This is a genomic window from Pseudomonas sp. PS01270 (assembly GCF_029959775.1).
Lineage (GTDB): Bacteria > Pseudomonadota > Gammaproteobacteria > Pseudomonadales > Pseudomonadaceae > Aquipseudomonas > Aquipseudomonas atacamensis.
The window spans coordinates 1-42,292 of sequence record NZ_JASCPT010000038.1 but is presented as its reverse complement, the minus strand read 5'-3'; the positions used below and the strand labels follow the sequence as shown (position 1 = coordinate 42,292).

General features: G+C 60.8%; 34 protein-coding genes and 1 pseudogene. 17 read left to right on the top strand and 18 right to left on the bottom strand.

All coding sequences use genetic code 11. The features are described from left to right. Positions 1 to 209 (top strand): annotated as a pseudogene (locus tag QMX86_RS13430) (IS481 family transposase); the annotation flags it as partial. Between the two features lie 211 nt (positions 210 to 420). Here the strand turns inward: QMX86_RS13430 and emhR are convergent. Further along, positions 421 to 1,053, bottom strand: coding sequence for an efflux system transcriptional repressor EmhR (emhR, locus tag QMX86_RS13425; protein WP_024011948.1), 633 nt, complete (start codon positions 1,051 to 1,053; stop codon positions 421 to 423). Positions 1,054 to 1,319: 266 nt separating this feature from the next. Here emhR and emhA point away from each other — a divergent pair, with 266 nt between their 5' ends. From emhA to QMX86_RS13400, 5 genes are all read left to right on the top strand, one after another. Beyond that, entirely contained in the window at positions 1,320 to 2,477 is a 1,158-nt protein-coding gene (gene emhA, locus QMX86_RS13420; protein WP_039762673.1) for an efflux RND transporter periplasmic adaptor subunit EmhA, read from the top strand. A 3-nt stretch (positions 2,478 to 2,480) separates the two neighbouring features. Beyond that, positions 2,481 to 5,645 carry an efflux RND transporter permease subunit EmhB gene (emhB, locus tag QMX86_RS13415; RefSeq protein ID WP_151551974.1) on the top strand — a complete coding sequence of 1,055 codons (3,165 nt, stop codon included), beginning with the start codon at positions 2,481 to 2,483 and terminating at the stop codon, positions 5,643 to 5,645. Beyond that, positions 5,642 to 7,102 carry an efflux RND transporter outer membrane subunit EmhC gene (gene emhC, locus QMX86_RS13410; protein WP_282387072.1) on the top strand — a complete coding sequence of 487 codons (1,461 nt, stop codon included), beginning with the start codon at positions 5,642 to 5,644 and terminating at the stop codon, positions 7,100 to 7,102. Before emhB ends, emhC begins: the two co-directional genes overlap by 4 nt. 378 nt (positions 7,103 to 7,480) lie before the next feature. Then, positions 7,481 to 8,740 (top strand): OprD family porin, encoded by a 1,260-nt coding sequence (locus QMX86_RS13405; protein WP_282387073.1) that lies wholly within the window; start codon positions 7,481 to 7,483, stop codon positions 8,738 to 8,740. Positions 8,741 to 9,032: 292 nt separating this feature from the next. Beyond that, entirely contained in the window at positions 9,033 to 9,839 is an 807-nt protein-coding gene (locus QMX86_RS13400) for a methyltransferase domain-containing protein (RefSeq protein WP_282387974.1), read from the top strand. A gap of 132 nt (positions 9,840 to 9,971) precedes the next feature. Here QMX86_RS13400 and pcaC read toward each other — a convergent pair whose 3' ends face one another. The 11 genes from pcaC to pcaR all read right to left on the bottom strand — a co-directional run bounded on the left by pcaC (position 9,972) and on the right by pcaR (position 21,050). Further along, complete coding sequence (gene pcaC, locus QMX86_RS13395) at positions 9,972 to 10,364, bottom strand: 4-carboxymuconolactone decarboxylase (protein ID WP_024011942.1); 393 nt, start codon at positions 10,362 to 10,364, stop codon at positions 9,972 to 9,974. A gap of 10 nt (positions 10,365 to 10,374) precedes the next feature. Beyond that, positions 10,375 to 11,166, bottom strand: coding sequence for a 3-oxoadipate enol-lactonase (gene pcaD, locus QMX86_RS13390; protein WP_016771335.1), 792 nt, complete (start codon positions 11,164 to 11,166; stop codon positions 10,375 to 10,377). A gap of 11 nt (positions 11,167 to 11,177) precedes the next feature. Beyond that, complete coding sequence (locus QMX86_RS13385) at positions 11,178 to 12,542, bottom strand: 3-carboxy-cis,cis-muconate cycloisomerase (protein ID WP_122706412.1); 1,365 nt, start codon at positions 12,540 to 12,542, stop codon at positions 11,178 to 11,180. Positions 12,543 to 12,587: 45 nt separating this feature from the next. After that, positions 12,588 to 13,883, bottom strand: coding sequence for an MFS family transporter (locus QMX86_RS13380; protein ID WP_041478914.1), 1,296 nt, complete (start codon positions 13,881 to 13,883; stop codon positions 12,588 to 12,590). A 262-nt stretch (positions 13,884 to 14,145) separates the two neighbouring features. Next, positions 14,146 to 14,712 (bottom strand): protocatechuate 3,4-dioxygenase subunit alpha, encoded by a 567-nt coding sequence (gene pcaG, locus QMX86_RS13375; protein WP_071174625.1) that lies wholly within the window; start codon positions 14,710 to 14,712, stop codon positions 14,146 to 14,148. A gap of 1 nt (position 14,713) precedes the next feature. After that, positions 14,714 to 15,418, bottom strand: coding sequence for a protocatechuate 3,4-dioxygenase subunit beta (gene pcaH / locus QMX86_RS13370; RefSeq protein WP_282384802.1), 705 nt, complete (start codon positions 15,416 to 15,418; stop codon positions 14,714 to 14,716). Between the two features lie 36 nt (positions 15,419 to 15,454). After that, a complete protein-coding gene (gene pcaF, locus QMX86_RS13365; RefSeq protein WP_282384800.1) occupies positions 15,455 to 16,660 on the bottom strand; it encodes a 3-oxoadipyl-CoA thiolase in 1,206 nt (401 codons plus the stop codon). Next, on the bottom strand, positions 16,657 to 17,436 hold the full coding sequence (locus tag QMX86_RS13360; protein WP_071174622.1) for a CoA-transferase subunit beta: 780 nt from the start codon (positions 17,434 to 17,436) through the stop codon (positions 16,657 to 16,659). Before QMX86_RS13360 ends, pcaF begins: the two co-directional genes overlap by 4 nt. Beyond that, positions 17,436 to 18,293, bottom strand: a complete 858-nt coding sequence (locus QMX86_RS13355; RefSeq protein WP_282384796.1) for a CoA transferase subunit A — start codon at positions 18,291 to 18,293, stop codon at positions 17,436 to 17,438. The genes QMX86_RS13360 and QMX86_RS13355 overlap by 1 nt, the downstream gene beginning before the upstream one ends. A 274-nt stretch (positions 18,294 to 18,567) precedes the next feature. Further along, entirely contained in the window at positions 18,568 to 19,914 is a 1,347-nt protein-coding gene (locus QMX86_RS13350) for an MFS transporter (RefSeq protein WP_073475852.1), read from the bottom strand. 293 nt (positions 19,915 to 20,207) lie between these two features. Continuing rightward, positions 20,208 to 21,050, bottom strand: a complete 843-nt coding sequence (gene pcaR, locus QMX86_RS13345; RefSeq protein WP_016771343.1) for a pca regulon transcriptional regulator PcaR — start codon at positions 21,048 to 21,050, stop codon at positions 20,208 to 20,210. 631 nt (positions 21,051 to 21,681) lie between these two features. Between pcaR and QMX86_RS13340 the strand changes: the two genes are divergently transcribed. Beyond that, the gene (locus QMX86_RS13340; RefSeq protein ID WP_008080067.1) at positions 21,682 to 21,882 is read left to right on the top strand and encodes a hypothetical protein; all 201 of its coding nucleotides are present in this window, start codon (positions 21,682 to 21,684) and stop codon (positions 21,880 to 21,882) included. Between the two features lie 370 nt (positions 21,883 to 22,252). Next, entirely contained in the window at positions 22,253 to 23,728 is a 1,476-nt protein-coding gene (locus QMX86_RS13335; RefSeq protein WP_016771345.1) for an inorganic phosphate transporter, read from the top strand. A gap of 739 nt (positions 23,729 to 24,467) precedes the next feature. On the opposite strand, the gene ccoM is transcribed toward QMX86_RS13335, so the two are convergent. The 3 genes from ccoM to QMX86_RS13320 all read right to left on the bottom strand — a co-directional run bounded on the left by ccoM (position 24,468) and on the right by QMX86_RS13320 (position 25,333). Continuing rightward, positions 24,468 to 24,581: a cytochrome c oxidase subunit CcoM gene (ccoM, locus tag QMX86_RS13330; RefSeq protein WP_016771346.1), complete on the bottom strand. Its 114-nt coding sequence runs from the start codon at positions 24,579 to 24,581 to the stop codon at positions 24,468 to 24,470. Between the two features lie 154 nt (positions 24,582 to 24,735). Then, complete coding sequence (locus QMX86_RS13325; RefSeq protein ID WP_016771347.1) at positions 24,736 to 24,897, bottom strand: hypothetical protein; 162 nt, start codon at positions 24,895 to 24,897, stop codon at positions 24,736 to 24,738. Positions 24,898 to 24,991: 94 nt separating this feature from the next. Further along, the gene (locus QMX86_RS13320) at positions 24,992 to 25,333 is read right to left on the bottom strand and encodes a hypothetical protein (protein ID WP_024011931.1); all 342 of its coding nucleotides are present in this window, start codon (positions 25,331 to 25,333) and stop codon (positions 24,992 to 24,994) included. Positions 25,334 to 25,585: 252 nt separating this feature from the next. Between QMX86_RS13320 and rapA the strand changes: the two genes are divergently transcribed. Then, entirely contained in the window at positions 25,586 to 28,432 is a 2,847-nt protein-coding gene (rapA, locus tag QMX86_RS13315; protein ID WP_076566298.1) for an RNA polymerase-associated protein RapA, read from the top strand. A 111-nt stretch (positions 28,433 to 28,543) separates the two neighbouring features. Here the strand turns inward: rapA and QMX86_RS13310 are convergent, their stop codons facing one another. Next, positions 28,544 to 29,893 carry an MFS transporter gene (locus QMX86_RS13310; protein WP_122705035.1) on the bottom strand — a complete coding sequence of 450 codons (1,350 nt, stop codon included), beginning with the start codon at positions 29,891 to 29,893 and terminating at the stop codon, positions 28,544 to 28,546. 301 nt (positions 29,894 to 30,194) lie between these two features. On the opposite strand from QMX86_RS13310, the gene QMX86_RS13305 reads away from it, so the two are divergent. After that, entirely contained in the window at positions 30,195 to 30,563 is a 369-nt protein-coding gene (locus QMX86_RS13305; protein ID WP_016771350.1) for a YkgJ family cysteine cluster protein, read from the top strand. A 150-nt stretch (positions 30,564 to 30,713) separates the two neighbouring features. Further along, positions 30,714 to 32,996, top strand: coding sequence for an EAL domain-containing protein (locus QMX86_RS13300; RefSeq protein WP_122705029.1), 2,283 nt, complete (start codon positions 30,714 to 30,716; stop codon positions 32,994 to 32,996). On the opposite strand, the gene QMX86_RS13295 is transcribed toward QMX86_RS13300, so the two are convergent. Next, positions 32,887 to 33,783, bottom strand: a complete 897-nt coding sequence (locus tag QMX86_RS13295) for an NAD(P)-dependent oxidoreductase (RefSeq protein WP_282384787.1) — start codon at positions 33,781 to 33,783, stop codon at positions 32,887 to 32,889. The genes QMX86_RS13300 and QMX86_RS13295 overlap by 110 nt on opposite strands. A 196-nt stretch (positions 33,784 to 33,979) precedes the next feature. On the opposite strand from QMX86_RS13295, the gene QMX86_RS13290 reads away from it, so the two are divergent. Then, complete coding sequence (locus tag QMX86_RS13290; RefSeq protein ID WP_282384785.1) at positions 33,980 to 36,178, top strand: hypothetical protein; 2,199 nt, start codon at positions 33,980 to 33,982, stop codon at positions 36,176 to 36,178. A 283-nt stretch (positions 36,179 to 36,461) separates the two neighbouring features. Here QMX86_RS13290 and QMX86_RS13285 read toward each other — a convergent pair whose 3' ends face one another. Continuing rightward, on the bottom strand, positions 36,462 to 36,767 hold the full coding sequence (locus QMX86_RS13285; protein WP_110645956.1) for a DUF2288 domain-containing protein: 306 nt from the start codon (positions 36,765 to 36,767) through the stop codon (positions 36,462 to 36,464). A 351-nt stretch (positions 36,768 to 37,118) separates the two neighbouring features. Here QMX86_RS13285 and QMX86_RS13280 point away from each other — a divergent pair, with 351 nt between their 5' ends. The 5 genes from QMX86_RS13280 to QMX86_RS13260 all read left to right on the top strand — a co-directional run bounded on the left by QMX86_RS13280 (position 37,119) and on the right by QMX86_RS13260 (position 42,118). Further along, complete coding sequence (locus QMX86_RS13280) at positions 37,119 to 38,246, top strand: branched-chain amino acid ABC transporter substrate-binding protein (protein ID WP_016771354.1); 1,128 nt, start codon at positions 37,119 to 37,121, stop codon at positions 38,244 to 38,246. Positions 38,247 to 38,475: 229 nt separating this feature from the next. Beyond that, positions 38,476 to 39,399 carry a high-affinity branched-chain amino acid ABC transporter permease LivH gene (livH, locus tag QMX86_RS13275; protein WP_016771355.1) on the top strand — a complete coding sequence of 308 codons (924 nt, stop codon included), beginning with the start codon at positions 38,476 to 38,478 and terminating at the stop codon, positions 39,397 to 39,399. Next, positions 39,396 to 40,652 (top strand): high-affinity branched-chain amino acid ABC transporter permease LivM, encoded by a 1,257-nt coding sequence (locus QMX86_RS13270; RefSeq protein ID WP_110645955.1) that lies wholly within the window; start codon positions 39,396 to 39,398, stop codon positions 40,650 to 40,652. Before livH ends, QMX86_RS13270 begins: the two co-directional genes overlap by 4 nt. After that, entirely contained in the window at positions 40,649 to 41,416 is a 768-nt protein-coding gene (livG, locus tag QMX86_RS13265) for a high-affinity branched-chain amino acid ABC transporter ATP-binding protein LivG (RefSeq protein WP_016771357.1), read from the top strand. The genes QMX86_RS13270 and livG overlap by 4 nt, the downstream gene beginning before the upstream one ends. Continuing rightward, the gene (locus QMX86_RS13260; protein WP_003222380.1) at positions 41,417 to 42,118 is read left to right on the top strand and encodes an ABC transporter ATP-binding protein; all 702 of its coding nucleotides are present in this window, start codon (positions 41,417 to 41,419) and stop codon (positions 42,116 to 42,118) included. Positions 42,119 to 42,292: the final 174 nt, after the last annotated feature.

The following is a 42,292-nucleotide window of genomic DNA, read 5'->3' as shown; positions in this document are numbered from 1 at the left end:
ACGACGCAGATGTGGTCAGGAAGGTACAGGTGGGAGGCGAAATCTTCTGGAGGAATCGGGAATACAAGATCGGAAAGGCTTTTTATGGCAGGTGCATAGCGATCAGGGAGACGACGGAGGACGGTATCCACGATGTCTACTGGAGTAGACATCGTGTCGCTCGAATCGACTTGAACTTGCAGATCGTGACGGCAGGTAAGAAGATCTAAAACCGTCCACCATGTCTCCGAAAATGTGTCCACCATGTCCCCGGTACATACAGGGAGAGGGCTAGGGTGAGGGGAAAGCGGCGAAACACGGTTTCACAAGAGCGACACAATTTCCCTACAAAATCCACGACTCGCTACGTTTAAACTCCCCGCCGCGATCATCAGCCATGGCGGCTGATTGACATCCTGCCGGGCAATTGCGCATTTTGTTTCATTTGCGCAGGCTTGGGCTCAGGCGCAGCATGTCCAGCCCGGTGTCGACCCAGCGTTCAGCCTCGGCATGCAGTTCGAAGCTGTCCGGGGCCAGCAGCCAGCCGTACAGCAGGCCGTCGATGTAGGCATGAATGCTGATCGCCGCGCGGGCAGTGTCGAGGTCTTCCGGCAACTGGCCGCGATTCACCGCATTACGCAGGGTCAGGCCGATGCGCACGTTGCAATCGAGACTGGCCGTCCGGCGCTGCTGGCGCAGATCGCACATTTCATCGGTGAATTCGCACTTATGAAACAGAATTTCGTTGATGCGCCGGGTTTTCGGGTCCAGTGCAACTTGATGAAACAAATGAATCAGCAACTGCCGCATGCAGCCCAGCGGGTCCGGTTCGTCCTCGCTTTCGCTGGCCTTGGCCAGTTCATCCAGCGGTTCGTGCAGGCTGTCGAGCATGGCCTGGACCAGATCGGCCTTGTTGCTGAAATGCCAGTAGATGGCGCCACGCGTCACGCCGGCGAGGGTCGCGATGTCCGCCAGGGTGGTGCGGGCAACCCCCCTTTCATAAAAGGCTTTCTCGGCCGCTTCCAGAATCTGGCTGCGGGTTTCCTGAGCTTCCTCTTTGGTACGACGGACCATGGCAGTAAAACCTCAAACAGGATGTTTCAGGGATGGCTGAATATCCGCTGAATAAAGAGGGGGCGATCTCTCGTGAATCGACTCCCCGGCCTACAATTTCAAACCTTGCGACGACTTTTGTATCAGGGTGGGTACGCGGCGCAGGTGTTTACAAACAACCATGAACGTAAGTATATTACTTAGCAAGCTACTTATCCACCCGGTGCCCGATTTTTACTCTTTCACACTTCTTGTGCGCTTCTTGCGCGCCTGACCCGAGGATCTTCATGCAATTCAAGCCAGCTGTTACCGCTCTGGTCACTGCCGTCGCCCTGGCATCGCTGCTCAGCGGATGTAAAAAGGAAGAAGCGGCCCCTGCCGCTCCGCCTCCTCAGGTCGGCGTCGTCACCCTGCAACCACAAGCCTTTACCCTGACCTCGGAACTTCCGGGCCGCACCAGTGCGTTCCGCATCGCTGAAGTTCGCCCGCAGGTCAACGGCATCATTCTCAAGCGTCTGTTCAAGGAAGGCGCCGACGTCAAAGCCGGTCAGCAGCTTTATCAGATCGATCCGTCGGTCTATGAAGCGACGCTGAAAAGTGCCGAAGCCAACCTGCGTTCGACCAAGTCGATCTCCGACCGCTACAAGCAACTGGTCGATGAGCAAGCCGTAAGCCGTCAGGAATACGACACCGCATTGGCCAACCGCCTGCAATCGGAAGCGTCGCTTCAGACTGCGCAGATCAACGTGCGTTACACCAAGGTCTATGCGCCGATCTCCGGCCGTATCGGCCGCTCTTCGGTGACCGAAGGCGCACTGGTAAGCAATGGCCAGGCCGATGCAATGGCAGTGATTCAGCAGCTCGACCCGATCTACGTCGACGTCACCCAGTCGTCGGTGGAACTGCTGGAACTGCGCCGCGAACTGGAAAGTGGGCGTCTGCAGAAGGCTGGCGACAACGCCGCCGCAGTCAAGCTGACCCTGGAAGACGGCAGCCAGTACAAGCTCGACGGCAAGCTGGAATTCTCCGAAGTCTCGGTTGACCAGACCACCGGCTCGGTGACCCTGCGCGCAGTGTTCCCCAACCCGGATCACACCCTGCTGCCAGGCATGTTCGTCCACGCCCAGTTGCAGGCCGGCGTCAACAGCGCAGCGATCCTCGCGCCACAGCAAGGCGTGACCCGCGACCTCAAAGGCACCCCGACCGCACTGGTCGTCGGCGCCGACAACAAGGTCGAACTGCGTCAGCTCAAGGCCAGCCGCACCGTCGGCAGCCAGTGGTTGATCGAAGACGGCCTGAAAGCCGGCGATCGTCTGATCACCGAAGGGCTGCAGTACGTCAAACCGGGCGTCGAGGTCAAAGCGACCGAGGCGACTAACGTCGGCACCAAGAACCCGGCCCCCGCACAGGCAGCTGACAAAGCCGCCGGCGGCAAAGGGGAGTAACCCATGTCAAAATTCTTCATCGACCGTCCGATTTTCGCCTGGGTAATCGCCCTGGTGATCATGCTGGTCGGGGCACTTTCGATCCTGAAATTGCCGATCAACCAATACCCGAGCATTGCGCCACCGGCCATTGCGATCCAGGTGACCTACCCAGGCGCGTCCGCACAAACCGTGCAGGACACCGTGGTACAGGTCATCGAGCAACAGCTCAACGGTATCGACAACCTGCGTTATGTGTCGTCGGAAAGTAACTCCGACGGCAGCATGACCATCACCGCGACCTTCGAGCAAGGCACCAACTCCGACACCGCGCAGGTTCAGGTCCAGAACAAGCTGAACCTGGCCACCCCGCTGCTGCCGCAGGAAGTGCAGCAACAGGGTATCCGCGTGACCAAGGCAGTGAAGAACTTCCTGCTGGTGATCGGCGTGGTGTCGCGTGACGGCAGCATGACCAAGGACGACCTGTCCAACTACATCGTGTCGAACATGCAGGACCCGATCTCGCGGACCGCCGGTGTCGGTGACTTCCAGGTCTTCGGTGCGCAGTACGCGATGCGTATCTGGCTCGACCCGGCCAAGTTGAACAACTTCAACCTGACCCCGGTCGACGTGAAGAATGCGATTGCTGCGCAGAACGTCCAGGTGTCGTCCGGTCAGCTCGGTGGCTTGCCTGCCGTGCAGGGCCAGCAACTGAACGCGACGATCATCGGCAAGACCCGTCTGCAGACCGCCGAGCAGTTCAAGGAAATCCTGCTCAAGGTCAACAAGGACGGCTCGCAGGTTCGCCTCAAAGACGTGGCTGAAGTCGGCCTCGGCGGCGAGAACTACGCGATCAGTGCCCAGTTCAACGGCAGCCCGGCTTCCGGTCTGGCGGTGAAACTGGCCAACGGCGCCAACGCCCTCGATACGGCCAAAGCGCTGCGCAACACCATCGACAGCCTCAAGCCGTTCTTCCCGCAAGGCATGGAAGTGGTGTTCCCGTACGACACCACTCCGGTGGTGACCGAATCGATCAAAGGCGTGGTGCACACGCTGGTCGAAGCGATCGCGCTGGTGTTCCTGGTGATGTTCCTGTTCCTGCAGAACTTCCGCGCCACCGTCATCACCACGATGACCGTGCCGGTGGTACTGCTCGGTACATTCGGCATCCTCGCCGCCGCCGGTTTCAGCATCAACACCCTGACCATGTTCGGCATGGTGCTGGCCATCGGTCTGCTGGTGGACGACGCCATCGTCGTGGTGGAAAACGTCGAGCGGGTGATGAGCGAAGAAGGCTTGTCACCGAAGGAAGCGACAAAGAAATCCATGGGCCAGATCCAGGGTGCACTGGTCGGTATCGCCCTCGTGCTCTCGGCGGTACTGCTGCCGATGGCGTTCTTCAGTGGTTCCACGGGTGTGATCTACAAGCAGTTCTCGATCACCATCGTGTCGGCCATGGCCCTGTCGGTACTGGTTGCCCTGATCTTCACCCCGGCGCTGTGCGCAACCATGCTCAAGCCGATTCCGAAAGGCGAGCACGGTACCCCCAAGAAAGGTTTCTTCGGCTGGTTCAACCGCAATTTCGACCGTGGCGTACGCAGCTACGAGCGCGGCGTCGGCAACATGCTGACCCGCAAGGCGCCGTATCTGCTGGCGTACCTGTTGATCGTGGTGGGCATGATCTGGCTGTTCACCCGCATCCCGACCGCGTTCCTCCCGGAAGAAGACCAGGGCGTTCTGTTCGCTCAGGTGCAGACCCCGGCCGGTTCCAGTGCCCAGCGTACGCAAGTGGTCGTGGACGAAATGCGTGAGTACCTGCTGCGTCCGAACAAGGACGGCGGTGAGGCGGACGCGGTGGCTTCGGTGTTCACCGTGACCGGCTTCAACTTCGCCGGCCGTGGGCAGAGCTCGGGTATGGCGTTCATCATGCTCAAGCCGTGGGGCGAACGTAACGCCGACAACAGCGTGTTCAACCTCGCTGCGCGTGCCCAGCAACACTTCTTCAGCTTCCGCGACGCGATGGTGTTTGCCTTCGCCCCGCCAGCGGTTCTGGAATTGGGTAACGCCACCGGTTTCGACGTGTTCCTGCAAGACCGCGCCGGTATCGGTCACGAAAAACTGATGGAAGCGCGCAACCAGTTCCTCGGCATGGCGGCGCAAAGCAAGGTGCTGACCCAGGTGCGTCCGAACGGCCTGAACGATGAGCCGCAGTTCCAACTGGAAATCGACGACGAGAAGGCCAGTGCCCTCGGCATCACCATCAGCGACATCAACAACACCCTGTCGATCGCGCTGGGCAGTAGCTACGTCAACGACTTCATCGACCGTGGCCGGGTGAAGAAAGTCTACGTGCAGGGCCAACCGGACTCGCGCATGAGCCCCGAAGACCTGAAGAAGTGGTACGTGCGTAACGCCGAAGGCACCATGGTTCCGTTCTCGGCGTTCGCCAAGGGCGAGTGGGTCTACGGTTCGCCGAAGCTGGCGCGCTATAACGGTGTGGAAGCGGTCGAGGTCCTCGGGGCTCCGGCGCCGGGCTACTCCACCGGTGAAGCGATGGCTGAAGTCGAAGCGATTGCCAAGAAGCTGCCGTCCGGTGTCGGTATATCCTGGACCGGTCTGTCCTACGAGGAACGTCTGTCCGGCTCGCAAGCACCAGCGCTGTACGCCCTGTCGCTGCTGATGGTGTTCCTGTGTCTGGCGGCGCTGTATGAAAGCTGGTCGATTCCGATCGCGGTCATGCTCGTGGTACCGCTGGGGATCATCGGTGCGCTGATGGCCACCAGCCTGCGCGGTCTGTCCAACGACGTGTACTTCCAGGTGGGTCTGTTGACGACCATCGGTCTGGCGGCTAAAAACGCCATTCTGATCGTCGAATTCGCCAAGGAACTGCATGAACAGGGACGCAGCCTGCGTGAAGCGGCAATCGAAGCCTGCCGCATGCGTCTGCGCCCGATCATCATGACCTCGCTGGCCTTCGTTCTCGGTGTTGTGCCGCTGGCGATTTCCACCGGCGCCGGTTCAGGCAGTCAGCACGCGATCGGTACCGGCGTGATTGGCGGTATGCTCACGGCCACGATCCTGGCGATCTTCTGGGTCCCACTGTTCTTCGTTACTGTGTCGTCCATCGGTCGGCGCAAAAAGACCGACGCGGATGACACTACTGAAACTCCTAAAGAGGCTGGCCAATGAGCAAGTCGCTACTCTCCATCGCAGTCGCCGCCTTCGTGCTGAGCGGTTGCTCGCTGATACCTGACTATCAGCAGCCTGAGGCTCCGGTCGCAGGCCAGTACCCGCAGGGGCCGGCGTACTCGCCGGCCCAGGCTCCGGCGCAAGCCGCTGCCGAACAGGGCTGGAAGCAGTTTTTCCATGACCCGGCCCTGCAACAGCTGATCCAGGTCGCCCTGGAAAACAACCGCGACCTGCGTGTCGCGGCGCTGAACATCGACGCTTACGCGGCGCAGTACCGCATCCAGCGCGCCGACCTGTTCCCGGCAGTGTCGGCCAATGCCGCCGGCAGCCGCCAGCGTCTGCCGGCCCGTGCCTCGCAGACCGGCGAGTCGATGATCAGCAGTTCGTATTCCGCGACCGTAGGCGTCAGCGCCTACGAACTCGACCTGTTCGGTCGGGTGCGCAGCCTGAGCGAGCAAGCGCTGCAACAGTACTTCGCTACCGAGGAAGCACGCCGCAGTACGCAGATCAGTCTGGTCGCCAACGTCGCCAACGCCTACCTGACCTGGCAGGCGGACAAGGAACTGCTCAAGCTGACGCAGGACACCCTCGGTGCCTTCGAAGAAAGCTACAAGCTGACCAGCCGCAGCAACGAAGTCGGTGTGGCTTCGGCGCTGGATCTGGCGCAGTCGCGCACTTCCGTGGAAAACGCCCGGGCGCAACTGGCGCGTTATACCCGCCAGGTCGCGCAGGACGAAAACAGCCTGACCCTGCTGCTCGGCACCGGTATTCCGGCCAACCTGCAAACGGCCAAACCGCTGTCCGATGATCTGCTCAGCGATGTGCCGGCCGGTCTGCCTTCGGACCTGCTGCAACGTCGTCCGGACATCCTCCAGGCCGAGTACAACCTGAAGGCGGCCAACGCCAACATCGGTGCGGCCCGTGCAGCGTTCTTCCCGAGCATCAGCCTGACCGCCAACGCGGGCAGCCTGAGCCCGGATCTGTCCGGTCTGTTCAAGGGTGGCTCGGGGACGTGGCTGTTCCAGCCGCAGATCAACCTGCCGATCTTCAACGCCGGCAGCCTGCGCGCCAGCCTCGACTACGCCAAGATCCAGAAGGACATTGGCGTGGCGAACTACGAAAAGTCGATTCAAACGGCCTTCCAGGAAGTCGCCGACGGCCTCGCCGCCCGCCAGACCTACACCGAGCAGCTGCAAGCGCAGCGTGACTTCGTTCAGGCCAACCAGGATTACTACCGCCTGGCCGAACGTCGCTACCGCATCGGCGTCGACAGCAACCTGACCTTCCTCGATGCCCAGCGTCAGTTGTTCAGCGCACAACAAGCGCTGATCACCGACCGCCTCGCGCAGCTGACCAGTGCGGTCAACCTGTACAAGGCCCTGGGCGGTGGCTGGAATGCGCAGACCGCGCAGAACGAAGCGCTGAAAAAAGAAGCCCCGAAGATGAAGCTGTTCTGATCATCATCGGCTGAATACAAGGAGCCCACCGATTGGTGGGCTTTTTGTTGCCTGAGAATCAAAAGATCGCAGCCTTCGGCAGCTCCTACATTTGAAATGCGTTGCCCTGTAGGAGCTGCCGAAGGCTGCGATCTTTTGATCTTCAATGCTGTTCGATAATCGCCCAAAACCCGCTTTTCCCAATTGAATCCCAACATCCGCCCCCCGCACCATTCGCTCCACAAAACCAATAACAACAGGTTCGACACCATGCTCCCGCGCCCTGCCCCGTCCGGCTGATTGCCATCGTTTCACCCCTGAATACTTTCCAAGTCTGCACCCCGAAAACCGGCCGCAGCGCACCCGTACGCCCTAAAAAAACAAGAGAGACCCAAGTCCATGACAGTTTTCCCTGTGCCCTACACATTGCCCGCTGTGATCGCCCTGGCCATCGCCGGTCTGGCCCTGCCAGCCAGCGCCGAAGAAGGCGGCTTCGTTGAAGGCGCCAAGGTCAACCTGAACCTGCGCAACTTCTACATCAACCGCAACTTCACCAACCCGACCAAAACCCAGGGCAAGGCTGAAGAGTGGACGCAGAGTTTCATCCTCGACGCCAAATCCGGCTTTACCCAAGGCACGGTCGGTTTCGGCATGGACGTACTCGGGCTGTATTCGATCAAGCTCGATGGCGGTAAAGGCACGGGCGGCACGCAGTTGTTGCCGCTGGACCATGACGGCCGCCCGGCGGACAACTTCGGCCGCACCAACGTCGCTTTCAAAGCCAAACTGTCCCAGACCGAGGTGAAGGTCGGCGAGTGGATGCCGGTATTGCCGATTCTGCGTTCGGACGACGGTCGCTCGCTGCCGCAAACCTTCCGTGGCGGCCAGATCACCTCCAAGGAAATCGCCGGCCTGACCCTCTATGGCGGCCAGTTCCGCGCCAACAGCCCGCGCGACGACAGCAGCATGAGCGACATGTCGATGACCGGCAAAGCCGCGTTCACCTCTGATCGTTTCAACTTCCAGGGCGGCGAATACCTGTTCAACGACAAGCGCACACAGATCGGCCTGTGGAACGCGCAACTCAAGGACATCTACAGCCAGCAGTACCTCAATGTGCTGCACAGTCAGCCGCTCGGCGACTGGACGCTGGGCGCCAACCTCGGCTTTTTCTACGGTAAGGAAGATGGCAGCGCGCGTGCCGGCGATCTGGACAACAAGACCTGGTACGGCATGTTTTCGGCCAAGTACGGCGGCAACACGTTCTACCTCGGCCTGCAGAAACTGACCGGCGACAGCGCCTGGATGCGCGTCAACGGCACCAGCGGCGGCACCTTGGCCAACGACAGCTACAACGCCAGTTATGACAACGCTCAGGAACGCTCCTGGCAGTTGCGCCACGACTACAACTTCGCCGCCATGGGCATCCCTGGCCTGACCCTGATGAACCGCTACATCAGCGGCGACAACGTGCACACCGGGACGATCACCGACGGCAAGGAATGGGGTCGCGAATCGGAACTCGGTTACACGGTGCAGAGCGGCACGTTGAAGGATTTGAACGTCAGATGGCGCAACTCGACCATGCGTCGCGACTTCAGCAACAACGAGTTCGATGAAAATCGCCTGATCGTCAGCTACCCGATCAGCCTTCTCTAACCACACATGCCCCACTGTGGGAGCGAGCCTGCTCGCGAAAGCGCAGCTTCAGTCGACATTTCTGTCGAATATGAAATGGCCTTCGCGAGCAGGCTCGCTCCCACATTTGATTCCCATCACAGATGCATGCCATTGGTCAGGCCATGTAGCGCTTTTGCGGGCGACAGTTACAGTGAGCAAACCTGAAGGACTCAGGTGCTCCAACCCTTCACGCTTCCGTTTCGTAGTCGGTCTCCAGCTGTGCACCAGGTTGTCATCGGAAGACACCATCTGATCACCGGAGGATCACCTCATGATCACGCGCCGCACCACTGCATCCGATTGGGACGCCAAGGCGTACCAACAGTTTTCCCGTCTCAGACAACGTCCGGTCAACGAATTGCTCGACCGTATCGACCTGCAAAACCCCCAACGCATTTACGATCTGGGCTGCGGCACCGGCATCGCTACGCAGTTGCTGGCCAAGCGTTGGCCGCGTGCGCATTTGCAGGGCATCGACAGCTCGGCGCAGATGCTCAACGAGGCCCGAAGCCTGCCGATCAAGGCCTTGTGGAAACAATCTGATCTGCTGGACTGGCAGCCTGAGCAACCGGCGGATCTGTTGTTCGCCGCCGCTGTGCTGCATTTTCTCGATGACCACGAAACCTTGCTGCCGCGCCTGCTCGGCTATTTGAATCCTGGCGGCTGCCTCGCAGCGCACATGCCGGATTGGCGCGATGCGTTGTGGTATCGGTTGATGCTGCAAACGTTGGAGGACGCCGGCCCCGGGGGCGCACCATTGGGCACACCGGAACTGCGCCGGCGCATGGCCGCGCGGCCGCTACTGACGCTGGAGGACTACTACCGTCTGCTCGCGCCAATGACCGCATCGCTGGACATTTGGGAGACCGAACAACTGCAAGTGGTCGACTCCAAATCGCCGGTGTATGACTGGATCAAGGTCTCGGCGTTAAGACCAGTCATGCAGGCGCTGGATTCAGCGCAGCAGGCGCGATTCATCTATCACTACCTGATGCGGGTGCATGAGCATTATCCGCAAGAGGAGGATGGGCATACGTTGTTTGCGTTCAAGCGGATATTCATTGTCGCCCGGGTTTGAGTGCATGTGCTGATTAACACATCACGGCGTCTGCCGCTTTCGCGAGCAAGCTCGCTCCCACATTTGTTTTGTGATCGACACAACTCCAATGTGGGAGCGAGCTTGCTCGCGAAGGCGTAATTTCGGGCGCCATCAATCCCGGGATTCGACTCCTAGCTCATCCCACACCGACTCCGCCAGATGAAACGTCGCATTCGCCGCCGGGATGCCGCAGTAGATCGCGCTCTGCATGATCACTTCCTTGATCTCGCCACGGCTCACGCCGTTGTTGGCCGCCGCGCGCAGGTGCAGTTTCAGTTCGCCCTCGCGGTTCATGCCGATCAGCATGGCGATGGTGATCAGGCTGCGGGTATGACGGGGCAGGCCCGGGCGGGTCCAGATGTCGCCCCAGGCGTGGCGGGTGATCATCTCCTGGAATTCGGAGTTGAACTCGGTCAGCGTGGTCAGGCTGCGATCGACGTGGGCATCGCCCAGCACCGCGCGGCGTACTTGCATGCCTTCGTCGTAACGTTGTTTCTCGTCCACAAATTCTTCCTCACTGAGCCTGCAAAAACGCCAGCACACGGTCGCTGAAAGCGGCGCCGGCCTGCACGTTGGACAAATGCGCCGCATGGAACTCGGCGTACTCGGCACCGCGCACGTGGTCGCGGATGAAGTGCCCGCCGGACGGCGGCGTCACCGCATCTTCGCTGCCGGCAATCACCAGCAACGGCACGTTGATCGAAGCCAGTTGTTCACGGAAATCGGCATCGCGCACGGCCGCGCAGTTGGCCGCATAGCCTTGTGGATTGGTTGCGGCAAGCATGTCGGTAATCTTCTTCGCCGCCTCGGGATGGGCTGCGGAAAAGTCCGGGGTGAACCAGCGCGCAATCGAGGCATCACGCAGTGCGACCATCGCCGCCGGGCCGTCGCGCAATACGGTTTCGATGCGTGGATTCCATACCGACGGATCGCCGATTTTCGCCGCCGTGTTGCACACGATCAGTTTGTGCAGACGATGCCCGGCGTTGATCCCCAGCCACTGACCGATCAGCCCGCCCATCGACAGTCCGCAGAAATGCGCGCGCTCGATATGCAGCGCATCGAGCAGACCGAGCACGTCGCGACCGAGTTGTTCGATGCTGTACGGCCCCTCGGTGACCAGCGATTGCCCATGGCCGCGCGTGTCGAAACGCAGCACGCGGAAATGCTCGGTGAACGCCGGCATCTGCGCGTCCCACATGTGCAGGTCGGTGCCCAGCGAGTTGGACAGCACCAGCACCGGCGCCTCCGCCGGGCCCTCAATTTCATAGTGCAGTTCGCCATCGGCGAGTTGAACGAAAGCCACAGCCCTCTCCTTCAGACAGTCAAAGCGTTGTGTTCAGCCACCGCGCGCTCGACCCAGACTTGCGCCTGGCCGAGGTAATGCGCGGGGTTGAGAAGATCATCGAGTTCAGCGCCACTGAGTTCGGCGGTGACTTGCGGCTCGTCAGCGAGGACCGCACGCAGATGGCGCTGCTCGGCCACTGCGCGTTTGCAGCATTGCTCGAGCAGATGATGCGCGGTGTCGCGGCCGACGCGTTGGGCGAGGACGATGCTCACCGCTTCGGCCAGCACCAGGCCTTGGGTCAGTTCGAGGTTGCGGGCCATGCGCGCCGCGTCGACTTCCAGACCGTCGGCCAGCAAGCGCGCCTGTTGCAGCGAACCGGACACCAGGCAGCAGATCTCCGGCAGGGTTTCCCATTCGGCGTGCCACAAACCGAGACTGCGTTCGTGTTCCTGCGGCATCGCGCTGAACAGCGTCGACACCAGCCCCGGCACCCGCGTGGCCGCGCCGATCAGCACCGCCGCGCCGACCGGGTTACGTTTGTGCGGCATAGTCGAAGAACCGCCCTTGCCCGGTGCCGCAGGCTCGAACACTTCCGCCGCTTCGGTCTGCATCAACAGGCTGATGTCGCGGCCGAATTTGCCGAGGCTGCCGGCGATGAGGCCAAGCACCGCGCCGAATTCGACGATGCGATCACGCTGGGTGTGCCACGGTTGCTCGGGCAGGGTCAGTTGCAGCTCTTCGGCCAAGGCCTCAGCGATCGGCAACGCCTGTGCCCCCAGCGCCGCGAGGGTGCCGGAGGCGCCACCAAATTGCAGCACCAGCAGACGCGGTTTCAGCTCCTGTAGACGCTGACGGCTGCGCGTGACGGCGCCCAGCCATCCAGCGATTTTCATCCCGAGAGTCACCGGCGTGGCATGTTGCAGCCAGGTGCGCCCGGCCAGTGGCGTGGTAGCGAAACGTTGTGCCTGAGCTGCGAGCGAGTCGGCCAGTTGCGCCAGTTGGTCTTCAATCAGCGCCAGCGCCTGGCGCAATTGCAGGACCAGCCCGGAATCCATCACGTCCTGACTGGTCGCGCCCAGATGCACATAGCGCTCGGCTTCGGCATCGCTCGAAGCGATCTGCTTGCCCAAGGCCTTGACCAGTGGAATCGCCGAATTGCCGGCCGTGGCAATCGCCTCGCCCAGCGCTGCGAAGTCATACAGACCGGCGTCGCACGCTGCGGCAATCGGTGCCACGGCCGATGAAGGAATCAGCCCGACCCGCGCCTCGGCCCGGGCCAGCGCCGCTTCGAAATCGAGCATCGCCTGCACCCGGCCCTGATCGCAGAACACTTCGCGCATATCGTGGGCGGTGAAGTAGGCATCGAACAATTGATTGCCCGGTCGCTGAGTCATAAACAGTCCTTGCCGGCGCGGGCCTCGCAGCCCGCGCACATGGGTTTACAGATCGTGGTGCAGATACTTCGCCTGCTTGGGCAAACGCAGGCTGAACAGGAAAGCCACCGCCATCATCGCCGTGACGTACCAGTAGAAGGCGTTTTCCATGCCGCCGGCCTTGAGGCTCAGGGCCACAAACTCTGCCGAGCCGCCGAAGATTGCATTGGCCACCGCGTAAGCCAGGCCGACACCGAGGGCGCGCACTTCCGGCGGGAACATCTCGGCTTTTACCAGACCGCTGATCGAGGTGTAGAAGCTGACAATCGCCAGCGCCAGGGTGATCAGCACGAAGGCGAGGAACGGGCTGCTGATGCTTTTCAGGCTGAGCAGAATCGGCACGGTGAACAGCGTGCCGAGGGCGCCGAACCAGAGCATCGAGTTACGTCGGCCGATCTTGTCGGCGAGCATGCCGAACAACGGCTGCATGCACATATACAGGAACAGCGCGCCGGTCATGATGTAGCTGGCGGTCTTGGCGTGCATGCCGGCGGTGTTCACCAGGTATTTCTGCATGTAGGTGGTGAAGGTGTAGAAAATCAGCGAGCCGCCGGCGGTGTAACCGAGGACGGTGATGAACGCCGCTTTGTGATCGCGAAACAGTGCAGTGATGCTGCCGGCGTCTTTGTGCGCACGGGTTTCCTTATTGGTGGTTTCCTTCAGCGAACGACGCAGGAACAGCGAAATCAGCGCCGCCACCGCACCGACCACGAATGGAATCCGCCAGCCGTAGGCACGCAGATCCTCTTCAGTGAGGAACTGTTGCAGCACCACCACCAGCGACACCGCCAGCAATTGCCCGCCAATCAGCGTCACGTACTGGAACGAGGCGAAGAATCCGCGCTGGCCCTTGAGCGCGACTTCGCTCATGTAAGTCGCGGTGGTGCCGTACTCGCCGCCCACCGACAGACCTTGCAGCAAACGCGCGAACAGCAACAGCACTGGCGCCCAGACGCCGATGTCCTTGTAGGTCGGCAGGCAGGCAATCAGCAGCGAGCCGAAGCACATCATCAGAATGGAGATGAGCATCGAGTTTTTGCGCCCGTGCTTGTCAGCGACCCGGCCGAAAATCCAGCCACCAATCGGACGCATCAGGAACCCGGCAGCGAACACGCCAGCGGTGTTGACCAGTTGCACGGTGGGGTTATCGGAGGGGAAAAACGCCGGGGCAAAATAGATCGCGCAGAAGGCGTAGACGTAGAAGTCGAACCATTCGACTAGATTGCCGGAGGAAGCGCCGACAATGGCGAAGATGCGCTTGCTGCGCTCTTCGCCGGTGTAGTGGGAGGTGGTGGTTGTCATTGTTTTTTCACTCGATAGGGACAGTCACAGTCTAGACATACTTTGCAACAGTCCCGTTCCACATCGGATCATCACTCAAGTCTGGATCAGCCTTTGTGGCGAGGGGATTTATCCCCGCTCGAGTGCGAAGCACTCGCAAATCAGATACACGCGGTTCATCTGAATACCGCGCCGACTGGTTTTTGGGGCTGCTTCGCAGCCCAGCGGGGATAAATCCCCTCACCACAGGGACTCTGTCCTGCAGGGGATTTGGGGTGTTCTCTCAATAATCGAAGAACACCGTCTCGGCATCGGTGCCCTGCAGAACCACATTCCACTGGTACACACCCGACGCATCCGCCTTGGCCAGCAACGTCTGGCGACGCTCCGCCGGCACGCACTCGAGCAACGGATCAGCAACGTTTGCCGGTTCGCCCTCGAAATAAATCCGCGTCAGCAAGTGCTTGACCAGACCGCGAGCAAACACCAGCACCACCAGATGCGGCGCCTGGGTCGAGCCTTTCAACCCCGGCACGGTGCCCGGTTTGATCGTGGTGAAACGGAAGCGCCCTTCGGCATCCACCGGCACCCGGCCGAAGCCTTCGAAATTCGGGTCGAGCGGTTTGTCCTGGTGATCTTCCGGGTGGTCGTACTTGCCGGCGGCGTTGGCCTGCCAGACTTCGAGCATGGCGTCGTTGACGACATCGCCATTGCCGTCCACCACTTGGCCGGTGATTGCCACGCGCTCGCCGAGGGTCAGCTCGTTGGCCAGGGTTTCGCGGTTCAGCCAGGTCAGGCCGATGTGGTAATACGGCCCGACGGTGTGGGACGTGGTCGCATAGAGCGTCATCTTATTTCTCCATCGGCGTGGCTTCACGGCCGCGCAGCACGATGTCCCAGCGGTAACCGAGGGCGTAGGACGGAATGGTTTTTTCCAGATCGAAACTGGCGATCAGGCGTTCCTTGGCCGAAGTGTCCGGCACGCAGTTGTAGATCGGGTCATACGCCAGCAACGGGTCGCCGGGGAAATACATTTGCGTGACCAGTCGGGTGAGGATGCTCGGCCCGAACAGGGAAAAGTGGATGTGCGCCGGGCGCCAGGCGTTGTGGTGGTTGCCCCACGGATAGGCGCCGGGCTTGATGGTCTGGAACTGGTACCAGCCATCGGCATCGGTGACGGTGCGGCCGGTGCCGGTGAAGTTCGGGTCCAGCGGCGCGTCGTGCAGGTCGCGGGCATGGTTGTAGCGGCCGGCGGCATTGGCCTGCCAGATCTCCACCAGAATCCCCGGCACCGGCAGGCCGTCTTCGTCGAGCACGCGGCCGTGAATGATGATGCGCTCGCCCAACGGCTCGCCGTCGTGCTGTGCGGTCAGGTCATTGTCCTTCTCGACAACGTGTTCGGCACCGATGGTCGGCCCGGTGATTTCCGACAGCGAGTGCGGCAGGTGCACCAACGGCTTGGACGGCGAGCGCAGGTTGGTGGATTGATACGTCGGGTGCAGGTAGTCAGGCTGAGTGCCTGCCTGTGGGCGACGGTAACCAGGCTTGTCAGTCATTTCGCTTTCCTCAGTTCTTGTAAGTGCCGCAGTGCGTCAGACACGTTCGATGGCCAGGGCCAGACCCTGGCCAACACCGACGCACATGGTCGCCAGACCTTTCTTGCCGCCAGTCTTTTCCAGATGATGCAGGGCGGTCAGCACCAGCCGCGCACCGCTCATGCCCAACGGGTGACCGAGGGCAATCGCGCCGCCATTCGGGTTGACCTGCGGCGCGTCATCCGCCAGCCCCAGTTCACGCAGTACCGCCAGACCTTGGCTGGCAAACGCTTCGTTGAGCTCGATCACGTCGAAATCGCTGACCGCGACGCCAAGGCGCTCGTTCAGTTTGCGCACCGCCGGCACCGGGCCGATGCCCATCACCCGTGGTGCGACGCCGGCGCTGGCCATGCCGAGCACTTTTGCGCGGGCGGTCAGGCCGTGTTTTTTCACCGCTTCGGCCGAAGCCAGAATCAGCGCAGCAGCACCATCGTTGACCCCGGAGGCATTGCCGGCGGTGACGGTTTTGTCCGCGCCATTGACTGGCTTCAGTTTGGCCAGCGCTTCAATCGTAGTGTCGGCGCGCGGATGTTCGTCCTCGCTGACCACGGTTTCGCCCTTTTTGTGGGCGATGCGCACTTCGACGATTTCTTCAGCGAAGTAACCGGCAGCCTGCGCGGCGGCGGTACGTTGCTGACTGCGCAGAGCAAAGGCGTCCTGATCTTCGCGCGAAACCTTGTAGTCGTCGGCAACGTTGTCAGCGGTCTGCGGCATGGCATCGACGCCGTACTGCGCCTTCATCAGCGGGTTGATGAAACGCCAGCCGATGGTGGTGTCTTCCAGTTTCATGTTGCGCGAGAACGCCGCGTCGGCCTTGCCCATCACGAATGGCGCGCGGGACATCGATTCGACGCCGCCGGCAATCGCCAGCTCCATCTCGCCACTGGCGATGGCGCGGAATGCCGTACCGATCGCGTCCATGCCCGAAGCGCAGAGGCGATTGAGCGTAACGCCCGGCACGCTGTCCGGCAGACCGGCGAGCAGCAATGCCATGCGCGCAACGTTGCGGTTGTCTTCGCCGGCCTGGTTGGCGCAGCCGAGAAACACCTCATCGACGGCATTCCAGTCCACCGATGGATTGCGCTCCATCAGGGCCTTGATCGGCACGGCGGCGAGGTCATCGGCGCGCACGGCGGACAGTGCGCCGCCGAAACGGCCGATAGGGGTGCGAATCGCGTCGCAGATATACACGTCACGCATCATGCTTCTCCCGGCGCCTGACCGTGGGCGGCAGCGGTGCGCGCCTCAAGATCACGCAGTGCGGTCAACTCGACTTCGGTCGGCTCAGCGGTGGTTTCAACGGAGTCGGCAAAACGAATCGCCCAACCGGTGGCGGCGACCACTTGCTCGCGGCTCACGCCCGGATGCAGCGCGGTGACCACGAATTCATGGGTGCCCTCCTCCGGTTCCATGATGCACAGGTCGGTGATGATGCCCACCGGCCCGGCGCCCGGCAGGCCGAGACGTTTACGCGAATCGCCACCTTCGCCGTGACCGACCGAGGTGATGAAGTCGAGCTTGTCGACAAACGACCGCGCCGACTGTTTAAGGATGATCAGCACGCTTTTCGCCGAACCGGCAATCTCCGGCGCGCCACCGGCACCCGGCAGGCGCACTTTCGGCGCGTGGTAGTCGCCGACCACGGTGGTGTTGATGTTGCCGAAACGGTCGACCTGCGCGGCGCCGAGGAAACCGACGTCGATGCGCCCGCCCTGCAGCCAGTAGCGAAAAATCTCACCGGTCGGCACCACGGTGTCGGCGGTCTCGGCCAACTCGCCGTCACCGATCGACAGAGGCAGTACGCTCGGCTTGGCGCCAATCGGGCCGGATTCGTAAATCAGCACCACGTCCGGCGATGAAGTCAGGCGCGCGAGGTTGGCGGCTTTCGATGGCAGGCCGATGCCGACGAAACATACCGAGCCGTTCTTCAGGCGCCGGGCCGCCGCGACGGTCATCATTTCATTGGTGGTGTAAGTCATTACTTGGCCTCCGAAGCAGCGGCCAATTTGGCCTGGAATTCGCTGAAGTCAGCGCAGCCATGGATGTATTGGTTGATCCACGCGGTAAACGTCTCACGGTCGCGAGCGATCGGGTCCCACGCCTGATAGAAACGATTGTCACGCTCGGTGTAACCGTGGGCGTAGGACGGATGCGCGCCACCCGGCACATGGCAGACCGCACTCAAGGCCCAGGTCGGCAGTACGCAAGCGTTCATCGGTGCGTTGAGGTCGTCGACGATTTCTTCCACGGTGACGATGCAACGTTTGGCGGCCAGCGCGGCTTCTTTCTGCACACCGAGAATGCCCCAGAGCAACACGTTGCCTTTGCGGTCGGCCTTTTGCGCGTGAATCACGGTAACGTCCGGGCGCACCGATGGCACTGCCGCCAGCACTTCGCCGGTGAACGGGCAGGTCACGGTTTTGATCAGCGGATTGACCTTCGGCAGGTCGGAGCCGGCGTAGGCACGCAGCACTGCGAACGGCAGGCCGGACGCGCCGGCGACGTAGGCGTTGGCGAGGTCGGCGTGGCTGTGTTCTTCGATTTCCAGCGGATGCGGCCATTGTTTTTCGACCGCGTCACGCAGGCGGTGCAGCGAGCCCACGCCCGGGTTGCCGCCCCAGGAGAAAATCAGTTTGCGCGCGCAACCGGCGCCGATCAGTTGGTCGTAGATCAGGTCAGGCGTCATCCGCACCAGCGTCAGATCTTTCTTGCCTTGACGAATGATTTCATGACCCGCTGCCGTAGGGATCAGGTGAGTGAAGCCTTCGAGGGCGACGGTATCGCCGTCGTTGACGAATTGCTTCACCGCGTCGTGCAGCGAAAGGATCTCAGCCATGGAGCGGGCTCCTGTTCTTGTAAGGAATCGCCAGTGATAAAAAGGCGCGAGGTTCAGCGCCGGAGTCACTGAAGATTAAGCTCGGGAAATTCGCCAAACAATCCGATAATCGACTGAGTGTTCGTTTATCGAACGGATTGTTGCTTGCCTAAAGATCGTTCCCACGCCCCGCGTCGGAATGCAGCCCGGGACGCTCCGCGTCCCTGTACAGCCGAACGCAGAGCGTCCATAGAGGCATTCCCACGCGGAGCGTGGGAATGATCGTGGGTCTGCGTCAGGTCGCATCCGCATGACTGACCATGCCTTTGATCAGCACCGCCGCCGTCGCCAAACCGGCCGGGATCACCAGTGCGGTCAGCACTTGCTCGAAATTCCAGCCCAGGCCGAGCAAGGTTGCGCCCATCCACGCGCCGAGGATCGCGCCGAAGCGGCCGATGCCGAGCATCCACGACACACCGGTCGCGCGGCCTTGAGTCGGGTAGAAGCGCGCGGCCAATGACGGCATCGCCGATTGCGCGCCGTTGACGCACATGCCCGCCACCAATACCAGCGTCGCCAGCAAGGTGATGTTGCCCAGGCTCTGCCCCACGGCGTAGGCAAACACCCCGGCCAGCAGGTAGAAAATGCCGATGACCTTGTGCGGATTGAAGCGATCCATCGCCCAGCCCACCCCGACCGCGCTCAACACGCCGCCAAACTGGAACAACGCACCGATGAACGCGGCCTGTTCCATGCTCGCGCCGCTGTCGCGCATCAGCGTCGGCAGCCAACTGGTCAGCAGGTACACAATCACCAGGCCCATGAAATAGGTCAGCCACAACAGCAGCGTGCCGGTGCTGTAAGTGCCGGAGAAGATCACCGCAAAGACATTGCGCGCCTTCACGGTCTTCTGTTCCGGCACGCTGAAGCTCGCAGCCTGGGCAACGGTAACCGGGTCGATCGGCGCGAGGGTCTTGCGTACTTTGTCGGTGCCACGGTTGCGCACCACCAGGTAGCGCGCCGATTCCGGCAGCCAGAACACCAATACCACGGCGAGGATCAGCGGCAGGATCCCGCCGATCATCAGCAGAGCATGCCAGCCGAACGCCGGGATCAGCTTCGCGGAGATGAAACCGCCGCCGGCCATGCCGAGGTTGAAGCCGCAGAACATGCTGGTCACCAGCAGCGACTTCTTGCGCTCGGGTGTGTATTCCGAAAGCAGGGTCGTGGCGTTGGGCATGCCCGCGCCGAGACCGAGGCCGGTGAGGAAGCGCAACACCAGCAGTTGTTCGACGTTGGTGCTGTAGGCCGAGGCCAGGCTGAAGCCGCCGAACAGAATCACCGCACCGACGAGGACGACTTTGCGCCCGAAGCGGTCAGCCAAAGGGCCGGAGCCGAGCGCGCCGAAGACCATGCCGATCAGCGCAGCACTCATCACCGGGCCTAGGCTGGCGCGATCAATGCCCCAGTCTTGCGACAGCGCCGGGGCGATGAAGCCCATGGCGGCGGTGTCTAGGCCGTCGAGAAATACGATCAGGAAACACAGGATCACCACCCGCCACTGATAGCGCGAGATCGGTTGGGCGTTGATGAAGGTCTGCACATCGAGGCAGTTACCCACAGCGGACTGAGGCTGGTTCATTATTTTTATTCCACGCAAAAAACGCAGTCGAACGGCGGCCGGCCAAAGTAAGGCACGGTCACAAGAATAGAAGGTTGTAATCAGGCGTTGCGGTGAACCCGGCAACAACGGGTGGGATACAGACAGTCGGGGAGCGAGCGCATGGTGAGTTGCCTCTTGTCATTATTATGGGGTCGACAGTCCGGCGAGCTCATTCACATCAACGCCGGATGACGCTGCCGCGACATTAATGATCCGAGGGTTTTAGCGTCAATTCGATAAACGCAACACTGTGCGTTTATCGAACAGCTTCCTCAGGCGAACAGCTGCGCACTGAGGTCGCGACTGGCGCTGAGCAGGCCGGGCAAGAAGCGCTGCTCCAGCTCGGCGCGACTGACCCGCCCGGCATGGGTGCTGACATTTAGCGCGGCGACCACTTGCCCGGAGGCGTCGTACACCGGCACAGCGATCGAGCGCAGCCCCTGTTCCAGTTCCTGATCGACAATGCACCAGCCCTGCTGCCGCACCTGCTGCAAACATTCGAGCAACGCGTCCGGGGTATGAATGGTGCGGCTGGTCTTGGCCACCAGTTCGGCGTGGTCGAGGTATTCGCCCAAGGAGGTGTCGTCCAGCGCGGCCAACAGAATGCGCCCCATCGACGTGCAATACGCCGGCAACCGCCCTCCGACGGAAAGGTCGACCGAGATCAATCGCTGAGTGGTCGCCGAACGCGCGATATAGAGAATGTCATCGCCCTCCAGCGTCGCCATGTTGCAGGCTTCGTGCAACTGCTCGCTCATACGGTCCAGATACGGCTGGGCCGAGACCGCCAGCGGCGTCGAGGACAGATAGGCATGGCCGAGGGTCAGCACTTTCGGCAGCAGCGAATAGGTGCGCCCGTCGGTGGTGGCGTAGCCGAGCTTGATCAGCGTGTGCAGGCAACGGCGCACGGCGGCGCGGGGGATTTCCGTGCGATGACTTATCTGCGCGATGGTCAGGTGGCGTTTGCGTTCCTGAAACGCCTGCACCACGGCCAGACCACGGGCCAGGGACGTCATGAAATCCGGATCACCGGTCAGCGCCTGAATGCGCTTGGCCGGCGAGGCGACGATGGGCGGCGCCACCGAGGTGAAGGAGTTGCGCATTTGATCGTTCATTTCTTGTCCTTGTCCGGCACGCATCGATGCCTAGTCAAACGGCTCGCCGCGCGATGCACAAGCACCGGGGCGCCAACATTGGGCGATTATCGAACCGCCGACCGATAATCGCAATCCAGTGCCCCGCCCTCCTCTTCATGCTAGAGGCAGCTTTAGCGATTCTGCTCGCAACTTAGTTGTTCCAGTTAATGGCGCCAAAAACAGAACGCCTGTTCTATAACGCGGTCTTTACACTTAACTAGCGGTAAAAGTTGCCGGTAACAAAACCCTCACACATTCAGAACCGTTTTTAACTTGGCAAAGATAGTCATTCCCGAATCGGCCGCTATAATGCACCCTAGTCGCGGCGCTTTAATCAAAAGCCCGCGACTTGCTGAAACGAGGTCCTTCGTCTCAGCTCCGGCCAGCGCCCGGCGCCCATCACACATGCAACGCCAGCGCTCGCTGAAACAGGAAACTGATGCTGCGTCAGTTTTTATCTGGTGCCGTAGCCGCCTGTAACACGGAAGTCTTGATCGCCTCTGCAATGTCTCCGCGCCCGATCGGGCTGTGGATGACTGGCGGGGGCGCGCAATTGACTCGTTGCAGTGTGTTTCACCGGATATTCAATTCAACTCATACAGGTAGCACCGTGACAAAAGACGAACTGCGCGCGGAACTAGAGCGCCAGGAACAACGTTACAAGGAAGTTTACGGCGGGGAAGTCACCACCTACGCCGCTCAGCCGGAACCGGAACGCAAGGCATGGCGCAAGCGCCCTACTGTTCAGGATCAGGTGTTCAAGCAGGAAATCGAAAAGATCGAAAAGGAACTCAAAGCCGAAGAGCCATGAGCCACGGCGGTTGAGCATTCGAAAGTCGGCGTCCGCCTGAGCCACAGCGCGGTGGAAGACGACACCTCGCGCGCCCGTTAACCGCGGGCAGCGGCTGCATCGCTGTTCTGCGTCTTATGAACGAGCGTCCCACAGGTTTCAGAGATATTTCAGACAAGCGTTTGAGCCTTTGCGATGTCTGAAAAAACGCCTCGAAAATATAGTTTATCCAATAAAATCAAGTAGTTGAAAAACCCTGCGTGCTGCTTGGTTTTCACGCCCTGCAACAAATTAAATCGAAGAAGGGTGTGACCAGTGAGCAGACGGGGCATCGATTTCCTGTCTTTTCTGGCATAATCGCGCCCCCTTACGACCGGGTCAGAAAACCTTCATGATCGATTTATTCAGCGGACTGGATGCTTGGGTGCTTGTGAGCCTCTTGCTCGCCCTGACGTTTGTCCTCGCCTTCGAGTTCATCAATGGATTTCATGACACCGCTAACGCGGTAGCCACTGTTATCTACACCAAAGCCATGCCGCCACACCTGGCGGTGTTCTTTTCCGGTGTGTTCAATTTCCTCGGCGTGCTGCTGGGCGGCGTGGGTGTGGCGTATGCCATCGTCCACTTGCTGCCGGTTGAGCTGCTGATCAATGTGAACACCGGCCATGGCCTGGCGATGGTGTTCTCGTTGCTCGCCGCGGCAATCGCCTGGAACCTGGGCACCTGGTACTTCGGTATCCCGGCTTCCAGCTCGCACACCCTGATCGGCTCGATCCTCGGTGTCGGCCTGGCCAACGCGCTGATCAACGACATTCCGTTGAGAGATGGCGTGAACTGGCAGAAAGCGATCGACATCGGCGCCTCGCTGGTGTTCTCGCCAATGGCCGGCTTCCTCATCGCCGCGCTGGTGCTGATCGGCCTGAAATGGTGGCGCCCGCTGTCGAAGATGCACAAGACACCGGAACAGCGTCGCAAGATCGACGACAAAAAGCACCCACCGTTCTGGAACCGTCTGGTCCTGGTGATCTCGGCCATGGCCGTGAGCTTCGTGCACGGTTCCAACGACGGCCAGAAAGGCATCGGCCTGATCATGCTGGTGCTGATCGGTATCGTCCCGGCGCAGTTCGTACTCGACCTGAACAGCACCACCTACCAGATCGAACGCACCCGCGACGCGACCCTGCACCTGAGCCAGTTCTACCAGCGCAACGCCGATTCGCTGGGTGAGTTCCTGGCCCTGGGCAAGAGCGTGGAAGGCGACCTGCCGGAGAAATTCCGCTGCAACCCGCAGCAGACCGAACCGACCATCACCGCCCTGCTGCACACCCTCAAAGGTGTAGCGGACTACCATTCGCTGTCGTCGGACAGCCGCATCGAAGTGCGTCGCTACCTGCTCTGCCTGGACGACACGGCGAAGAAAGTCGGCAAATTGCCTGGCCTGGAAGCCCGTGAAAAAGCTGACCTCGACAAGCTGCGCAAAGACCTGACCACCACCACTGAATACGCCCCGTTCTGGGTGATTCTGGCGGTCGCCCTGGCACTGGGCCTGGGCACCATGGTCGGCTGGAAGCGTGTGGTGCTGACCATTGGCGAGAAGATCGGCAAGCAGGGCATGACCTATTCCCAGGGCATGTCGGCGCAGATCACCACCGCCAGTTTGATCGGCATGGCCAACATTTTCAGCCTGCCGGTGTCGACCACTCACGTGTTGTCTTCGGGTGTGGCCGGAACCATGGTTGCCAACAAAAGCGGCCTGCAGGGTGGCACGGTGAAGACTATTTTGCTGGCCTGGGTACTGACCTTGCCAGCGACCGTGGCGCTGTCGGCCGGGTTGTTCTGGTTGGCTTCGAAGGCTTTGGGTAGTTGATCGTTAGCTGTTGATTGGAAAAGGCGTGATTCGTGAGGATCACGCCTTTTTTGTTATTGGGGGTAAGAAGTCTGCCGAAGGGGCAAAAGATCAAAAGCCAAAGCAAAAGCCAGATCAAGAGCCCCTCACCCTAGCCCTCTCCCGGAGGGAGAGGGAACTGACCGAGGTGTTTAATCGAAGTACGCCGACCTGAGATACCGAGTCGATGCAGGTTTTGAACACCACACAAATCGGCCCCCTCTCCCTCGGGAGAGGGCTGGGGTGAGGGGCAGCAACAATGCAAATCAAAAGCCGAACACCCACGCTTTTCACCACTCAATAGGCCGAGTGTCAGCTCGCCTGCTCTTGATCTTGATCCACCGGCGACGTCGGAAGGCTGAGTGGAGGGATTGATCCGGGCGTGGGAGCGCAGCGACCGTCTGGCGCAGCCAGACACAGCGCAAGGAGGTGCAGCGAAGCAAACCGGAGCCGCTGCGCCCGGATCAGTCCCGGAGCGAAGGGACCCGAGCCTGCGAGGGCCGAACGCAGGAGCTAGCGTTTTGGTTACTTTTTGGCGTCTGAAAAAGTGACTCGCCGTAAGGGCGAAACCGCCAGCCGCCACACCCGAAGCAACGGATATTCACCCAAAACCCCAACAGCCTGGTCGGCCCAAAGGCCGCCAAGGCCGCCAAGGCACAAAAAAAAGGGGCAACCGAAGTCGCCCCAAAATGCCTTGCGTGCCCATCAAATCCAGAAGAACTCACTTGCGCCGCTTATGCGCATCCTTCCAGATAAAAAATCCAAACCCTGCAAAAAACAGCACCATGAGCCCCACCGTGAGAACCCCGGCAAACACCACGTTATCGAAAAACATGACTGACCTCCCGGCCCTGCTTTGCTTTGCTTTGCTGCGATGGATTCAAATTAACAAACACACAGGCGCACATATTGACCAGGATCAATATCCGCAACGTTGGGAAATAAAGGAGGGGAAATAACTGATCTGCATCAACCAATGCAGCGGGAGATCAACGCTTTTTCGGCTTGTTCTTCGACTTTTTCTTGGCTTTTCCCAACGGCATCGCCTGCTCGAAAGCCTGGCGCACTTCGTTCAGGCGCTTCTCGTTGAGGTCATGCACACGCTTGGCGCGTTCAGTGCTGAGGTCGATCAGTTTGTCGTCTTGGCTCATGGCGTCCGGCACATCGCAGAAGAGATCACAGCTGCCGTCACCGGCAGGATTGCGCCAATCATGCAGCTTGGCGCAGGCGCTGACCAGTCACTGCTCAAATCTCGATATCGACCCACAAGCCCTGACGCGGCTGATCGTCTATCAACGGCACCACCGGCACGGTGTTGTCGGCGTTCAACTCGGTACCCGGCACGGCCAGATGCTCTTCAGGATCTTCATCCGCCTCGCGGCGTCGGCGGTCACGTTCCTGTTGACGACGCTGTTCTTCGCGCGCCAGCAGACGATCCTCTTCCGGATCACGCTTCTGCAGATCGATCGTGCTTTCGTTGGAGCTTTCCTGCACCGGCACCACCGGCGGGATGTCCGGCCGCTGGCGGATCGGATCCTGCTGGGAAGTGATCGGCACGGCGCTCAAGGGGAGCATCGGTGGCAACATATAAAGGTCTCCTGTCTGCAGGCTATCGGCTGGGGTGCAGGCGCCTTGAGCCGCCTGTCGCAAACTTGTGATGCGCTTGGCACCTGTTGGAGCTGCCGAAGGCTGCGATCTCTTATGGGACAACGCAAAACCGAAGTGTTCCCACAGATCAAAAGATCGCAGCCTGCGGCAGCTCCTACCCCAGTATTTCTTTGGCCTGAAGCCTGCATTCCGTTAAGATAGCCCGCTTTTTCAAGGTGGGAGTCAGGCAGCATGGCGCAGCAGTATCAACCGGGGCAACGCTGGATCAGTGACAGCGAAGCAGAGCTTGGTTTAGGCACCGTTCTGGCACAGGACGGCCGCTTGCTGACCGTGCTTTACCCGGCCACTGGCGAAACCCGCCAGTACGCGCTACGGAATGCGCCCCTGACCCGCGTGCGGTTCTCGCCGGGCGACTCCATCACCCATTTCGAAGGCTGGAAGATGACCGTGCAGCAGGTCGACGACGTCGACGGGCTGATGGTCTATCACGGCCTCAACGGGCAGAACGAGGTCGTCACGCTGCCGGAAACCCAGCTGTCGAACTTCATTCAGTTCCGCCTCGCCAGCGACCGCCTGTTCGCCGGGCAGATCGACCCGCTGTCGTGGTTCTCCCTGCGATACAACACTCTTGAACACACCAGCCGCCAGTTGCAGTCCTCGCTGTGGGGTCTGGGTGGCGTGCGTGCGCAACCGATCGCGCACCAGTTGCACATCGCCCGCGAAGTCGCCGACCGCATCGCCCCGCGCGTACTGCTGGCGGACGAAGTAGGTCTGGGTAAAACCATCGAAGCCGGTCTGGTCATCCATCGCCAACTGCTTTCGGGCCGCGCCAACCGCGTGCTGATCCTGGTCCCGGAAAACCTCCAGCATCAGTGGCTGGTGGAGATGCGCCGCCGCTTCAATCTGCAGGTCGCGCTGTTCGACGAAGAACGCTTTATCGAAAGCGATGCCACCAACCCGTTCGAAGACACGCAACTGGCGCTGGTCGCGCTGGAGTGGCTGGTCGACGACGAGAAGGCACAGGACGCCTTGTTCGCTGCCGGTTGGGACCTGATGGTGGTCGACGAAGCGCACCACCTGGTCTGGCATGAAGACAAGGCCAGCGCGGAGTATTCGCTGGTCGAGCAACTGGCCGAAGTCATCCCCGGCGTGCTGCTGCTCACCGCCACCCCGGAACAACTCGGTCAGGACAGCCACTTCGCCCGTCTGCGCCTGCTCGACCCGAACCGTTTCCACGACCTGGCCGCGTTCCGCGCCGAGAGCGACAACTATCGCCCGGTCGCCGAAGCGGTGCAGGAACTGCTCGACAAGGGCCGTCTCTCCGCCGAAGCGCACAAGACCATTCACGGTTTCCTCGGCAACGAAGGCGAAGCCCTGCTCACCGCCGTCAACGATGGCGATACTGAAGCCAGCGCCCGCCTCGTGCGTGAACTGCTCGATCGCCACGGCACCGGCCGCGTGCTGTTCCGCAACACCCGCGCCGCCGTGCAGGGTTTCCCGGAGCGCAAACTGCATCCGTATCCACTGCCGTGCCCCGACGAATACCTCGAACTGCCGCTGGGCGAACACGCCGAGCTGTACCCGGAAGTCAGCTTCCAGGCGCAGCCGGAAGCCAGTGAAGAAGAGCGCTGGTGGAAATTCGATCCGCGCGTCGAGTGGCTGATCGATCAGCTGAAAATGCTCAAGCGCACCAAAGTGCTGGTGATCTGCGCCCACGCCGAAACCGCGATGGACCTGGAAGACGCGTTGCGCGTGCGTTCCGGCATCCCGGCCACGGTGTTCCACGAAGGCATGAACATCCTTGAGCGTGACCGCGCCGCCGCCTACTTCGCTGATGAAGAGTTCGGCGCGCAAGTGCTGATCTGCTCGGAAATCGGCAGTGAGGGTCGCAACTTCCAGTTCGCTCACCACCTGGTGCTGTTCGATCTGCCGTCGCACCCGGACCTGCTCGAGCAGCGCATCGGCCGTCTCGACCGGATCGGCCAGAAGCACATCATCGAACTGCACGTGCCGTACCTGGAAACCAGCCCGCAAGAGCGCCTGTTCCAGTGGTACCACGAGGCGCTCAACGCCTTCCTCAACACCTGCCCGACCGGCAACGCCTTGCAGCATCAGTTCGGCCCACGCCTGCTGCCGCTGCTCGAAGAAGCCGATGACGGCGAGTGGCAAGCGCTGATCGACGAAGCACGCGCCGAGCGTGAACGTCTCGAAGCCGAGCTGCACACTGGCCGCGACCGTCTGCTGGAGCTGAACTCCGGCGGTGCCGGCGAAGGTGAAGCGCTGGTAGAAGCGATCCTCGAGCAGGACGACCAGTTCGCCCTGCCGATCTACATGGAAACCCTGTTCGACGCCTTCGGCATCGACAGCGAAGACCACTCGGAAAACGCCCTGATCCTCAAGCCGAGCGAGAAGATGCTCGACGCCAGCTTCCCGTTGGGCGACGACGAAGGCGTGACCATCACCTACGACCGCAACCAGGCGCTGTCGCGCGAAGACATGCAGTTCATCACCTGGGAACACCCGATGGTGCAAGGCGGCATGGATCTGGTGCTGTCCGGTTCGATGGGCAACACCGCCGTCGCGCTGATCAAGAACAAGGCGCTGAAGCCGGGCACCGTGTTGCTCGAATTGCTGTACGTCAGCGAAGTGGTCGCACCGCGCTCGCTGCAACTGGGTCGCTACCTGCCACCGGCGGCGCTGCGTTGCCTGCTCGATGCCAATGGTAATGACCTGTCGCCACGGGTGTCGTTCGAAACCCTCAACGATCAGCTGGAAAGCGTGCCACGGGCCAGCGCCAACAAGTTCATCCAGGCCCAGCGCGATCAACTGACGCCTCGGATCAATGCCGGCGAAGAAAAGATCGCCCCGCGTCACGCCGAGCGTGTGGCCGAAGCGCGCCGCCGCCTGGCCGCCGATACCGACGAAGAACTGGCGCGCCTGACCGCGTTGCAAGCGGTCAACCCGACCGTGCGCGACAGCGAACTGGAGGCGTTGCGCACTCAGCGTGAGCAGGGTCTGGCGATGCTCGACAAAGCGGCGCTGCGCCTGGAAGCGATTCGGGTGCTGGTGGCGGGTTAAACCGCCCTGCTCCACCGCTGAAAACCAAGAGGCCCGCAGTAATGCGGGCCGATCGTTCCCACGCTCTGCGTGGGAACGATCATGTGGGAGCGAGCCTGCTCGCGAAAACGCTCAGGCAGTCGCCGCAGAAATTTCTGGCTCAACCACCGCCACCAATCCCTCCTTCATCCGCTGCGCATCCCGCACAAAACACCGCGATGCCAGAAACAGAAAGACCATGGTCAAAAACAGCGCCACCGGGATCAGGTACATCGCGTCATGCAGGCCGACGGCCTTGAACGCTTCGGTCATCTGTTCAGCTCCTGCCGACAGCATCGCCGTGTGCGCGAAGTGATCCGACAGCCCACCCACGACCACTGGCCCCAACCCGCCGCCGAGCAGATACAGACCAGCGAAGAACAACGCCATCGCCGTGGCCCGCAGGCGCGGTTCGACGACGTCCTGAATCGCCGTGTACACGCAGGTATAGAAGTTGTAGGCGAACAGCCAGCCGACGCTGAACACCGCGACGAACACACCGATCTCGATGCGCCCGGCATGCAGCGCCCACGCCGTGCACAGGGTCGAAATGATCAGACTGAACGCGGCAAACAGCAGCCGCCCACTGGCGAAACGCTGATGAATCTTGTCGGCAATCCAGCCGCCGAGGGTCAGCCCGACCAGTCCGGTGACGCCGACGATCACGCCGGTGGCCACCGCCGCCTCCTGCAACGGCATGAGGAAATAGCGCTGCAGCATCGGCACCAGGAACGAGTTGCAGGCATAGGTCGCGAAGTTGAAGCACAGCCCGGCCATCACCAGCCACAGGAAGGTCGGCACGGCGAGGACGCGGCGGATCGGTTTGTCGACTTTCTCTTGCGAGACCTGCACGGTTTCAGCTGCGCCGCGTTTCGGCTCTTTGATGAAGAACATGAACACCGCGAGGATCAGCCCCGGCACGGCAGCGATGAAGAACGGCGCGCGCCAGCTGTCGAACGCCTTGACCATCGCGCCGATGGTGAAGAACGCCAGCAGCAGCCCCAGCGGCAGGCCAAGCATGAAAATACCCATCGCCCGCGCCCGACGGTGCGCCGGAAACAGATCGCCGATCAGCGAGTTGGCCGCTGGTGCGTAACTGGCTTCGCCGATGCCAATGCCCATGCGCACGATGAGGAAACTCCAGAAACTGCCGACCATGCCGTTGACCGCAGTCAGCGCACTCCAGGTGGCCAGGCCCCAGCCCATCAGTTTGCTGCGTGAACCGGTGTCGGCCATGCGCCCGAGTGGCAGGCCGGCAATCGCGTAAACGATGGTGAACGCGGTGCCGATGATGCCCAGCTGAAAGTCGCTGAGGTGCCATTCCATGCGGATCGGTTCGATGATGATCGCCGGGATGGTGCGGTCGAAGAAATTGAACAGGTTGGCGAGGAACAGCAGGAACAGAATGCGCCAGGCATTCGCCGCTTGGGTCGAGTTCTGCATGGGTCCGTCTCTTTATTGTTATGGGGGCTTCACTGCCAGCGCGTCGAGCCCGGAACCTGCAATCTAGTCAGCCGCGCGGGGGCTGTCTGTCATCATTCGTCAGCCTGATATCGACCCATCGCACTGTAACGAAACGTAAGCCCTTGATAAGTCTGGAATCCCCCGCCATACGGGGCTTTCGCGGCAAAATCCAGCGACAAAAAAATAGTTTCGCGCCCCCCTTCCCAACGCCATGGCAAAGCCTAGAATGGCCGCCGGATCCGTCCGGATCTTCCGATCAATCCCTTTGATACCCCCGCCCATGTCCGAAGCCAGTCCGTGTCTGAATTGCGGTGCCTGCTGTTCCCATTTTCGCGTGTCTTTTTTCTGGGGTGAGTGCTCATCCGCTGGCGGGACGGTGCCCGATGAACTGGTCGCGCAGATCACTCCGAGCCGGGTGGCGATGATCGGCACCGATCGCAAGCCCACGCGTTGCACGTCTCTGGCGGGTGAGGTCGGCAGCGCTGTGGCCTGCACGATCTACGACAAGCGCTCGAGCACCTGCCGCGAGTTCGAGGCGTCGTGGGAGAACGGCGAGCACAATCCCGACTGCGACAAGGCCCGCGCCGCCCACGGCCTGCCACCCTTGCCGCCACACTGGAACGACCTGCCGCTGGAGCGCATTGCCTGAGCCTTAGCGCGAATCGCTATGAGCCTAATGGCAAAATCATTACCACCAATATGCCACTACGGCTTGCAGCCGGAAAACCGCCTCTATACTGCTTTCATTCGCCTGCGTTGATTAACGCACGGGCCAGATGAATCCGAGACGGGGCATGCTATGGAGTGGCTTGGTTTGCAGTTTGTTGCCGAGCTGCCGGCGAGCGGGCAGATTCTCCTCGATTGCAGCCACAACCCTTTGCTGGTGATGGTGGCCTATCTGGTCGCCTGCGCGGCGAGCTTCGCCACCCTGGACATGGCAGAGCGCCTGGTGCATGCCGAAGACCCGGGGTCGCGGCGGATCTGGCGCTGGATCGGCGCGACCTGCCTGGCCGGCGGCATCTGGGCCATGCACTTCATCGGCATGCTGGCCTTCCAGACCCCCATCGATATTCAGTACGACCTCGGCATTACCCTCTTGTCGTTGCTGATCGCCCTGCTTGCCTCTTGGCTGGCCATGCACACCCTCAGTGAGGTGCAGCCGAGCGCGTTGCATTGCCTGAAGACCGCGTGTGTCATCGGTTTGGGTATCGCTGGCATGCATTACGTCGGCATGGCCGCGATGAAGTCGAGCGCCACCGCCTACTACCAGCCGGGGCTGTTCGCGCTGTCGGTGCTGATTGCCATCGGCGCCAGTTTCGCCGCGCTGTGGGTGGCGCGCTATTTGAGCGAAGGCAGTGGCGTGGCGCACCAATTGCTCAAGTACAGCGCGGCGCTGATTCTCGGCGCCGGCATCATCAGCATGCACTTCACCGGCATGGCTGCGCTGGATCTGGTGCTTCCCGAAGGTGCCCTGGCAGCGAGCGGCAGTGAAACCGGGCATTTGCAACTTGGCCTGACCGTGGCGCTGATCATCCTGCTGATTCTCGGCAGTGCGATCAGCGCCGCCCTCGCCGACAAAAAGCTGCAGAACAAGGAAAACGACCTGCGCCGGGTCAACGCCTTGCTCAGCCAACTCGATCAGGCGCGCATGTCTTTGCAGCAAGCGGCCAATTACGACGCGCTGACCAATCTGATCAACCGCCGTGGATTCAACCAGATGTTCGCCGAAAAACTCAGCCAGAAAACCAGCGAGGGCGGCATGCTCGCGGTGATGTTTCTCGACATCGACCACTTCAAGCGCATCAACGACAGCCTCGGCCATGACGCCGGTGACGCGCTGCTCAAAGTCATCGCCCAGCACATCAAGAGCTCGGTGCGCAGCCACGAAGACGTGGTCGCGCGATTTGGCGGCGACGAGTTTTGCATCCTTATCAGCCTGCGCGACCGCGAAGAGGCGCGCGGTATGGCGCAGCGCATCATGCACAAGATGAAAGAGCCGATCGAACTGGCCGGCCGGCGCATGGTGATGACCACCAGCATCGGCATCAGCCTGTTCCCCGAAGACGGCACCACTTGCGAAGAGCTGCTCAAGCATGCCGACCTGGCCTTGTACCAATCCAAGGGCGCCGGGCGCAACGGTTTGCACTTCTTCAATTCCAGCCTGAAGACCCGCGCCAGTTTCGAGCTGCAACTGGAAGAAGAACTGCGCAGTGCGCTACGGCAAGACAACGCGCTGATGCTCTACTACCAGCCGATCTTCGAAGTGAAAACCGGACGCGTAACCAAGCTCGAAGCGCTGATTCGCTGGCAGCATCCGGTTCACGGTTTGCTCACACCGGATCGCTTCATCGGTATCGCCGAGAACAATGGTCTGATCGCCGAACTGGACAACTGGGTGCTGCGCCGCGCCTGCAAGGATCTCGGCGAGTTGTCGCGGCATGGTTGTGCCGAATTGAAAATCGCCTGGAACTGCTCGCCGCTGAATCTGGCGCGCGAAGAGCTGGCCGAGGAGATCGAGCACGCCTTGCACACGGCGGGCGTTGCCCCGGAACGCCTGGAACTGGAGGTCACCGAAAACGCCTTGATGGGCAATATCGCCGACACTTTGGTGCTGCTGCGGCAGATTCGCGCCCTCGGTGTGTCGCTGTCGATCGATGATTTCGGCACCGGCTATTCGTCGCTGGCCTACCTCAAGCGCCTGCCGCTGAACACCCTGAAAATCGACCGCTCGTTCATCCTCGACATCCCCACCGCCACGGCGGACATGGAGATCGTCCAGGCGATCATCGTCATGGCCCACACCCTGCATCTGCAGGTGGTCACCGAGGGCGTCGAGAGCCTGGAGCAATACGAGTTTCTCGAGCGTTCGGGCTGCGACTTCATTCAGGGTTATCTGCTCAGCCGCCCGGTGCCGCTGGACGAATTGCGCGCGGTGCTCGATGAAATCAACCAGCGCAAACCCGTCCTCGGGGTCAATCCGTTGAGTCTGGCGCGCGATACATTTGCACCAGCGTCGCTGGATCCTTCGCTAAAAAGCCTTGCGCCCCATGCAGGCGCATCAATTGTGCGGCCAATCCGCTGATTGGCGTCGCCGAGCCCTGCTCGCGGGAAAATTTCACCGCCGCGTCGAGATCCTTGAGCAGCGTGCGCACGTGCCACTTGATCGGTTCGAAACGGCTTTCGGCCATTTGCGGGGCAAGGATCTGCAACGGCTTGGAATCGGCAAAGCCACCGGCCAGCGCCTCGGCGATCAGACTGGCATCGACCCCGGCCTGCTCGGCCAGCGCCACCACTTCGGCAATCACCAGCGCATTACACGCGACGATCATCTGGTTGCAGGCCTTGGTCACCTGGCCGGCGCCAACGCCGCCCATGTGCGTGACGCGCTGACCGAGGCTGAGCAGCACCGGGCGCACGCGCTCAAGATCTGCCGCTGCACCACCGACCATGATCGCCAGACTGCCGGCCTCGGCGCCGGCCACACCGCCGGACACCGGGGAGTCAAGCCAGCCCATGCCGCTTTTCTCGGCCAGCGCTGCGGCCATCTCGCGAGTCGCGGTCGGTTCAAGACTGGAGAAATCCACCAATAGCTGGCCTTTTTTCGCCCCTTCGGCGATGCCGCCAGTGCCAAACACCACTTCACGCACCACGGCGGTATCGGCCAGACACAGCATGACGATGTCGGCGTGTGCGCACAGGTCAGCCGGGCTGGATACCTGTCGGGCGCCGGCCGCAACCAGCGGTGCACACTTGTCCGGGTTGCGGTTCCACACTGTCAGCGGGTAACCCGCCGCCAGCAGACGCCGGCACATGGGCAGGCCCATCAGGCCGATTCCGGCAAACCCCAACGAAGGTAGCGTTGACATCATTTCGCCTCTTTTCGATTAAAGATCACCGAATCATGGCCGATTCATCAACGATCAGGAAAGGATTCCGCCCGGCGATCAGACCAGCCAGCACTACGACGCCCGGGCCGTATTCGCGCACACAAGACGCGAGATCTTATTCCGTGAGGTTCGCCGGCACTGTTCGGCGGGCCAACCCAGTCCAGGTAAATGGCGCACCATGACCTCTAAAAACAACCCCGCCAGTGCAACAGCCGATCTGACCCTGAGCCCCGCCGCGAACAGCGCGTCATTATCCAGACCGACGCAGCCTTCGCGCCCGCTGTCGACCCAGCAATACCTGTACTTCACCGAAACCAACACCGACCGCATCCTCGATAACCTCGACGGCCTGCGCGATTCGGTGTTTCCGCGCCCGGCGCATCAGGAAGGCGACAACGAGCAGCACAACGACCAGGAATTCCCCTCGGTGTGCCTGATCGGCCTCGGTCGCTGCGGCTCCAACATCGCCCTCGACGTGGCGGAGCTGGTGTACAACGCGCGCAAGTTCTACCTCAACGAATTCAACAACGAAGACCGCCCGACCGACCGGCGTCTGGCCGACAAGGGCTACAGCCCAGCGCAGTGGATCAAGAACAATCTGCGCATCGGCACCAGCAAATCGACCAAACCGGTGTTTCTCGTCGAACCGCTGGTGATGCTTGGCGACCTCGACAAGGACATCGCCGGGCGCATCCGTTTCTCGCGCAAGGGCGAGAAAAGCGGCTTCCTGCGCGACTACAGCAAAATGAAGATCATGGACTTGTCCGAAGTCCACGCCGGTGGCGCCGGTAACGCGCCGATCCTCGGCCAGTACCTGGCGAAGATCATCCTCAACAAGGACACCCAGCGCTTCTCCAGCCCCGACTGGAAAATGATCCACTCGTACCTGATCGACAGCTGCGGGATCAAGGCCAACCAGTCGCGCCTGTATTTCTCGATCTTCAGTGCCGGCGGCGGTACCGGTTCGGGCATGGCCTCGGAGTTCGGTCTGGCCCAGCAGCACTCGTACATGAACAAGACCTTCGACACCAAGCCGATGGACGAGCATGACGGCAAGAGCGGCCATTCGTTTGTGTTCGAGCCGATCTTCACCAGCGGCATATGCGTGCTGCCGAACATTTCCGACCACCGCAGCGAAATGTCCGAGGCGCTGCACATCAACGCCGGGCGCCTGCTGTGCAAATACCTGTCGGAGGAATGGGATTTCTCCTACAACTTCGCCAATGAAGACAGCAGCGAAGCCAGCGTGATGGGACGTATCCGCCCGTGGAACGCGATGATGCTGATCTCCAACGACATCATGCGTTACGCCGAAGAAAGCGATGATGGCAACATCCAGAACATTGATGTCAATGCCATGGAGAAGCACGCCAACCAGTACATCTCGCAGCAGATCTTCAACATTCTCACGGCGCAGGCAGTCACCACTGACTACGACCAGAACTACTTCCGCCGCGCCGGCATCGACATCGGCGAAACCATCCGCCTGGATGCCAACGACCTGTTCATGAGTCTGGCCGGCCCGGTGGCGATTGCCTACGCCGAATCGGTAGTGCCGGAAACCCCGCCGCCGAGCAGCGACAAGTTCAAGGTCTTCGATAAAGAGCCGCAGCGCCTGAACATCGACGACCTGTTCTTCCGTTCGATCGACCTGCCGCACTTCAACAAGGTCACTCAGGCCATCGAAGGCATCAGCCTGCTGCCGATCGAATCCAAGCGTTATCGCGCTTCGCTTGAGCAGTACAAGAATTCCGGCTACGACGCCGCCGCGCTGCACGACCTGCACTTCTTCAAGAATTGCTCGTCGGTGGTGTCGATCGTGTCGCTGCCGAAAGACTACAAACTGTCGTACATGGACCTGAACCGGTTGAAGACCCACCTCAACAGCCTGTTCCCCAACACCACGCTCAAGCGTTACGCGCTGGTGATCGGCGCTTCGGCCAACCTGTCGCTGACCACCCTGATAGCCAAGAGCCCGTGCCTGTCGGACGACTTCCTCACGCTGATCGTGGCGTTCATCAAGCGCTGCTTCGCGAAGAATCCGTACCGTTTCGACGAGACGCTGGATAACTCGATTCTCGACTTCATCATTCAGGAAGACTTCGACGAAGAGCGGATCGACGACCTGCTCAACGAATTCGAAAACCCGGCGAAGATCCTCGATACCAACTGGTACGCGATCAAGCCGATGTACGAAAAGAAATACCGTGAGTTGATCAACGACAAGGACAAGTTCGTCTCGATCAATGACATTCGCCTGTCGCGTGATTGCGTGAAGAAGTCGATCAAGTACCTGCGCGAGATCTACCGCCACCGGATTGGCAAGACCAAGGTGATTTCGCTGAATAATCATACCGGGAAGACTTACTCGGTCTGATCAAAACCGAGTAACCCCCTTCGCGAGCAAGCTCGCTCCCACATTTGGAATACATTGCCCTGTGGGAGCGAGCTTGCTCGCGAAGGGGCCGGCTAATTCGCCGAAAATCTCAGGCCTCCCAACATCCAGAAACAATTAAGCGACCCTCAGGCCGCTCCATAAACTGTTCCCGTTACGTTTACGTCACCGTGAGGCGTGGCATTTCTCCACGGCAAGGTGCCATCACGCTACTCCGCTACACACTTGCGGCGCGGCAATCGAGGCACCAAAAGAGTGCGAGCAATTAAACGGCCGCCCTTTCCTGGATCAGAATCCACGGCGAAACCACCACGGCCCACAGCTGCGGATCACGTTCGAAAATATCCAGTGCCCGCGTTTCAGACAGCTTGGCGACCTTGTCCTCGGCCAGCCAGGCCGCGACTTTCTCGCCTTCATCCGATGCCACGGCCTCGGCGGCGGCGATCAAATCCAGGTCAGGGTCGACCCACAATAGGGCACCCTTGGCGAAGAACGGCTCCAGCTCTTTCCAGGTAATAGATGCCGTTTCACCAAGCAGCTTGGCATAGAGGGTGCTAGGTTCTTGATTCATGGGAGCTGTCCGGAAAAGAAATCGACGCGAATGATAACGTCGGTGGTCCGGCAGAAAAACCCGGTTGCAAATCGCTGCACCGAACGAAAAGAGCAGGAACGCCAGGGAATGCTGCCTTTTGGGATATATGCCCCCGATTGCCCCGCCGCAATTCTGTCTCTTTCATTCAAAAATGCGACACCCCCAAGTTTTGCCCCGTGGCGCCCGCTTCCCAGTTGATCAAGCGGCGCTCTACACTGTACCGGTACAGTTGCCGGGGCATTTTCCGGAGGGTATCGCAAAGATATCTGACCCGGTTCTGCTGCTACGGCGCCAGAACTCTAAAAAATACAACAGTAAGAGTGGAGCACTATGACTAAGGCTACTAAGCAGATTTCCAAACTGTTTGCCGCTATGGTTCTGGCCGGGGTTGCCAGCCATTCGTTCGCAGCTGACACCATCAAAATCGGTATCGCCGGTCCTAAAACCGGTCCAGTAGCCCAGTACGGCGACATGCAGTTCAGTGGCGCGAAAATGGCCATCGAGCAGATCAACGCCAAGGGCGGCGTCGACGGCAAGAAACTCGAAGCCGTTGAATACGACGATGCCTGCGATCCGAAACAAGCGGTAGCGGTAGCGAACAAGGTCGTCAACGACGGCGTCAAGTTCGTGGTCGGTCACCTGTGCTCCAGCTCCACTCAGCCAGCTTCGGACATCTACGAAGACGAAGGCGTGATCATGATCACCCCGGCTGCCACCAGCCCGGACATCACCGCCCGTGGCTACAAAATGATCTTCCGCACCATCGGTCTCGACAGCGCCCAGGGCCCTGCCGCCGGCAACTACATCGCCGATCACGTGAAACCGAAAGTGGTTGGCGTGCTGCACGACAAACAGCAGTACGGTGAAGGCATCGCCACCGCCGTGAAATCGACCCTCGAGAAGAAAGGCACCAAGGTTGCCGTCTTCGAAGGCGTCAACGCTGGCGACAAGGACTTCTCCGCCATCATCGCCAAGCTCAAGCAAGCCGGCGTCGACTTCGTCTACTACGGCGGCTACCACCCGGAGCTGGGCCTGATTCTGCGTCAGGCTCAGGAAAAAGGCCTGAAAGCCCGCTTCATGGGTCCGGAAGGCGTGGGTAACGACTCGATCACCCAGATCGCCAAGGACGCGTCCGAAGGCCTGCTGGTGACCCTGCCGAAATCCTTCGACCAGGATCCGGCCAACGTTGCCCTGGCTGACGCGTTCAAAGCCAAGAAGGAAGATCCGAGCGGTCCGTTCGTGTTCCCGTCCTACTCGGCGGTGACCGTGATTGCCGAAGGCATCAAGGCGGCCAAGTCCGAAGACGCTACCAAAGTGGCTGAAGCCATCCACGCCGGTTCGTTCAAGACCCCGACCGGCGACCTGAGCTTCGACGACAAGGGCGACCTGAAGGACTTCAAATTTGTCGTGTACGAGTGGCACAACGGCAAACCTAAAACCGAAGTTTCGCCTCAGTAAGGCCTTGCCCGACTGACTGCCAATAAAGCCCACGGCGTGCCGTGGGCTTTGTTTTGCGAATGTATGGGCCGCGCTGGCGTGATCCGCCAGTCGACCCACCTGAAAATCTCAAAACCGTCATCAGCGGTTCGCTGGCAAAACCCGGATTCGAAGTGGATAGAGATCCACGGGGCCGGGCGGGAAAATGACTCCACCAGTGAAATGCGTACAGGTTTTTAGGAGCGCTGTAATGCCTGACCTCTATCACTTCTTCCAACAGCTGGTTAACGGCCTCAACGTTGGCAGCATGTATGCCCTGATCGCCATCGGCTACACGATGGTCTACGGCATCATTGGAATGATCAACTTCGCCCACGGCGAGGTGTACATGATCGGTTCCTACGTGGCCTTCATCGCCATCGCCGGGCTGACCATGATGGGACTCGACAGTGTCCCGCTGTTGATGACCGCGGCGTTCATCGCCAGCATCGTCGTCACCAGTTCCTACGGTTACAGCATCGAACGGATCGCCTACCGCCCCCTGCGCGGCAGCAACCGTCTGATCCCGCTGATTTCTGCCATCGGTATGTCGATCTTCCTGCAGAACACCGTTCTGCTGGCGCAAGACTCCAAGGACAAAGCTATCCCCAACCTGATCCCGGGCAACTTCGCCTTCGGTCCGGGTGGCGCACAAGAAGTGCTGATTTCCTACATGCAGATCGTGGTGTTCGTGGTGACCCTGATCGCCATGCTCGGCCTGACCCTGTTCATCTCCCGTTCCCGTCTGGGCCGCGCCTGCCGCGCCTGTGCCGAGGACATCAAGATGGCCAACCTGCTCGGCATCAATACCAACAACATCATCGCCCTGACCTTCGTCATCGGTGCTGCGCTGGCCGCCGTTGCCGCAGTGCTGCTGAGCATGCAATACGGCGTGATCAACCCCAACGCCGGTTTCCTCGTCGGCCTCAAGGCCTTCACCGCTGCGGTACTGGGCGGCATCGGCAGCATCCCCGGGGCAATGCTCGGCGGCCTGGTGCTCGGTGTAGCGGAAGCGTTCGGTGCCGATATCTTCGGCGACCAGTACAAGGACGTCGTTGCGTTCGGCCTGCTGGTTCTGGTGCTGTTGTTCCGTCCGACCGGCATTCTGGGCCGTCCGGAGGTTGAGAAAGTATGACTAGGAATCTTAAACAGGCACTGTTCAGTGCCTTGCTGGTGTGGGCGGTGGCCTACCCGGTACTGGGTCTGAAACTGACCATCGTCGGCATCAATCTGGAAGTGCACAACACCAGCCCTGCGGTACTCGCGACCATCGCGATCTGCTCGGTGCTGATGTTCCTGCGCGTGCTGTTCAACCAGCAGATCAGCAAGGCCTGGCGCTCCTCGCCGGGCATGCCGTTGATCCCGGCCAAGGCCAGCAACTTCCTGACCCTGCCAACCACCCAGCGCTATTTCATCATTGCGCTGATTCTGGTCGCCCTGGTCTGGCCGTTCTTCGGCTCCCGTGGCGCGGTGGATATCGCAACGCTGATCCTGATCTACGTGATGCTCGGCCTGGGCCTGAACATCGTTGTCGGTCTGGCCGGTCTGCTTGACCTGGGTTACGTCGGTTTCTACGCCGTCGGCGCCTACAGCTACGCGCTGCTGTCGCACTACTACGGCTTGAGCTTCTGGATCTGCCTGCCGATTGCCGGCCTGATGGCGGCGACGTTCGGCTTCCTGCTGGGCTTCCCGGTGTTGCGTCTGCGTGGCGACTATCTGGCGATCGTGACCTTGGGTTTCGGCGAAATCATCCGTCTGTTCCTGCGTAACCTGACCGACATCACCGGTGGTCCGAACGGCATCAGCAACATCGAAAAACCGACGTTCTTCGGTCTGACCTTCGAGCGCAAAGCCGCCGAAGGCCTGCAGACGTTCCACGAGTATTTCGGCCTGCAATACAACTCGATCAACAAGGTGATCTTCCTTTACCTGGTTGCGCTGTTGCTCGCACTGGCCGCGCTGTTCGTGATCAACCGTCTGCTGCGCATGCCGATCGGTCGCGCGTGGGAAGCGCTGCGTGAAGACGAAATCGCCTGCCGCGCGTTGGGCCTGAACCCGACCGTGATCAAGCTCTCCGCGTTCACCCTGGGTGCTGCGTTCGCCGGTTTCGCCGGCAGCTTCTTCGCCGCGCGTCAGGGTCTGGTGACGCCCGAGTCGTTCACCTTCATCGAGTCGGCGATCATCCTCGCCATCGTCGTATTGGGTGGCATGGGCTCGCAACTGGGCGTGATTCTGGCGGCGATCGTGATGATCCTGTTGCCGGAAATGATGCGTGAGTTCAGCGAGTACCGCATGTTGATGTTCGGTGCGCTGATGGTGCTGATGATGATCTGGCGTCCACAAGGTCTGCTGCCGATGCAACGCCCACACATGGAGTTGCGCAAATGAGCCGCGAGATCCTTAAAGTCGAAAATCTGAGCATGCGCTTCGGCGGCTTGCTCGCGGTCAACGGCGTGGCGCTGACCGTCAAGGAAAAGCAGGTGGTTGCACTGATCGGCCCGAACGGCGCCGGCAAGACCACCGTGTTCAACTGCCTGACCGGCTTCTATCAGCCTACCGGCGGCAGCATCCTGCTCGACGGCGAGCCGATCCAGGGCCTGCCGGGCCACAAGATCGCCCTCAAAGGCGTGGTGCGGACCTTCCAGAACGTGCGTTTGTTCAAGGATATGACCGCAGTCGAGAACCTGTTGATTGCCCAGCACCGTCACTTGAACACCAACTTCCTGTCCGGCCTGTTCAAGACCCCGGCGTTCCGCAAAAGCGAGCGCGAGGCCATGGAATTTGCCGAGTACTGGCTGGAAAAGGTCAACCTCAAAGAGTTCGCCAACCGCACCGCCGGCACCCTCGCCTACGGCCAGCAACGGCGTCTGGAAATCGCCCGCTGCATGATGACCCGTCCGCGGATTCTCATGCTCGACGAACCGGCCGCCGGCCTGAACCCGAAGGAAACCGAAGACCTCAAGGCGCTGATCGGTGTGTTGCGCGAAGAGCACAACGTCACCGTGCTGCTGATCGAACACGACATGAAACTGGTCATGAGCATTTCCGACCACATCGTCGTGATCAACCAGGGCACGCCCCTGGCCGACGGCACGCCGGAACAGATCCGCGACAATCCTGAAGTGATCAAAGCCTACCTGGGGGAAGCGTAAATGCTGCAGTTCGAAAACGTTTCCACCTTCTACGGCAAGATCCAGGCCCTGCACAGCGTCAACGTCGAAGTCCGTCAGGGCGAGATCGTGACGCTGATCGGCGCCAACGGTGCCGGCAAATCCACGCTGCTGATGACACTCTGCGGTTCGCCGCAGGCGCACAGCGGCAGCATCCGCTACATGGGTGAGGAACTGGTCGGCCAGGACTCGTCGCAGATCATGCGCAAGAGCATCGCTGTGGTACCGGAAGGGCGTCGGGTGTTTGCCCGTCTGACCGTGGAAGAAAACCTGTCGATGGGCGGATTTTTCACCGACAAGGGCGACTATCAGGAACAGATGGACAAGGTTCTCGGACTTTTCCCACGCCTGAAAGAACGCTTCAACCAGCGCGGCGGCACCATGTCCGGCGGCGAACAGCAAATGCTCGCCATCGGCCGCGCGCTGATGAGCAAGCCCAAGCTGCTGCTGCTCGACGAGCCATCGCTGGGTCTGGCGCCGATCATCATCCAGCAGATCTTCGACATCATCGAACAGCTACGCAAGGACGGTGTGACGGTGTTCCTGGTCGAGCAGAACGCCAACCAGGCGCTGAAAATCGCCGACCGCGCCTACGTTCTGGAGAACGGCCGCGTGGTCATGCAAGGCACCGGTGAAGCGCTGCTGACCGACCCGAAAGTACGCGAGGCGTACCTCGGCGGTTGAGTGTTATCGCTACACAGAAAAACGGCCTTCGGGCCGTTTTTTGTTTCCTGAGCACCACCAAGGTAACCCTGTGGGAGCGAGCCTGCTCGCGAAAGCGCTCTGTCATTCAACATTATGGGTGCCTGACACACCGCCTTCGCGAGCAGGCTCGCTCCCACAGGGATACTGCTGAAT

Bases quoted from the DNA above. Each gene is read 5' to 3' on its own strand.
- rapA (WP_076566298.1), top strand. From the start codon at position 25,586: ATGGCGCAGCAGTATCAACCGGGGCAACGCTGGATCAGTGACAGCGAA.
- QMX86_RS13405 (WP_282387073.1), top strand. From the start codon at position 7,481: ATGACAGTTTTCCCTGTGCCCTACACATTGCCCGCTGTGATCGCCCTG.
- livG (WP_016771357.1), top strand. From the start codon at position 40,649: ATGAGCCGCGAGATCCTTAAAGTCGAAAATCTGAGCATGCGCTTCGGC.
- QMX86_RS13360 (WP_071174622.1), bottom strand. From the start codon at position 17,436: ATGACTTACACCACCAATGAAATGATGACCGTCGCGGCGGCCCGGCGC.
- emhA (WP_039762673.1), top strand. From the start codon at position 1,320: ATGCAATTCAAGCCAGCTGTTACCGCTCTGGTCACTGCCGTCGCCCTG.
- QMX86_RS13305 (WP_016771350.1), top strand. From the start codon at position 30,195: ATGTCCGAAGCCAGTCCGTGTCTGAATTGCGGTGCCTGCTGTTCCCAT.
- pcaG (WP_071174625.1), bottom strand. From the start codon at position 14,712: ATGACGCTCTATGCGACCACGTCCCACACCGTCGGGCCGTATTACCAC.
- QMX86_RS13335 (WP_016771345.1), top strand. From the start codon at position 22,253: ATGATCGATTTATTCAGCGGACTGGATGCTTGGGTGCTTGTGAGCCTC.
- livH (WP_016771355.1), top strand. From the start codon at position 38,476: ATGCCTGACCTCTATCACTTCTTCCAACAGCTGGTTAACGGCCTCAAC.
- pcaF (WP_282384800.1), bottom strand. From the start codon at position 16,660: ATGATGCGTGACGTGTATATCTGCGACGCGATTCGCACCCCTATCGGC.
- emhR (WP_024011948.1), bottom strand. From the start codon at position 1,053: ATGGTCCGTCGTACCAAAGAGGAAGCTCAGGAAACCCGCAGCCAGATT.
- QMX86_RS13350 (WP_073475852.1), bottom strand. From the start codon at position 19,914: ATGAACCAGCCTCAGTCCGCTGTGGGTAACTGCCTCGATGTGCAGACC.
- QMX86_RS13270 (WP_110645955.1), top strand. From the start codon at position 39,396: ATGACTAGGAATCTTAAACAGGCACTGTTCAGTGCCTTGCTGGTGTGG.
- QMX86_RS13295 (WP_282384787.1), bottom strand. From the start codon at position 33,783: ATGATGTCAACGCTACCTTCGTTGGGGTTTGCCGGAATCGGCCTGATG.
- emhC (WP_282387072.1), top strand. From the start codon at position 5,642: ATGAGCAAGTCGCTACTCTCCATCGCAGTCGCCGCCTTCGTGCTGAGC.
- pcaH (WP_282384802.1), bottom strand. From the start codon at position 15,418: ATGACTGACAAGCCTGGTTACCGTCGCCCACAGGCAGGCACTCAGCCT.
- pcaR (WP_016771343.1), bottom strand. From the start codon at position 21,050: ATGAACGATCAAATGCGCAACTCCTTCACCTCGGTGGCGCCGCCCATC.
- QMX86_RS13280 (WP_016771354.1), top strand. From the start codon at position 37,119: ATGACTAAGGCTACTAAGCAGATTTCCAAACTGTTTGCCGCTATGGTT.
- QMX86_RS13325 (WP_016771347.1), bottom strand. From the start codon at position 24,897: ATGAGCCAAGACGACAAACTGATCGACCTCAGCACTGAACGCGCCAAG.
- ccoM (WP_016771346.1), bottom strand. From the start codon at position 24,581: ATGTTTTTCGATAACGTGGTGTTTGCCGGGGTTCTCACGGTGGGGCTC.
- emhB (WP_151551974.1), top strand. From the start codon at position 2,481: ATGTCAAAATTCTTCATCGACCGTCCGATTTTCGCCTGGGTAATCGCC.
- QMX86_RS13285 (WP_110645956.1), bottom strand. From the start codon at position 36,767: ATGAATCAAGAACCTAGCACCCTCTATGCCAAGCTGCTTGGTGAAACG.
- QMX86_RS13290 (WP_282384785.1), top strand. From the start codon at position 33,980: ATGACCTCTAAAAACAACCCCGCCAGTGCAACAGCCGATCTGACCCTG.
- QMX86_RS13400 (WP_282387974.1), top strand. From the start codon at position 9,033: ATGATCACGCGCCGCACCACTGCATCCGATTGGGACGCCAAGGCGTAC.
- QMX86_RS13320 (WP_024011931.1), bottom strand. From the start codon at position 25,333: ATGTTGCCACCGATGCTCCCCTTGAGCGCCGTGCCGATCACTTCCCAG.
- QMX86_RS13300 (WP_122705029.1), top strand. From the start codon at position 30,714: ATGGAGTGGCTTGGTTTGCAGTTTGTTGCCGAGCTGCCGGCGAGCGGG.
- QMX86_RS13355 (WP_282384796.1), bottom strand. From the start codon at position 18,293: ATGGCTGAGATCCTTTCGCTGCACGACGCGGTGAAGCAATTCGTCAAC.
- QMX86_RS13380 (WP_041478914.1), bottom strand. From the start codon at position 13,883: ATGACAACCACCACCTCCCACTACACCGGCGAAGAGCGCAGCAAGCGC.
- QMX86_RS13310 (WP_122705035.1), bottom strand. From the start codon at position 29,893: ATGCAGAACTCGACCCAAGCGGCGAATGCCTGGCGCATTCTGTTCCTG.
- QMX86_RS13385 (WP_122706412.1), bottom strand. From the start codon at position 12,542: ATGACTCAGCGACCGGGCAATCAATTGTTCGATGCCTACTTCACCGCC.
- QMX86_RS13260 (WP_003222380.1), top strand. From the start codon at position 41,417: ATGCTGCAGTTCGAAAACGTTTCCACCTTCTACGGCAAGATCCAGGCC.